At 37.5% G+C, this 42,791-nt stretch carries 30 protein-coding genes and 2 pseudogenes; 17 read left to right on the top strand and 15 right to left on the bottom strand.

Translation table 11 applies throughout. The features are described 5' to 3' along the window. Positions 1-347: 347 nt before the first annotated feature. The 4 genes from ACP6PM_RS10300 to ACP6PM_RS10285 form a co-directional block, all read right to left on the bottom strand. The gene (locus tag ACP6PM_RS10300; RefSeq protein ID WP_426584280.1) at positions 348-2,153 is read right to left on the bottom strand and encodes a hypothetical protein; all 1,806 of its coding nucleotides are present in this window, start codon (positions 2,151-2,153) and stop codon (positions 348-350) included. Between the two features lie 792 nt (positions 2,154-2,945). Further along, positions 2,946-3,881: a glycosyltransferase family 2 protein gene (locus ACP6PM_RS10295; RefSeq protein ID WP_426584278.1), complete on the bottom strand. Its 936-nt coding sequence runs from the start codon at positions 3,879-3,881 to the stop codon at positions 2,946-2,948. 660 nt (positions 3,882-4,541) lie between these two features. Further along, positions 4,542-4,772, bottom strand: coding sequence for a hypothetical protein (locus tag ACP6PM_RS10290; protein WP_426584276.1), 231 nt, complete (start codon positions 4,770-4,772; stop codon positions 4,542-4,544). A gap of 52 nt (positions 4,773-4,824) precedes the next feature. After that, positions 4,825-7,068: a WD40/YVTN/BNR-like repeat-containing protein gene (locus tag ACP6PM_RS10285; RefSeq protein ID WP_426584274.1), complete on the bottom strand. Its 2,244-nt coding sequence runs from the start codon at positions 7,066-7,068 to the stop codon at positions 4,825-4,827. Between the two features lie 595 nt (positions 7,069-7,663). Between ACP6PM_RS10285 and ACP6PM_RS10280 the strand changes: the two genes are divergently transcribed. After that, positions 7,664-8,014 carry a PAN domain-containing protein gene (locus tag ACP6PM_RS10280; RefSeq protein WP_426584272.1) on the top strand — a complete coding sequence of 117 codons (351 nt, stop codon included), beginning with the start codon at positions 7,664-7,666 and terminating at the stop codon, positions 8,012-8,014. A 726-nt stretch (positions 8,015-8,740) separates the two neighbouring features. Here the strand turns inward: ACP6PM_RS10280 and ACP6PM_RS10275 are convergent. Together ACP6PM_RS10275 and ACP6PM_RS10270 are read right to left on the bottom strand one after the other, a co-directional pair. Next, positions 8,741-10,480, bottom strand: a complete 1,740-nt coding sequence (locus tag ACP6PM_RS10275; RefSeq protein WP_426584271.1) for a hypothetical protein — start codon at positions 10,478-10,480, stop codon at positions 8,741-8,743. Positions 10,481-10,804: 324 nt separating this feature from the next. After that, complete coding sequence (locus ACP6PM_RS10270; protein WP_426584269.1) at positions 10,805-11,281, bottom strand: ankyrin repeat domain-containing protein; 477 nt, start codon at positions 11,279-11,281, stop codon at positions 10,805-10,807. 290 nt (positions 11,282-11,571) lie between these two features. On the opposite strand from ACP6PM_RS10270, the gene ACP6PM_RS10265 reads away from it, so the two are divergent. The 7 genes from ACP6PM_RS10265 to ACP6PM_RS10235 all read left to right on the top strand — a co-directional run bounded on the left by ACP6PM_RS10265 (position 11,572) and on the right by ACP6PM_RS10235 (position 20,200). After that, entirely contained in the window at positions 11,572-12,156 is a 585-nt protein-coding gene (locus tag ACP6PM_RS10265; RefSeq protein WP_426584267.1) for a transposase family protein, read from the top strand. A 29-nt stretch (positions 12,157-12,185) separates the two neighbouring features. Next, entirely contained in the window at positions 12,186-12,323 is a 138-nt protein-coding gene (locus ACP6PM_RS10260; protein ID WP_426584265.1) for a hypothetical protein, read from the top strand. A 1,273-nt stretch (positions 12,324-13,596) separates the two neighbouring features. Then, a complete protein-coding gene (locus ACP6PM_RS10255) occupies positions 13,597-17,586 on the top strand; it encodes a magnesium chelatase subunit H (RefSeq protein ID WP_426584263.1) in 3,990 nt (1,329 codons plus the stop codon). 211 nt (positions 17,587-17,797) lie between these two features. Further along, the gene (locus tag ACP6PM_RS10250; protein WP_426584261.1) at positions 17,798-19,021 is read left to right on the top strand and encodes a flavin monoamine oxidase family protein; all 1,224 of its coding nucleotides are present in this window, start codon (positions 17,798-17,800) and stop codon (positions 19,019-19,021) included. A gap of 77 nt (positions 19,022-19,098) precedes the next feature. Then, the gene (locus ACP6PM_RS10245) at positions 19,099-19,221 is read left to right on the top strand and encodes a hypothetical protein (protein WP_426584259.1); all 123 of its coding nucleotides are present in this window, start codon (positions 19,099-19,101) and stop codon (positions 19,219-19,221) included. A gap of 185 nt (positions 19,222-19,406) precedes the next feature. Continuing rightward, positions 19,407-19,736, top strand: a complete 330-nt coding sequence (locus ACP6PM_RS10240) for a hypothetical protein (protein ID WP_426584257.1) — start codon at positions 19,407-19,409, stop codon at positions 19,734-19,736. After that, positions 19,733-20,200 carry a PIN domain-containing protein gene (locus ACP6PM_RS10235; protein WP_426584255.1) on the top strand — a complete coding sequence of 156 codons (468 nt, stop codon included), beginning with the start codon at positions 19,733-19,735 and terminating at the stop codon, positions 20,198-20,200. Before ACP6PM_RS10240 ends, ACP6PM_RS10235 begins: the two co-directional genes overlap by 4 nt. A 419-nt stretch (positions 20,201-20,619) precedes the next feature. Here the strand turns inward: ACP6PM_RS10235 and ACP6PM_RS10230 are convergent, their stop codons facing one another. The 3 genes from ACP6PM_RS10230 to recQ all read right to left on the bottom strand — a co-directional run bounded on the left by ACP6PM_RS10230 (position 20,620) and on the right by recQ (position 23,555). Next, positions 20,620-20,895, bottom strand: a complete 276-nt coding sequence (locus ACP6PM_RS10230; RefSeq protein ID WP_426584253.1) for a DUF2442 domain-containing protein — start codon at positions 20,893-20,895, stop codon at positions 20,620-20,622. Between the two features lie 58 nt (positions 20,896-20,953). Beyond that, positions 20,954-21,112, bottom strand: coding sequence for a DUF4160 domain-containing protein (locus tag ACP6PM_RS10225; protein ID WP_426584251.1), 159 nt, complete (start codon positions 21,110-21,112; stop codon positions 20,954-20,956). A 247-nt stretch (positions 21,113-21,359) separates the two neighbouring features. Further along, on the bottom strand, positions 21,360-23,555 hold the full coding sequence (gene recQ, locus ACP6PM_RS10220; protein ID WP_426584249.1) for a DNA helicase RecQ: 2,196 nt from the start codon (positions 23,553-23,555) through the stop codon (positions 21,360-21,362). Between the two features lie 157 nt (positions 23,556-23,712). On the opposite strand from recQ, the gene ACP6PM_RS10215 reads away from it, so the two are divergent. From ACP6PM_RS10215 to ACP6PM_RS10185, 7 genes and pseudogenes are all read left to right on the top strand, one after another. Beyond that, a complete protein-coding gene (locus ACP6PM_RS10215) occupies positions 23,713-24,129 on the top strand; it encodes an element excision factor XisH family protein (RefSeq protein ID WP_426584247.1) in 417 nt (138 codons plus the stop codon). Continuing rightward, positions 24,117-24,419, top strand: a complete 303-nt coding sequence (locus ACP6PM_RS10210) for a XisI protein (protein WP_426584245.1) — start codon at positions 24,117-24,119, stop codon at positions 24,417-24,419. Before ACP6PM_RS10215 ends, ACP6PM_RS10210 begins: the two co-directional genes overlap by 13 nt. Before the next feature lie 552 nt (positions 24,420-24,971). Continuing rightward, complete coding sequence (locus ACP6PM_RS10205; RefSeq protein WP_426584243.1) at positions 24,972-27,362, top strand: calcium-binding protein; 2,391 nt, start codon at positions 24,972-24,974, stop codon at positions 27,360-27,362. Between the two features lie 88 nt (positions 27,363-27,450). After that, a pseudogene (locus ACP6PM_RS10200) lies at positions 27,451-27,546 on the top strand (hypothetical protein); the annotation flags it as partial. 22 nt (positions 27,547-27,568) lie between these two features. Continuing rightward, positions 27,569-27,694, top strand: coding sequence for a hypothetical protein (locus tag ACP6PM_RS10195; RefSeq protein ID WP_426584286.1), 126 nt, complete (start codon positions 27,569-27,571; stop codon positions 27,692-27,694). A gap of 438 nt (positions 27,695-28,132) precedes the next feature. Next, positions 28,133-30,511, top strand: a complete 2,379-nt coding sequence (locus ACP6PM_RS10190) for a calcium-binding protein (RefSeq protein WP_426584241.1) — start codon at positions 28,133-28,135, stop codon at positions 30,509-30,511. Positions 30,512-30,797: 286 nt separating this feature from the next. Continuing rightward, positions 30,798-30,965, top strand: a complete 168-nt coding sequence (locus ACP6PM_RS10185; protein ID WP_426584239.1) for an element excision factor XisI family protein — start codon at positions 30,798-30,800, stop codon at positions 30,963-30,965. Positions 30,966-32,198: 1,233 nt separating this feature from the next. Here ACP6PM_RS10185 and ACP6PM_RS10180 read toward each other — a convergent pair. The 6 genes and pseudogenes from ACP6PM_RS10180 to ACP6PM_RS10155 all read right to left on the bottom strand — a co-directional run bounded on the left by ACP6PM_RS10180 (position 32,199) and on the right by ACP6PM_RS10155 (position 40,591). After that, on the bottom strand, positions 32,199-35,174 hold the full coding sequence (locus tag ACP6PM_RS10180; RefSeq protein WP_426584237.1) for an NACHT domain-containing protein: 2,976 nt from the start codon (positions 35,172-35,174) through the stop codon (positions 32,199-32,201). A 216-nt stretch (positions 35,175-35,390) separates the two neighbouring features. Beyond that, entirely contained in the window at positions 35,391-35,954 is a 564-nt protein-coding gene (locus ACP6PM_RS10175) for a Uma2 family endonuclease (RefSeq protein WP_426584235.1), read from the bottom strand. 85 nt (positions 35,955-36,039) lie between these two features. Beyond that, positions 36,040-37,185, bottom strand: a complete 1,146-nt coding sequence (locus ACP6PM_RS10170; RefSeq protein ID WP_426584233.1) for a glycosyltransferase — start codon at positions 37,183-37,185, stop codon at positions 36,040-36,042. Between the two features lie 58 nt (positions 37,186-37,243). Further along, positions 37,244-38,459, bottom strand: a pseudogene (locus tag ACP6PM_RS10165) (RNA-guided endonuclease InsQ/TnpB family protein). A gap of 446 nt (positions 38,460-38,905) precedes the next feature. Continuing rightward, the gene (gene nfi / locus ACP6PM_RS10160; protein WP_426584231.1) at positions 38,906-39,565 is read right to left on the bottom strand and encodes a deoxyribonuclease V; all 660 of its coding nucleotides are present in this window, start codon (positions 39,563-39,565) and stop codon (positions 38,906-38,908) included. Positions 39,566-40,210: 645 nt separating this feature from the next. Continuing rightward, positions 40,211-40,591 carry a hypothetical protein gene (locus ACP6PM_RS10155; RefSeq protein WP_426584284.1) on the bottom strand — a complete coding sequence of 127 codons (381 nt, stop codon included), beginning with the start codon at positions 40,589-40,591 and terminating at the stop codon, positions 40,211-40,213. Positions 40,592-40,714: 123 nt separating this feature from the next. On the opposite strand from ACP6PM_RS10155, the gene ACP6PM_RS10150 reads away from it, so the two are divergent. Both ACP6PM_RS10150 and ACP6PM_RS10145 read left to right on the top strand, forming a co-directional pair. Continuing rightward, positions 40,715-41,179: a sensor histidine kinase gene (locus ACP6PM_RS10150; protein ID WP_426584282.1), complete on the top strand. Its 465-nt coding sequence runs from the start codon at positions 40,715-40,717 to the stop codon at positions 41,177-41,179. 714 nt (positions 41,180-41,893) lie between these two features. Beyond that, positions 41,894-42,556 (top strand): M23 family metallopeptidase, encoded by a 663-nt coding sequence (locus tag ACP6PM_RS10145; RefSeq protein WP_426584229.1) that lies wholly within the window; start codon positions 41,894-41,896, stop codon positions 42,554-42,556. Positions 42,557-42,791 lie beyond the last annotated feature (235 nt).

Below are 42,791 nucleotides of genomic sequence, written 5' to 3'. Positions count from 1 at the left end.
GCGTTTCGCTTTCCTAGGTCATGCTAACGCAAACGCGACATGAAACGCGGCTCTGCACTCTTCGGGAGACCTCGCCATCCCATCCTAAGGTCATGCTCCGCTTTCCGACCGCTGTCTTGGTCGATTGGATATGGCGTTTCGGCTGTCGCCGACATGAAAAGCGTTAGCGTTAGCGAGAGCTACCGTAGTAAGAGGCAGCTCCTCTGCAAGAGGCAGCGGCTCTGCACTCTTCGGGAAACCTCGCCATCCCATCCTGAGGGAATGCTCCGCAAACGACCGCTTTTTCTCCTTGCTCATGAGAGGCTTTAAACCTTAATTTTTCGGTAAGTAACTATAGTAAACAACACTTAATTTTTGTTAATCAGATGATTTCTATCTAATTTATAAGCTTTACCTACTTTAGCATCAAACGCCCAAGCTGAAATTTTCCACTGACCTTTTGGTAAAAGTTTACCAGCAATTGTTTTTTCCCAACCAGCATTCAAATATGCAGGATTATTAAATAGTTGAACTAAACTTTCTCTGGGAGTTTGAGCAGACATTAAAATATCAAATATAATCCAATCATCTGCTTGATTTTTATAAGTTAAAATAATGGCATCAGCAGGTTCATTTCGCTCTGGTAAAAATGCCCAACCATTGACAAAATACCAATTATTTAAAGGCATTATTGAATCTAATGAACCGTACCTTTTATCTTTGTCTTTTTCAGCAGCTATCCCTTCAATATTATCGCCGATAACTAAACCAGGTTTTAACATTCCGAGGTTATTAAGTTGATTGGCTAAATATTTGATATCATCATAATTATTTAAAATTTTTTCTGCAACACAATACTTATTTTCTATGAGATTAATAAATGACAAACAAGTTTTTCCATCCATTCTTAATTGATATATACTCTGAATTTGCTTGAGACTGTAAGTAAATGATTGCCCATATAAAACAAGTAATCCCAATATAGCAATTACAGCAGTAATTTTATGGAGCCATACTTGGGATTTTTGCAGATATGTTTGACTATAAATATGACTAACAACTATTGGTAATAAGTGAATAATAGCAACGATTAGATAGATAGAAAATGTTGTATATTTTGAAGACAAAGCAGTTTCAACTCCAAAACCAACTCTACCAACAGAAGTTATTAAAGCACTAACTATTGAGTAGAAACCAATCGTTATCCAACCTATCATTCTCTCTAACAGAGAATTGTCTTGAATATGTTTGATTAGGTAAAGGCATAAACAGAAAAATATTGCTATTTCTACTCCACCAATAAATGTCGAATAAATTAGAGGAGATATTTGATAACCAGAACCCAAGGGAGAACCAATAAAGGCTAAGAAAAATTGTAAAGTTTGTTCTGGATTCTGAAATGCTGGTATGATACTAGGGCTAACTTCTGGTTTACGATAATCATAAAAATAGATAATTATATTGGTAATAAAAACTGCTATCCAACCTAAGAATAACCATTTTTGTTTCAGTAAATCTGACTTTGATTTGACTGGAACTAATGTTAGTACAGGTAAAATAATTCCCCAAGCTATCATGCCATTAGAATAAGAAAAGGTGCTGATGATGCAAAGCATCATACAAATTAAGAATTTATATCTAAGATTGAGGCGAGAATAAACAACTGAAATTGCAGTAGTAATACAAGCAATAGGCATGAAAACTACTAATTGAATTCCCCAAAACCAGTTATCATATTGAATTGCAGAAAATATCAGAATATTTGCTAAAAAAGCTATGAGTAAAGTTGGGAATATCTTAAATTTTACGGTTAATCTATTGAGGCGATAAATATTTAGAGAAACTAGACAAGCTAACAAAAATATTGCCAGCATTTCATATCTCACATCCCAGTTAGTTAAATATGCTAGTCCGAGAAAAATTAGGCGCGGAAATAGCTTTCTACTTTCATTATGTTGAGCAATTAAGTCTTGCCATGACAAAGAATTTTGGGAAATTTTGATAAATAACTGAGGCATGAGATTCCATTGGTCCCAATAGGGAATATTAACGCTGTAAGTAATAATTAATATTCCAATTACAACTGCTGGCAATATTACTAAACCTATGCCGATCAAATGTAAAATCAGCAAGTTATTGTTTAGTATTTTTTTTCTTTTAATCATCTGGGTCATTTCAGTTATCAGTTATCAGTTAGCCTCCTATGGTCGGAACTGCGCAATTCAGTACCTCTGCAATAAGGAGGCTTGACCTTGGCGAATATTCTCTTTTCTCTTGGTCGTTTTGCGGAGCGACTTGAATTGCGTTTGCGGAGCATTCCGATAGGAAAGCTTTCCGTAGGATGGGATGCTGAGGAAACCTACCCATATCCAATCACCAATGCGAGAAAAGTGCTAGGATATTTCCTTATATTCAATTCCGTTACGGTTTTAATCAGAGGTAATTATCCATTATCCATTATCCATTAATGAAAGGAGTTTTAGGCTTGATATAGATATTATTATCTAGTTTTGTTAATTTCTCAAATACGCCATCAACTTGATTGCCTAAGCAGCTATCTATAATTTAATTACTAATGAATTATAGGAACAATCAAATACAAACAAAAAGTTATATTTTTTGAATCAAGATATTATTCAATTTCCAAAGCCATCCTTCCAGTAGTTGTAATTAAAGCACTAATCATATCATGTCCGTTTATATCGTTTGTGTAAACCCAAGCGTAAATATCAACAGGAAATTTAAGTTTTTTCTTGCTCTTAAACCTTCCTCCCTCTCGTCTCTCTTCTCTGTTAAGTGTTCCCTGTTAAGTGTTCCCTACCTTTGCTATACAATACCGATGCTACCGGACATGATATCACTCTGTATAAATCAATCATTACCCAGGTAATAGTAATAATTTCAAGACAATAAATGTCTGAAGAATGTTTGCCCAGCATTCCGCAGGAAATGCTTACAAATTACTTTTATTCCTCAAAGCCAATTTTTTCGTCAATAATATAGTAAGGTCTTTGCCTAACTTCATCATAAATTCGACCGATATATTCTCCAATAATTCCTAAAGAAAGTAGTTGAATTCCTCCCATAAAAAAAGTAGTAGTTAAACCATAAGCCCAGGAGAGAAATTCTTGCCCTAAAATAAATTTAACGTAAAGACCAATTAAGCCAATAATAAAAGATACAATTGCCGATACTAAACCTAGAATAGTAGCCATTTTTAGAGGAATTGTAGAAAAAGAAAATATCCCATCAAAAGCAAGTTTAAATAACTTAGAAACTGACACTTTAGGCTCACCTCTATATCGAGGACCCCGTTCTACATAAACTCCTATTTGTTTAAATCCAGCATAAGCTCTTAACCCACTTAAATATTTATTGCGTTCTGGCATTTGCCGTAAGGTTAGAATAACTTTTCTATCCATTAAAGAAAAGATTCCTGCATCCATGGGAGTTACAATTCCTGACAACTTTCTTTGGATGTAATAAAAGCTTTTAAATGCTAATCGTTTTAACCATTTTTCTTTGCGATTTTTTCTAATAGCATAAACCACATCATATCCCTGTTGCCAAAGTCGCGAAAAACTGATAATTGCTTCTGGAGAATCTTGTAAATCTCCATCCATTAGAATAACTGCTTTACCATTAGCATGATCTATTCCAGCAGATAAAGCACATTGATGACCGAAGTTTCTGGAAAAGCTAATAATTTTTACTTCTTGATTTTTATGACTTATTTCTTTTAGCAGTTCAAAAGAATTATCTACACTCCCATCATTTATAAAAATTACTTCACTACTCCCATCAACTCTGTCTAAAACATCTGATAATCTTCGCCAGAGTTCAGGGATAATTTCTGATTCGTTGAAAATGGGAATAACTACAGAATAATCAATATTTTTCATAGTGATTTTTAATGCTTCGCATAAATCATATATATCTGGTTTATGCTTGTCAAGTCTACGAGTTTTTAATTTATATCACGTCGCGGAGAATGCCCACATTATAATTTTGAACCTGTTTGCGATATCACTTATATTATGTGCATTCAAATTAACATGATATTATTATAGCGGTTTTCCAAAATGTTTACTACAAAACTTCTGCCTCTCTTGGTCAGCATTCCCTCTCTTGGTGCGCGTTCAGCAAGCGAGCTGTCGTCGTCGCTGGGTCGCACCGCTTCTGCCCTCAGCATAAGTCCCTTTAAGCCAAAATCTCTGTATTCTATGTTAATGAAAAGCCCTATAAATCCGATTTTATAGCCATAGAAAAACCTCCTCCTACAATAATACAGTAGGGACGTTCTATTGAACGTCCCTACTTATCAGTCATCATTCATCGGTTAACTGTTAAATGTTTTAAGCCAAAATTTGGCGACCCCCACTATCTTTTTCAAATTAAAAGATATAGACTTTTTGCACATAGTAGGGAACACTTAACTGGAAACACTTAACTGGGAACAGAGAATAGATTTTCACGCCAAAGATACGAAAAATGATTTTGTAAGTGACTTTTACAACTCTAGCTGATGTTAAATACAGGGCAAGTTGATTTTCTGGAGATATCTAATAGGTGTTAATGGTGTAACCTGCTATTCGATCAAAGCCTCTAACTTCATCAGCATTGTCAGGGTTTTGATCTAAGTTGCCGAAAGATAAAAAGATACGCAATACCAGTATCATAACGATCAAAACTTTCCAACCGATCGGCATAGAGGGTTCAGTTTGCTGATACTGATGAACTTGAGGTAGATGCAAAGATAGAATAAGATTTTTGTTTTGCTTTCCTGTTCGCATATCCGGTGTTACCTTTCCCAAAATTAAGATATATAGTTTAAATGCTAAACAGTTATACCTTACCTCGGCCCTTGAGTTTTCTTGACATTAGGTAGATAACGACCCCTATTACGATGACGACGACTAACAGGGCTAAAACCCTTTTCAATAAACTTTGATAGACATATAAAGCTAGCCGAATATTGCTGAGAAAATTTAGTTCTCCCATTGACTCAGAATTTTGAATAACTAAAGTTTCTATAGTTTTTCCATTATCTGTTGTTAACTTGAATATTTCCAAACTGGCTGAACCAAAGCTGTAGATAGTCCTATCATTAAAATAGTTTGGTGAAAAAACAATCGGCCTTCCTGATGAAGGCACATTGCCTATTCTTGATACAGGTAATGAACCATCTGTAATTTGTTTGAATGATTGCCCTCCATCTTCACTTTTGTATAACCCAAGACCTAGCACACCCAACACAAGTGTTTGATCGTTCTCATAGTTTGGTGAAATAGCAATAGCTTCCAATTCAGGGGAGTCAGTATCTAATCCAGGTATAGTCAACCGCTGGTTCCAAGTTTTTCCTCCATCCCGTGATTCAAAAAGACCTTGACCCCTGGTACTAACAAATAAAGTTTGATCCTGTGCAAAGCCTGGAGAAATAACTATCTGGATTTTTCCGGCTTCAGCTAAAGCTGTATTTTCAGTTATTGCTTCCCAGTTTTTCCCAGCGTCGGTGCTCTTGTAGACTCCCTTCTCTCCAGTTACATAGAGAGTATTATCGCTAGCAAAATTAGGAGATATGACAATAGACGAACCATTGTTCCCTCGAAGAGATGGAACCTGACCAACTTTCTGAAAATCTTTACCTCCATTTTGAGACCGATAGATATTACCCTTCTGAGCTGCGATGTAAACAGTCTTATCATTTGAGAAGTCTGGAGAAACACCTATTGTGAGTCCACGTTCTTCCTTAGGCATAGAAGTAATTGACCAGGAAATACCACCATCCTGACTTCTTGCGACCTTTGTCCAGAGTAGTGAGGCCCATAGTGTTTTATCTCGATCGTAGTTTGGAGAAAAAGCAACATCAAAGTAGCGACGAGGATCATAGTTGGGTGGTAGTGATTCCCACTTTCTAGTAAACCAAGGTTCTTGCAGACCTCTTTCAGCGATTTTCCAAGTTTGACCGCCATCGCTACTGATATTAATGTGGCCAACGTAGTCCACAGTTGCCAAAGTTGAATTATTAGAAACTGCCATTGCAACCACCGTACTCCTCAGTATGGTTTCTAAGTCTTGCCAATTTTCCCCCCGATCTTCCGACTTGAAGAGACCATCAAAACCTGCTAGGAAACTCACACTGCCATCTGGAGAGAACTCCAGCTCAGTAAAGTTAGGTTGCTTCATACCTTTAGCTTGGGGATCGATTATTAGTCCCTGAGTTTTTGCTTGCCATTCTTGGCCATCCCAGTAAAATAACCCAGTATTTGCCGTGGAAACAAACAGTTGTGGTTCATTTTGAGAACCTGGAATAATTTTGATATCTTTAATAACCTCATTGGCAATCGGAGTTACCTGTTTTGTCCAAGTTTTGCCTTGGTCAGTGGTTTGAAAAATACCCTGGGTTTCAGTCCCAAGCGACATTGAACCGACTGGTCCACCTAGCATAGACTCAATAGCAATAATTGGACTATCAAGTGGCAGGCCAGATGCTGCGCGATCGCTAGCTTGCCAAGTGGCTCCACTGTCGCGAGAGACCAAGAGTTCTTTTGTATTGGCAGCAATAACTAATTTGCCATCATTAGAAAAACCCAGAGCTTCAATAGGACTTTTACTTTGGAAGACCTGTTGCCAACTCTCCCCAGAATTTTGAGTTAAGTAGAGTTGATCGGATATACTGGCTAGGACAACTTTTGATGAAGTTGGTGAAACAATTATATGGTCTATAGCAAGTTCATCTAAACCTTTACTGGTATTTTGCCAGGTAAGTCCTTTGTCTGATGAGCGATAGATTCCATCTCCAAGTGTTCCCAGAAATGCCAAACCATCATTTTGCTGACTCAACTCCAGAGCTGTGATAAATAAACTAGAATAATCTAAACCCTGAGTAATACGCTGCCATGAAGCGCCTCCATCAGATGAACGATACAGGTTATTTCTAACAACAATTAATACTGTCTGGTCTTGTTGATAATTTGGTGATACTTCAATGTGTGTGACAACATCATGTGGACGATGCGCCACTGAGATACCCATATTCACAAGTATTGCCATTAGGAAGGCAACTAATACTAATCTGAAAAATTTCATGATTCGGGAAAGGCTTTGAGTCATAAAAATTATCTTCTCAAAAATACAGTTATTTTCACAACATTATCTTAGCATGCTATGGATAATACCATTTCGCTCGAAAACTCTTATATGCTTGCTGAATGGCAGAAATCAGAAGTAGGGAAGCCTGATAATTCTGCTTATTACAATTCCCTACTCCGGATATTTACCCAACTTTTTTCCAATTGGTATAATTGAATTATTTGCATCCTTGCCTGACTATTGACTTCTATATCCTGAATTCTGTCTCAAGCGATCGCAACTTTTGCTTTGTTAGTTACTCAAAATACCAAAACTCTGACTACTATTGCCACAGTGAAATTTTCAAATGCTAAAGGAGCGACTAAAAAAGCGAGAAAGTAATAAAATTTATTAACTGGGTGACTTATTGTCAATAAAAAGCTCGGATGTCGATCGGGTTTTTGATAATCATAAAAATACACAACTGAAAAGTCAATTATTATCTGTAGTTGTTAGATTGCTAAAGTTGCTGGGAAAGAAAAATTAAGAAAATATTAGAGGAAAAGGTAGTATTCTAGTGTATTTACCATCAATGAAAATTTGAAAGTACTTTTTGAAAAACATCGAATATAAGGAAAAGGAGAAACAAGTAGAAAGATTGTGGAAAATGATCCCAGGAATCATGCTGGTAGCATTGTTTTTTTTCGTTACGATGCTAGGAAATGTAACGTCAGCTCTTGCAGACATGGGGCCATTGTCGCCTGATGTATTTATCCGAGGTCGACAGTTTGCCGTTACCACTGTTTCTGGGCTACAAGAATGTTCTAACTTATGTGAAAGTGATTCTGAGTGTATAGCAGTGAATTGGTTTCGACGTACATCAACTTGTACGAAGTTAATTGCTTACTTTTCAGCAGAAGTAAATGAAGGCTATATTTCTGCATTAAAACCACAAGGTTACTAATTGCAATCTTACCATCTACCTTTTAAGAGCGATCGCTTATATCCAGTAGCGATCGCTCTTTTTTGGTATTTTGCCAAGGAGCGATCGCCAGGTAGTAATACCGTTTCACAGAATTCATGCATCGAGTGTGTAATTCTGAGGTCCCCTACGGAGCGCCTACTGTGCGGAATTACTTCCGCACAGTAGGCGCTCCAGAATGTAAGACAGACTCAAGACAGTCAAAATTCATGCCTGAATGCATTATGATTTTATAGACTCATAACTTTTACGCGCTCAGTAGTTTCAGGAAATTATTTCACATAGGGTGTTTGAAACTATTTGTGACATTTTTAAAGTGAATTGGTATAAGAATAACCATTTTTGTTTCAGTAAATCTAACCTTGATATTACTAATGCTGCTGGCTAGGGATTTTACAGCAGTTTTCCTGCACGGTAGACCACAGTAGGGACCTTCCATGGAAGGTCCCTACAAGGTTTTGGTTGTGCCAATGTGGTTCATCAATCTGAAAAGCGCTGTAACCCTGAGCTGCTAATACCATTTTGATAAATGTTTGCTACAAATGACTAGGGGATTTTTTAGGAGTCAGGAGTCAGAATAAATGCCTTTGATACCATGTTTTAGATCGGAAATTATCTTTTTTGCCAAAGGGAAATCTTCTGAAAAATATTTTTATCCCCCTTACTATTCGTAACATTCTTTTTTCAAATTGCTATAAAAGCTCATAGCTAGTTAACTATTTGAGTTTTGTTTAATAAAAAAGCTTTGCCAGTCTCCGTATCAAACGCCCAAGCTTTAAGTTTAACTGTTCCTTGGGGAATTTCCTCAATAGAAAAAGATGTTTGCCAACCTGAATATAAATAAGTTGAATTATTAAAATATTCTCTGACACTAGGTCTGGGTGTTCTCTGATTAATTAACTTAAATATTATTGCTTCTCCTTCGGAATTTTCATAAGTTAAAATCACTCCATCAGCAACTTCGCCTCTTTCTGGTAATATTGCCCAACCATTAGCAATATAAGTCTGGTTATCAATTTGATTTACTGTATCAAAATAACCATAAACTAAGTCTGATTTTGGCTCTTCTGCAATATCTTGAATATTTTTACTCTTGACTAATCCTGGTTGTAAAAAACCCAATTTATCTAAAATATTAGCAGTTTTTTTCAGAGGTTCAGAACTTCTTTTCATTACCAAACATTCATCTTGATGGATGACATTTATCATCAATAAACAAGCTTTACTTTGAAGCAATATAATTCGGCGATCGCTCATCCTGTCTAAAGCATTCATAGTCGTATTAATATGTAAAGCTAAGAAAACAGTAATAAGTAATAAGGAATTATATCTAATTAACTTTTTCCGAGTATTGTTTTGACTAGCTATCTGGAAAAAAATAGCCAGTAGATAAATCAAAGACACCATCAAATATAATGAAAAAGCTGTATATCTTGGAGCCAAAGCTTGACCAACACCAAAACCAACTCTACCTACAGCAGTTACAGCTCCACTAATAATTGCATAAACTCCAATCATTAGCCAAACAATGAGACGATGTAATAACAAAAAATCTGTTTTAACTAATCGAAAAAACTGCCAACAGACAAACATCCACAAACCAAATACCAAAAATCCGACTATTGTTGCCACAGTTAAATTTTCAAATGCCAAAGGAGCGCCTAAAAAAGCCAAGAAATAATGAAATGTATCAACTGGATGACTGATCGCTGAGAATAAACTCGGGTGTTTATCAGGTTTTTGGTAATCATAAAAATAAACAACTACGTTGGCGACAAAACCCAAAAAACCACCAATAATTATCCAAATATTTTTAGTGAAAATTTCCTGCCATTTTCCAGAGGCTAAAATTGTTAATCCGGGAAAAACCAATACCCAAGTCAACATTCCATTGGCATAAGAAAAAGTGCTAACCGTACACAGACAAAAACAAATTATCAACTTTGTTCTTAAACTCAATTTTTTTTGAGCAATAACTAAACAGCCAGTCAAACAAGCAATAGGAATATAAACCACAACCTGAATTCCCCAAAGCCAATTTTCATATTGGGCAGGAGAAAAAATTAGTAAGTTAGAAATTGTTAAGAGAAAAAGTTGAGTAACAAAACCACCTTTTACAGTTAACCTACTTAACCAATAGACATTTAGAGAAACAATGCAAGTCAACAAAAAGATTACCAACATTTCATACCTGACATCCCAATTCGTCAAATAAGCTAAACCGATAAAAATTAGCCTGGGAAAAAATTTTCTACTTTCATGAAATTGAGCAAATAAGTCACTAAAAGAAAGATTACCAGTGTAGATTTTCTCAAACATGATGGCTAGAGGCCATTGGTCAGAAAAAGGAAAATTTACACTATACTTGAGGATGCAAATTCCCATGAATAAAACTGGCAAAAAAATCAGACATAAAATCGGAATTTGTTGGCGGTTTTGTTGCTCCATAAATTATTTAGTTAAAAACTATTTATTTTTACCGCAAAATTAAGGTTGAAACCCTCTAATTTCAGGAATAAAAAAGAAAAAAATATTTTTCTCCAATCCTCTTCTTGAAAAGAAGAGTTCATTAATGGATAATGGATAATTACCTCTGGTTAAAACCAAGAGGATTGAATCTAAGGAAATATTATTTCTTTTCTCTTGGTCGATTGGATATGGCGAGGAGACCTCGCCATCCCTCGACCGCTTTTTATCCTTGCTCATGAGAGGCTTTAAACCAGAATTATTTAATTATTAATTGTTGAATGTATGTTGAGAAAAAAATTAATCTCATTCACCGTCGCGCATCTGCTTCAGCAACTCCACCACATTCTTATGACCTTCCGAATTTGCCCAGACTAAGGCCGTCCATTTATTATTATCTTTCGCCTTAATCTCTGCTCCCTGGCCTAGTAAAATTTGCACTAGAGTAATATGACCACTACCAGCAGCAGTCATTAAAGCAGTCAAGCCAAAATTCGTAGTAGCATTAACATCAGCACCAGCATCTAACAACAGTTGCAAAATCTCCTGGTTGCCACTAGCAGCAGCACTCATCAAAGGGACCCAACCATCAGGATCATTGCCATTGACATCTGCACCAGTAACCAGCAATTTTTTCACTATCTCTACATGGCCAGCTTCAGCAGCAGCAATTAAAGCAGTTGAACCCTCCGAGTTTCTGGCATTAATATCCACACCCCCTCTCAGCAAAGTTTCAACTTGAGAAATATCTCCAGCTTTAGCAACGTTAATTAATTCTGTCATTGAATTTTCTCCTATAATTTAGTTTCATTTAGTGGAGTGGCTGAAATACAGTATGAAATTGCTAATAATCTAAGTTTTGAGTCCAAAATTAAGAGTGCAAATCATACCTAGAACCTACCCAAAGTTGCGGAAAAAAACTCCTTTCTACCTCCTTAATCCTGACTCCTTTAATATCATACATTTATTCAGCAACGCCCAAATTTCCTCCTACTCCCTACTCCCTCTTTTCTAATTATTAGAGTTGTTGGGAAATAAGGTAAAATAAACCAAGAAAAAATTGGTGCTCAGAAATGCTAAATATTGAACGAGCCTTAAAACAGGATAGGTTACTCAGGGCATTAACACGATTAAATCGTAAAGCATTTCAATCCTTGCTCTTAGCCTTTATTCAGGCATATGAGCAAACATTGAGAGATCAACCTCGTCAACGCTCTGTTGGAGGAGGCCGTAAGGCTCGTTTACGGACTTTTGAAGACAAATTATTTTATATTCTCTTCTACTTCAAATGTTACCCCACCTTTGATTTGGCCAGTATTCTGTTTGACATCGACCGTAGCCAGGCACATCATTGGGCTCATCGTTTACAGCCTGTATTAGAAGCAGCCTTGGGAGAAAAAAAAGCACTACCAGAACGCCAAATCAACAGTCTCCAAGCATTTATGGAGCGTTTCCCTGAAGTAGAACGAGTGGTGATGGATGGTACAGAACGGCCAGTGCAACGGCCTACTGACTCAGAAAAACAAAAACTGAATTATTCAGGAAAAAAAAAGCGTCATACTCGCAAACATCTAGCAGCAGTAGACCAAAATAAACAAGTGCTAGTGTTGAGTCAGGCAAGAGAGGGAAAGTTACATGACAAGAAACTCCATGCGTGAGCGAAAAGTTGATAGGAAATATACCGGTCGTGATACCAATTGAAGTAGATAGTGGGTTTCAAGGTATTCAACATCAGTATGAAAATATCTGTATACCCCATAAAAAACCAAAAGGGGGAGAATTAACTGAACAGCAAAAGCAGGAAAATCGGAAATTGAGTCAATAAGCGGGTAATATGTGAAAACGCCTTTGCGGGTGTCAAACGCTATGGGGCTGTCAATCAGATTTACCGTAATCACAAGAATGATTTTGATGACAAATTAATGTTAACAGCAACTGGATTATGGAACCTGTAGCTGATGGCAGCATAAATAACAAAGTCACTAACCAAAATTGATCAGTTTAAGTTTTCATTTTTCGCTAACCTAAGTTATTTCCCAACAACTCTATTTTATTTCTTTTATTTAAACCCATATTCCGCACGTCAAGTTGTAATATTAAAAGTAGTATAAAAAATGGTAGCGCGGGTTCGTATTTATACTCTATAAATCCTATTCATTGACCTTTCTCAGGAGTCAGATTCTCAGGAAAATATTAAGCATAAATACTCAATTACTTACTCCTATTGACCACTTTGATTGCCTCCTGTCTCCTGTCTCCTGTCTCCTGTCTCCGTTGTTCATGCTACATTTTGTAGTGCGGAATGTAGGTTTAAACATTTTATCAATGATTTTTTTCTAATTATTAATTTGTCAAATTATCAAATGCTTAAGATGCAGCAGGTGATGATATTTTAATCGGTGTGGGCAGTCGCGATCGCTTGTAATCCAGGGAGTAGGGAGTTTTAAATTGTGGACAGTCAGACATATGCAACCAGTAGTAGAAATATCAAAGCACAGGTAATTTATTCTATAACCAGAATAGCAGTCAATCTACTTTTGGCAGTGGTCGTTTATTCCCGACTTTGGATGATGCTTCACTAATACCATGTCCGGATAATCAGCGATAGAACTCCGTTCCGCTGACGCGTTTCATGTCGCGCAGCGAAACAAAAAATTTTTGTTTGTAGTATTGCTCTAGCCCTACTACGAAGCTCTAATTATAACTATTCAACCGGACATGATATAAGTAGGTCAGATTTTCTGATTCAGAATTAAGGCAGTTGCTCAATCAGCGTTTCGGAAATTTGGGCAATCCCTCTTTGCTTACCTTGACTGGAGTAGGAACCGCCTACACATAAATCATCCTATCAATTACCAATGCGGAGCTAAGTGCCGATGTATAGTCTGACTTATATACATATTTATAACAAAATGTCAAGTTAATTTTTGTAAAAAATATTAGAGTATATACTAGGCATTTTGTCAATAAATGTAACGAAAAATTTCAAATTTTTTATAGAATTGTATCAAACCAAGACCTTACCCTACCTTTTGTTACTATTTTATGGTAAAAATACTCATTAAGTATCAGCAATTATCCTCAAGGAGCAATACTTAATGTTCACATCTGTTAAACCCGCCGTTCGCCACATTGTCCCAGAAGACTTGAAAGGGCGATCGCTCCTGAAAGTCGTATATATCGTTTTAGAAGCACAATATCAAAGTGCCCTCTCAGGAGCAGTGCGTTCTATTAACGAAAAAAATCCTAACCTGGCCATAGAAATTAGTGGCTATCTAATAGAAGAACTACGCGACCCAAAAAACTATGAAAACTTCAAAAAAGAGGTTTCTGAAGCTAACATTTTTATCGCTTCCCTAATTTTTATTGAAGACTTGGCCGAAAAAGTGGTAGAGGCTGTTACCCCCCACCGCGATAAATTAGATGTTGCCGTTGTCTTCCCTTCCATGCCACAGGTAATGCGCCTGAATAAAATGGGCAGCTTTTCAATGGCCCAACTAGGTCAGAGTAAAAGCGCGATTGCTCAGTTCATGCGGAAGCGCAAGGAAAAATCTGGCTCTTCTTTCCAAGATGGAATGTTGAAGTTACTGCAAACTCTGCCGAAAGTATTGAAGTATATGCCTATTGACAAGGCGCAGGATGCTAGGAACTTTATGCTCAGTTTCCAGTATTGGTTAGGGGGTTCCTCGGAAAACTTGGAAAATTTCTTGCTGATGTTGGCAGACAAATATGTTTTCAAGAATGAGAAAAAAAGTTCTTTTCAATATGTCGATCCAGTAGTTTATCCAGACATGGGTATCTGGCATCCCCTGGCACCTAAAATGTTTGAGGATGTTAAAGAATATCTCACCTGGTACAACAATCGCAAAGACATTTCCGAAGATTTGAAAGACCCCCTCGCTCCTTGTGTTGGTTTAGTTTTGCAGCGTACCCACTTAGTTACGGGAGATGACGCTCACTACGTTGCCATGTTGCAAGAATTGGAAGCAATGGGAGCGCGAGTTGTGCCTGTATTTGCTGGAGGGTTAGATTTTTCTAAACCAGTGGATGCCTATTTTTGGGAAACTGCTGCTAAGGGAGTTGAACCTACACCATTAGTAGATGCAGTTATTTCTCTAACTGGTTTTGCACTGGTTGGCGGACCTGCTAGACAAGACCATCCGAAAGCTATCGAATCTTTGAAACGGTTGAACCGACCATATATGGTTGCCCTACCTCTGGTTTTCCAGACTACTGAAGAATGGGAAGAAAGCGAACTTGGTTTGCACCCCATACAAGTTGCTTTGCAAATAGCTATTCCCGAACTTGACGGAGCGATCGAACCTATTATTATGTCTGGACGGGATGGGGCGACCGGAAAAGCGATCGCTCTCCAAGACCGGATCGAAGCTGTTGCTCAACGCGCTCTCAAGTGGGCAACTCTTAGACGTAAACCTAAACTGAATAAAAAAGTTGCTATTACTATTTTCAGTTTCCCACCAGATAAGGGAAATGTTGGTACTGCTGCATATTTAGATGTATTTGGTTCTATCTATGAAGTTGTCAAAGCACTCAAAGGTAACGGTTACGATATTCAAGATTTGCCAGACTCCGCAGAAGAGTTGATGAAGCAAGTCATCCATGATGCGACTGCTCAGTATCAAAGTCCGGAGTTGAATATTGCTCACCGGATGTCAGTTGCAGAATATGAAAGTTTGACACCATATTCCGAACGTTTACATGAAAATTGGGGACCCCCTCCAGGAAACCTGAATAGCGATGGCGAAAATTTATTAATCTACGGTAAGAGTTTCGGCAACGTTTTTATTGGAGTACAACCAACATTTGGTTATGAAGGCGACCCGATGCGGTTATTATTTTCTCGTTCCGCAAGTCCCCATCATGGTTTTGCTGCTTACTATACTTATTTAGAACAAATTTGGAAAGCTGATGCGGTGCTGCATTTTGGTACTCACGGTTCTCTCGAATTTATGCCTGGTAAGCAAATTGGAATGTCTGGAGATTGTTATCCTGATAATCTGATTGGTAGTATTCCCAATATCTATTATTATGCAGCGAATAATCCGAGTGAGGCGACTATTGCTAAACGTCGGAGTTATGCTGAGACTATTTCTTACTTGACTCCCCCTGCGGAAAATGCTGGTTTATATAAGGGTTTGCAGGAGTTGAACGAGTTGATCGGTTCCTATCAAACTTTGAAGGATAGCGGACGAGGTATTCCCATTGTCAACACTATTATGGATAAGTGTCGGATAGTGAATTTAGACCAGGATGTGACGCTGCCAGAAAAAGATGCTCAGGAGTTGACTGCTGAGGAACGGGATAAAATTGTTGGGGATGTTTATCGCAGACTGATGGAAATTGAGTCTCGGTTGTTGCCTTGTGGTTTGCACATTATTGGTAAACCTCCTAGTGCTGAAGAGGCGATCGCTACTTTGGTAAATATTGCTAGTTTAGACCGGGAAGAGGAAGAAATAACTGGTTTACCTCGGATCATTGCTAATAGTCTTAACCGCGATATTGAGGAACTTTACCAAAATAATAATAAAGGTATTTTGGCAGATGTGGAGTTAGTTCAGAGTATTACGGAAGCGACTCGTGCTGCTGTTGCTGCGTTGGTACAACAACAAACGGATGCTGAAGGTCGAGTTTCGATGGTGAGCAAACTCAATTTCTTCAATATGAGGAAAAAAGCACCTTGGATAGAAGCTTTAGAAGCAGCAGGTTTTCCTGATGTTGATGCTGAAGTTATTAAACCTCTGTTTGAATATTTGGAATTTTGCCTTGAGCAGGTTTGTGCTGATAACGAGTTAGGTTCTCTGTTGCGAGCGTTGGAAGGGGAATATATTTTACCCGGACCTGGTGGCGACCCGATTCGGAACCCGGATGTGTTGCCGACTGGTAAGAATATGCACGCCCTCGACCCCCAGTCTATTCCTACTGCTGCTGCGGTTAAGTCGGCAAAAATTGTGGTTGACCGTTTATTGGCACGACAGATGCAAGAAAATGGTGGGCAGTATCCAGAAACTATCGCTGTTGTTTTGTGGGGAACTGACAATATCAAGACTTATGGTGAGTCTCTCGCTCAAGTAATGTGGATGGTAGGTGTGAAACCTGTACCTGATGCTTTGGGTCGGGTGAATAAGTTGGAATTAATTCCATTGGAGGAATTAGGTCGTCCTCGTGTTGACGTAGTGATTAACTGTTCTGGTGTATTCCGAGATTTATTTATCAATCAAATGAACCTTTTAGATAAAGCTGTGAAAATGGCAGCAGAAGCAGACGAACCGGAAGAGATGAATTTTGTTCGGAAGCACGCTCTCAAGCAAGCAGAAGATTTAGGAGTAAATTTACGTCAAGCTGCAACGCGGGTATTTTCTAATGCTTCGGGTTCATACGCTGCAAATGTTAACTTGGCAGTGGAGAATAGTACCTGGGAAGATGAGTCAGAATTACAGGAAATGTATTTGAAGCGCAAGTCGTTCGCATTTAATTCTGATAACCCAGGAATGATGGAAGATAACCGGAAAGTATTTGAGTCAGCGTTGAAAACTGCCGACGCGACATTCCAAAATTTAGATTCATCGGAAATTAGTTTGACCGATGTGAGTCACTATTTTGATTCCGACCCGACTAAAATTGTAGCGACTCTCCGGGATGATGGAAAAAAACCATCTTCTTACATTGCGGATACAACAACAGCGAATGCTCAGGTGCGGTCTTTATCTGAGACGGTACGTTTGGATGCGCGGACGAAAATGTTGAATCCGAAATGGTATGAGGGAATGTTGTCTCATGGTTATGAAGGAGTGCGGGAGTTGTCAAAGCGTCTCGTTAATACCATGGGATGGAGTGCGACTGCTGGTGCTGTTGATAATTGGGTTTATGAGGATGTAAATGAGACCTTTATTAAGGATGAGCAGATGCAGCAGCGGTTGTTGAATTTGAATCCGCATTCGTTCCGGAAAATGGTGACTACACTGTTGGAAGTCAATGGTCGCGGTTATTGGGAGACCAGTGAAAGTAATTTGGATAAGTTGAGGGAGTTGTATCAGCAAGTGGAGGATCGGATTGAAGGAATAGAGTAATTAATGGATAATGAATAATTAATAATTAATAATGAATGGATAATGAAAGCTATCTCTAATTATTAATTATCAATTGATTTAGTAGGGTGGGTAAATATTTGCCCGCTCTAGTTTTTTGACTACTACAAAAATTTAGAAAATTTTTCTACATTTGAGGTATTTATCAGTATTTGACATAAAATAATTGTTATTGATTTAGAGTAACTATATTATGTTGAAACTTAATCGCCGTAAATTTTTATTGCTTAGTGGCTTAACCTTTGTTGGTACAAAAGCCTGTGCTCAAGTTAAATCCAGAAACTCAAGAACTCCAGGATCATTAGAATCAGGTTTTCCACCTCAAAAAGTAATAGTTGTAGGAGCAGGGGTGTCTGGTCTGGTAGCAGCATATGAGCTGGCAACAGTGGGTCATAAAGTGACAGTGTTAGAAGCACGCGATCGAGTAGGCGGTAGAGTTTTAACCCTGCGCGGTGATTTTAGTGAAGGACATTTTGTAGAAGCAGGAGCGGCAAGAATTCCTTCAACTCACGATCTTACCCTTGCTTATGTTCAACATTTTGGTCTAAAACTGAAGCCTTTTTATCCAAGAGAAGGACTTTACATTAGGTTGAAAGATGGTAAACGTACTTTAGTTTCTAGTGATGACTTAACCAAAGCTTTATCACAAGTACCAATATTTGAAACTACTAAGATTAGCAAGGGTTCAGATATGTTGCCACAAGCTTTTGCTACAGCTCTAGCTGAAAAAATTAATCTTGGTGATGCGGTGACTCGCATTGAGCAAACATCTCTAGGTGTTCGGGTTTTTTGTAAATCTGGGCTAGAGTACAATGGAGATTTTGTGCTTTGTACTGTACCATTGCCAGTGCTAGGACAGATCGATTTTAATCCGCCACTGTCTCCTCTAAAACAGATTGCTTTTTCTGGGGGTTATAACTATCGCCCTTCTACTCGAATGTTTGTAGAATTTCCTGAACGTTTCTGGGAAAAAGAAGGTTTAAATGGTTGGGGTTTTTTAAGCGATCGCCCTGAAGAACTGTGGCAGCCTACTTGGGATAGTCCAGGAAAAACAGGGATTTTGCATTCCTATCTAAAAGGGGAAATGGCTCTAGCGATGGATGCCCTTGACCCAGATGCTAGATTAGCTCAATTACTACAGCAATGGAAACAGATTATACCTGGGGTTACTAATTATCAGGTGAGTTCTATCAGTTATTCTTGGATGAACGATCCTTGGTCTAAGGGAGGTTGGGCATATCCTAGTAAATCCCAAGAGGAAAAATTATTTAATGAACTTAGTCGTAGTGAAGGACGAATTTATTTTGCTGGAGACCATACCTCTTCTACAAGAGGATGGTTACAAGGAGCATTAGAGTCTGGATTGATGGCTGCTAAACAGATTCATCAGGCGACATCAGAGCGCATATCTAGTTAAAGACTCACAAGCAAAAGCCTATTAAGTCAAACAAATTAGTGCAATTATTATCAAATATCATCTAGAAAATTAAGCTAATGCTAGACTACGAAATAATCCTCTACTGGAGTCAAGAAACAAGAGCATTTATAGCAGAAGTAACTGAATTACCAGTTGTATTGCTGATGGATAAACCTATCAGTCAGCACTGGAAAATGTAGAAATAATTATGCAAGAATGGATAGAAACTGCTCAAGAATTAGGGCGAGAAATTCCTACACAAAAAAATCGGTTAATATTGACATAGATAAAACAGGCGATCGCTACCTTTTTTTATTACAACTTTTTGTGCTATCCTAAAATAGATATTGCCTAGAAAAAAAAATCAAATCAAGGAGTGAAAATCATGGAAAACCCTATAGAAAAAATGGCAAAAGCAGCTAATAGAATAGATGTTCGTACTGCCGTGTCTGCTGCCCGGAATTACTTAATCTCAATGAAAGATTTATTAGGAGGAATGCAAGATATTAGACTAGAAGAAGTTGAATTATCTGAAAACGAACAATTTTGGTTAATTACACTCGGATATAACCGCAGAAAAGACCTTGCTTTACCTGATGAAGTTGATTATAGCGACTTATCTCCCGAATTTATTGGCATAGAACGAGATTATAAAATTTTTACAGTGAATGCTCAGACAGGTGCAGTTGAATCTATGAAAATCCGCGAGTTATGATAATTGAGACTAAACTGTTAAAAAAATATCAAAGCAAAGGTATTTTAGTTGATACAAATATTTTGCTTTTATGGTTTGTTGGTAGAGTTAATCAAAAGCGCATTTCTCGATTTAATCGCACTAAAAAATTTCTACCAGAACATTATCAATTATTAGATAGACTATTAAAGTTTGCCAAAATTGTGACCACCCCTAATATTCTGACAGAAGTGAATAGTTTAATTAATCAAATGGGCGAACCAGACCGCTCAAAATGCCTCAGTATTTTAGCTAAAGAAGTTACTAAACTAGATGAATGTTATCTAAAAAGTAGCACTGTAAGTCAAGAGGAAAAATTTACTAAATTTGGTTTAACTGACAGTGGAATTATCAGTTTAGTGCAAGGAAAATATTTAGTATTAACTGACGATTTTCCCTTAGAGACTGTTTGTAAAATAAGTCTTAACAGAGCAAATAATGACTAAAATCTAAAAGCGGTAGTACTTCAAGAGATTGAAATTTCCTAGATACCAGAGGTTTAAAGGTACATATATTCCCAGATTTTTAACTTACAAATAGTTGTCTTGATTTCTTCCTCCCTCCATACCTATTCCCTATTCCCTGTTCCCTGTTCCCTGTTCCCTATATCCTTTTTATATTTCCTTTACAAACAGTCTCTTAGCAAATTATTTACAAAGCATTGGAGTTGATACAGTTAATTTCAACTATTTAATTGATTATCAATGGTAGTTAAAAAAAACTCAAATATTCAGTCAAAAGTGTCAAAATACGGTCAATATTGACATAGATAAAATAGGCGATCGCCCTCCTGATGACAAGAGCGATACGGCTGACGCCACGCTCCGCGAACGCCACCATAACCAAACTAAAAATACTTGCTATTTCATACCAACGAACGGACTTGACTACCAGGAGCGGGGGCACCTCGTAATAATCCCTCAGTGCTAATATCTTCGTCTATTTCTTCCCAATGAATACCATAACCACCACCACATATTTCCCATGCTTGTAGTTGTTCGGGAGTTGCTTTTAATAGACGAGGATACCAAACTAAAGGAACAGTAATAGTACGTCCATCTATCAGTTCAACACTGAAAGTATCCTCTTGTATTTGTACATTTTTAACTCGCTCATCAGCTTGAGGTGTTGAAATACTCATTCCATTTCTCCAAAAAATTTTGTTGATTAAATTCGACAATTGATTGAATTTTTCTTAACTATTTAGGACTGAACCCAATATTCTTAGCTAGAGATACAGAAGATAACCAGAATTTGGCAGAAAGATTATCTCTATCAACATGAATATGTGGTGGTTCGTTTGGTTCGTGACTATAGAAGTAAAAGCGATATGCTTCAAATCTGAGAACAGTTGGCATTTTTTACCACTAAAATATACTTTATTAATAGCATATTATTGTCAAGCTTTGCAATTCAGGTAGAAATAATTATGCAAAAATGGATAGAAACTGCTCAAGAATTAGGACGAGAAATTCCTACGCCAAAAATTCGGTCAATATTGACATAGATCAGGTAGGCGATCAAACTCCGTTCCGCTTCGCGATCGACTCCCTCATAAAACGAACTTATTTGACTAGCATTGAACTAGGCGAGCCACTTTTCCCATTAAAAATATAACTGTTCGCTCCGCCAAAATGCCCTAACTAATTTAATTTCATCGTAACTATAATGCTCTTGTAAATACTCATAAATAGGCGTCAACCTTTCATCTCCTATTTCTTCTATCGCTGCAATAATTTTTTCTTGATGTTCTGGTTTTACCAACCTATCAATATCTACTGGTTGTTCCTTTTCTATCAACTCAGATAAATGACTAACAACAGTGCTAGTTTTCATCCCTCTTTCATTAGCAATAGCATCAATACTTAATCCTTTTTTATACAACTCCAAAGTTTCTATTTGCGTAAGAGAAGGAACATTATCCACAACCTTTGCTAACTCTCGAATAGGTTCTGACTTAGTAGGTAAACCATACTCCGCACAATAATTTCTAATCACCTCAATAAACTGCTTGCCATACTTATCTAGCTTCCTACTACCTACCCCAGAAATATTCACAAATTCATCCAAAGTTTGCGGGCGTTGCTGTGCCATATTTTGTAATGTTTTATCTGGAAAGACTACATAAGGCGGTACCATTTGTTCATCAGCAATTCTTTTCCGTAATGCTCGTAATTCTTCAAATAATCTCTGCTCATCTGCTGCTAAAGAAGTAGTAGTTTTCTCAATCTTATGTTTCTTTTCTATAGCAATTTCTACCTTAATTTTTCTACCCATTACCTCCCAACTATTTTGATTAAGTTTCAATACCGAATAACCATCTGTTGTTTCCTCCATTAAACCTTGATGTAAAAGAGACCTTGCTAAATTTTTCCATTCCTCAATACTCCTATCTTTACCAATGCTATAAGTAGAAATTTTGTCATGTTTTCTCTCCAAAACTTTCTGATTTTTAGAACCTCTTAAAACCTCAATAATATAAGTCATACCAAACCTTTCTTTAGTTCTCGCCACACAAGACAAAAACTTCATGGCTTCAATAGTCCAATCTTCCATTGGTTTGGGATATTTACAATTATCACAATTTCCACAATTTCCCGGAAAATCTTCCCCAAAATAGCTTAACAAAATCCGGTGACGACAATCAGTAGCTTCCGAATAATTAATAATTCTTCTTAATTGTTGTTCGGCAATTCTTTTTTCTTGCTCATCATCTTTTTTATCGATTAAATATTCAATACTTTTCTTATCGCCATAACTAAAAAATAGAATACATTGAGCAGCTTCTCCATCTCGACCAGACCTACCAGTTTCCTGATAATAACCCTCTATATTTTTAGGCAGATCGTAGTGAATCACAAACCGCACATCTGGTTTATTAATTCCCATGCCAAAAGCTACAGTTGCCACAATTACATCAACATCATCTCGAATAAATTTAGTTTGATTCATAGTTCTTTCCTCATCATTCATCCCAGCATGATAAGGCAAAGCAGATACATTATTTTGCCGTAATTTATAAGCAATTTCATCAACTCGTTTGCGACTATTACAATAGACTATTCCTGACCCACCAATTGTTCTAATTATTTGTAATGTTTCCGCAAAAGTATTTTTAGCATTGCTTTTTTGACGCACTTCATAATATAAATTGGAACGGAAAAAACTAGCTATATGAATATAAGGATTTTGTAAATTTAATTGAGTAATAATATCTTCTCGAACTCGTTTTGTAGCTGTGGCAGTTAAAGCCATCATTGGTACATCTGGATAACTTTCTCGAAGCAGTTGCAATTGTCGATATTCTGGGCGAAAATCGTGACCCCATTCGGAAACACAATGAGCTTCATCTATGGCAAAAGTAGATATACCTTGTTGGGAATTAATTAATTCTAAAAATGGGAAAAATTTCTCTGATAATAATCTCTCTGGCGCCACATATAAAAGTTTGATTTTCCCATCCATAATATCTGTTTCTCGTTTTCGGGTTTCAGTGAAGCCTAAAGTGCTATTTAAAAATGTGGCAGCAATACCATTATCTTGTAAAGATTCTACTTGGTCTTGCATCAAAGAAATGAGAGGAGATACTACTATTGTTAAACCTGATTTTAGTAATGCTGGTAGTTGGAAACATAAAGATTTTCCACCACCAGTAGGCATGACAATTAAGAGGTCTTTTTGTTGAAGTGCTGTTTGAATAATTTCTTTTTGACCAGGGCGGAATGAGTCATAACCAAAGTAATTTTTGAGATTTTGTTCTAATGATAATTGATTTAATTTTGATTGTTTTTGTACTGACATAGCTATAATTAATTTAATAATTTATTCTATTGTAGGTTGGGTTAAGCGCCAGCGCAACCCAACAAATCAGTTATCAGTTATCAGTTATCAGTTATCAGTCAAAGTTTTGAGGCGATAAAATCTTACTTTTGACTTTTAACTTCCGTGGAATGGTATAATGCTTGCTAAAGATATTTTTCATCAGCTAGTTAAAACTGCCCTTGAAAATGAAGGATGGACAATTAGTCACGACCCCTATCGTATCGATCTAGGGTTTGTTGATTTTTATATTGATTTAGGTGCAGAAAAGTTAATTGCTGCAACAAAAGATGGTGAAAAAATCGCTGTTGAAATCAAAACTTTTCTGGCAGCTTCAACAATTTATGAGTTTCACATTGCAGTTGGACAATTTATTAACTATCGTATTGCTTTGGAGGAACAAGAATCAGAAAGACGATTGTATTTGGCAGTTCCTTTAGATATTTATAAACGATTTTTCAAGTATCCATTTATTCAAACTGTAATTAGTCGGAACCAAATCCCTTTAATTATTTATGATGTAGAAAATGAGGTAATTAATCAATGGATAAATTAGATTTGTATCGTCAATTAATTCAGGAATTACTAACTGCAAGAGCTAAGTTACGTTCTGCCAACGATCCAATCAAAAGTCAAACAGTTTTTGACCGCGAAGGAGACCATTATCAACTTATTAATTTAGGGTGGAAAGATAACAATACCCGAATTTATGGTTGTGTTATTCATGTCGATATTATTGATGGCAAAATTTGGGTCCAACATGATGGAACTGAAGAGGCGATCGCGACATCATATATCGGCAACAGAAAAGGAGGAACTTTCTCAAGTAATATTATGTTCGCTTAAATAGTTATTATAATTAAAGTTCGTAGTATAGCTCTCAGCTCTATCTAAAGTTCGGGCTGAGAGCTATACTACAAACAAAAATTTTATTATAAGTGATTATTCGTAATTCATAGCTCCCTCACAGAGAGCACATGATAATAAGTGAAGCTCTGCCGATCGGTTTAATGCTCAAGGGATTTGCGATCGCGTTTGCGTAGCATTTCGTAGGAAAGCTAAACATAGTTTTATCGCTAGCTTTCCTGAATAACAGAATTTACGGAATGGTACGAATAGCACTGATAACATCTGAAAATTTAGCAAGCCAGATATTATATAACATTATATATAGCAGTACTGCCTCATTCCAGAAAAACCTGAACTTTCCTGAATAAAACTGAACTTTCCTGAATAAAACTGAACTTTCCTGAATAAAACTGAACTTTTCTGAAAAAAATCTCCTGAACTTTTGTGTATTGTCTTTTCCAAAAATTCAGTTAATAATACATAGACATGAAAGGAAAGAGAACAACCTCTTCCTACACAAACAAATTCAACACAAAGGAAAATAGAACAATGACAATATCATGGAATGTCCAGGAAAGATCCCAATATGGTGATGAAAACGCCAACGAGATGCAAGGACAGACAAGCAGTGAGACATTTTTTTACCTTAGCTCTGGAAATTTGTTTACACATACATCTACGTGGCATCACGAAGATATCATATGGGGTAACGGAGATGCCGACACATTAGTCGGACGTGCTGAGGACGATACTCTTTATGGGGGAACTGGTAACGATTTACTCTATGGTGGAGATGAAAGCACATCTCCAGATAGTGATGATGGATATACTTTCAGGACTGGACAGTTCACTACCGTGAGCAGAGATGCTGGAAAAGATTTGCTTGCAGGAGGAAATGGTCACGATACCCTCTACGGTGGAGCTGGAAGTGATAGTCTCTATGGTGAAAATGGTATGGATCTGATGTATGGTGGAGATGGTACGGATCTGATGAATGGTGGAAATAGCGATGATATTATGTTAGGCCAGGATGGTAATGATACTCTCTATGGACAAGATGGTGCAGATTTACTCTACAGTGGTGAACTCGGTAATGGGGCTAGTGATGTCCTAGTGGGTGGTAACAATGCAGATACCTTTTTCCTTGGTGAAGCTGCTGATACTACTGGCGGCGGTCTTAACGTAGACTGGGCGAACCTCGGTTTGAGTATGGCAGGGGATGTCACTGACTTAGCATTCACAGCTTTTGCTCCCCAATTTAAGATTGCTAAAGAAATTGTTCCCATGATCTTTGATGGTATCAAGGGAATACTGAATGGTCAGACATCGACACTGGATCGACCAAATAGTAATGCTTCTGCTACTATTGCTGACTTCAACTTCCGAGAAGACGTCGTCATTATCCCTGTCAACCAAGATGTATATATCTCAGATGATACCAATGGAGACAATACTCTTTCTTTCAAATATAACAGCTCAGACAGCACTCAGATTTTTGCCGATCTTGAGCTTGAGGATGCGGGGACTGTTTTTGGTGATGGTTCCACTACATATGACAATAACGCTGAAGATGCTATACAACGTTCCCTGATAGACAGCGCGATCTACATTGATTCGAATGGTGCAACTCTAGGTTCCGAAGGTGGCACTGCCTTGAATATCGACTCTAGCGATTTAGAAAACCTGGGAAGTAATAAATTTCTGGTTGTGGGTGCCTATTCGGGATGGAATCTACAGGGTGGCAACGCTCCTGACTACTTGTATGGAACTAACCATGATGATGTTATTGCTGGATACCAATTGGATAATTTAGGAGGAACATCATTTGCACCTGAAATCGCTGAAAATGATGAATTGAGGGGGTTTAATGGTAATGATATCTTCTATGGTGGTGCTGGAAACAACTATATATATGGAGGCAATGACTCAGATACTTCCTCATATATCCATTCTACAAATGCTATTAGCGTTGACTTATCAAGCACTACTAATGATTCTAATGGTACTTATGCTAGTGCGAGTAATGGGTTTGGTGGCACAGACAAATTGTACAATATTGAGAATATTGTTGGTAGCGATAATGCTGACAATATTGAAGGAGACAATAATGATAACATCTTATCAACTGGAAGAGGTAACTATTCGGTAGATGAAAACGGTAATGATGTTCAGCTCAACACTCCGTTAGAAACAATGGGTAGCGATACTCTAACAGGAAATGGTGGTGACGATACCTTTGTTCTCTCTGGTGGAAATCACACTATTACAGACTACACCGTAGATTTCGTCAATAATGAAGTCGATAAAATTCAGGTTGATATCAAGGAGTATTTTGAACCTTCTGGTAATCAAGAAATCAGCCTTGACTACACTCTCTCTGGTGGCGATCTGACTCTTGAGTTCTCCGGCGAGCAAGTTGCTACTTTGAACAATATCTCTAGTTCTGATGTAGTAACTATCCTCAAAAATATTGACTTAATTGGTAAAGAGGACTTTACTGGCGCAAACCGTGTCGTTGATGTTCTCATCGGCACTGAGAGTGATGATAGTCTCAAAGCATTCGGATATGACGATTATGTTTCTGGTGGTGCAGGTAATGATACTCTGACAGGAAATGGTGGCGAAGATGTGATGTTCGGAGGAGAAGGAACCGATCGACTTGAAGGCATGAACCAGGATGACATATTAATTGGTGGTTATGGAAACGATACCTTTGTCTTCAACAAAAGCACTTCTACTGCTGGAATTGACAGAATTCTCGACTTTAGTGATGATGAAGGAGATGTGATTGAGATCGATAAAAGTGTGTATGGTATCAGTAGCGTCAATGATGTGAGTTTTGATTTCTCAACAAATGAATTATCGGTTGATGGCTCTGTGATTGCAGTTCTAGAAAATCAGTCTAACTTTAATGTTTTCTCTAGTCTTTCTCTAGTGTAGGTAAGAAAACTACACATTAGCTTTGTCCAGGAATTAAGAATTCCTAGAGATATCTAATACAAATCCTTAATTAATGTAGGGACGTTGCATGCAACATCCCTACTCGCTTATTCTACCGCTCAAGAAGCCGTGGCAAAATAACCATACCCGAATTTATGCTTGTGCTATTCATGTCAATATTATTAACGCTAAAATCTGGGTAAAACATGACGGTACAGAAGAAGCGATCGCGACATCATATATTGGCAACAGAAAAGGAGGAACTTCCTCAAGTAAGTGAAGCTCTGGCGATCAGTTTAATGCTCAAGGAATTTGCGATCGCGTTTGCGTAGCATTCCCTAGGAAAACGAAACAGATTTCTATCGCTACCATTCCTGAATCACAGAATTTATGTAATGGGATTAATTGTAGTGATAACATCTGAAAATTTACTAAACTAGACATTATATAGCAGTATTATCTTAATTCCCAAGAAATCTGAATTTTCCTGAACTTTCCTGAATTTTCCTGAACTTTTCTGAATTTTCCTGAACTTTTTTAGCGAATATCTAAGCCAAAATACTGAGAAATTGTCCAATTTTAGTCCAATATTCAAATTATGCCCCTAAATATTCAGTTTTATTCAGTTTTATTCAGGTGGAAATTTCCTGAATTTTCCTGAACTTTTCTGTATTGTCTTTTCCAAAAATTCAGTTAATAATAGTTTTGACAAAGGAAAAAGAACAACCTCTTCCTACAGAAACAAATTCAACACAAAGGAAAACAGAACAATGACAATATCATGGAATGTCCAGGAAAAAATCCAAACTGGTAATGACAACGCCAACGATATCCAAGGAAAGACAAGCAGTAAGAAATTTTTTTACTTTAGCCAGGGAAATATGTTTACACATAGAGCTAGGTGGCATCACGAAGATATCATCTGGGGTAACGGAGGTGCAGACACATTAATAGGACGTTATGAGGACGATACTCTTTATGGAGGACCTGATAACGATATACTCTATGGTGGAGATGAAAGCACAGCTCCAGATAGTGATGATGGATATTCTTTCAAGACTGGACAGTTCACTAGCGTGAACAGAGATGCTGGAAAAGACATGCTTGTGGGAGGATCTGGTGACGATACCCTCTACGGTGGAGCCGGACGTGATACCCTCCATGGTGGAACTGGTTTCGACCTGATGTATGGTGGAGACGGTGCCGACCTGATGAATGGCAACGAAGGTAAGGATACTATGTTAGGACAGGATGGTAATGATACTATCAATGGAGGAGATGGTGCAGATTTACTCTACAGTGGTGAGCTTGGTAATGGAGCAACTGATGTCCTAGACGGTGGTGCAAATGCAGATACCTTTTTCCTTGGTGAAGCTGCTGATACTGCAAGCGGCGGCATTAGCGTAGACTGGGCAAACCTCGGTTTGAGTATGGCAGGGGATGTCACTGACTTAGCATTCACAGCTTTTGCTCCCCAATTTAAGATTGCTAAAGAAATTGTTCCCATGATCTTTGATGGTATCAAGGGAATACTGAATGGTCAGACATCGACACTGGATCGACCAAATAGTAATGCTTCTGCTACTATTGCTGACTTCAACTTCCGAGAAGACGTCGTCATTATCCCTGTCAACCAAGATGTATATATCTCAGATGATACCAATGGAGACAATGCTCTTTCTTTCAAATATAACAACTCAAGCAGCACTCAGATTTTTGCCGATCTTGAGTTTGAGCATGCGGGGACTGTTTTTGGTGATAGTTCCACTACATATGACAATAACGCTGAAGATGCTATACAACGTTCCCTGATCAACAGCGCGATCTACATTGATTCAAATGGTGCAACTCTGGGTTCCGAAGGTGGCACTGCCTTGAATATCGATAGTTCAGATTTAGAAAACCTGGGAAGTAATAAATTTATGATTTTGGGTGCCTATTCGGGATGGAATCTAGAGGGTGGCAACAATGCTGACTACTTGTATGGAACTAACCACGATGATGTTATTGCTGGATACCAATTGGATGATTTAGGAGGAACATCAAGTTCACCAGGGACTGCTGGTAATGATGAATTCAGGGGATTTGGTGGTAATGATATATTCTATGGTGGTGCAGGCAACAACTATATAGATGGAGGCGATGACTCAGATACGGCATCATATTTTGATTCTACAGGTGCTATTAATGTTGATTTGTCAACCGTTACTAATGGTTATGCTAGTGCGAGTAATGGGTTTGGTGGCACGGACAAATTGTACAATATTGAGAATATTGTTGGTAGCGATAATGCTGACAATATTGAAGGAGACAATAGTGATAACGTCTTGTCAACTGGAATAGGCAACTATTCGGTAGATGAAGACGGTAATGATATTCAGCTCAATACTCCATTAGTAACAATGGGTAGCGATACTCTGACAGGAAATGGTGGTAACGATACCTTTATTCTGTCTGGTGGAAATCACACCATTACAGACTACACCGTAGACTTCGTCAATGATGAAATCGATAAAATTCAGATTGATATTAAAGAGTATTATGAATCTTCTGGTGGTCAAGTAGGCTTTAATTACACTCTCTCTGGTAGCGATCTGACTCTTTCTGTCTCCGGCCAGCAAGTTGCGACACTGGAGAATATCTCTAGTTCTGATATACCAACTGTCCTCAAAAATATTGACTTAATTGGTAAACTGGACACTTCTGGCACAGCAAGTACCAAAGATGTTCTCATCGGCAATGAGAATAATAACAGCCTTTCGGCTAGTGGCCAGCATGACTATCTTTCTGGTGGTGAAGGTAATGATACTCTCAACGCTGGATGGGGTCATGATTTCGTGGTCGGAGGAGACGGTAGCGATCGTCTGCGTGGCTATGATGGCAATGACATTTTGATTGGTGGTTATGGAAACGATACTTTCATTTTCGCTAACGACTCAGCCAGAAATCCCCGTGTTGACAGAATTCTCGACTTTAGTGATGCTGAAGGAGATATTATTCAGATCGATAAAAGTGACTATGGTATCAGTAGCGTCAATGATGTGAGTTTTGATTCCTCAACAAATCAATTATCAGTTGATGGCACTTTGATTGCAGTTCTCGAAAATCAGTTTGGCTTTAATATTTACTCTAGTCTTTCTCTAGTGTAGGTAAGAAAATTACATCTCTAGGAATTCTTATAGCAGTTTTCATTAATATAGAGTACAGAGATTTGGGTTTAAAGGAAGAAGGAAGAAGGAAGAAGTAAGAAGTTTTGTAGTCTACCTTTGTGAAAACCGCTATAATTCCTGGAGATATCTAATAGACATCTCCGGAAAAGAGGGAACAGGGAACAGGAAGAAAGAATAGATAATTTCTGGATGAGAATTGATTTGATTTTTAATTTTCGGAGATATCTAATACAAATCCTTCATTAATGTAGGGACGTTGCATACAATGTCCCTACTCGCTTATTCCACCGTTCAAGAAACCGTGGAAAAAAACCATACCCGAATTTATGGTTGTGCTATTCATGTCAATATTTTTGATGGCAAAATCTGGGTAAAACATGACGGTACAGAAGAAGCGATCGCTGACCAAAATGAAATTTACTGTTGTTGTTGACTTACTGCTTCCGACTGAGCAACCGCTTCGACAAATTCTGGATTTTGTTTTAAGTCTTCTGGAACTTCTCTTGCTTGATGTAAACCGATAGTTTCCCGTAGGTTGGGTTGAGCTGGCGAAACCCAACATTTACAAGCTTGTTGTTGGGTTTCTTTAACGTCTTGTTACGAAAATTGTTCATGGTGTGAATTCCCTAATATCAAATCCGGTAGCATCGGTGTTATTCAGTATTAAAGATCCGAGTCTATATTGTAGGGGCGAATGGCCATTCGCCCTTACGCATTGTATAACGATCGACGGAATTATATTACTCCGAAGCCCAGGGATTTGATATAAAACCAGATTTTCGCGCAACCCAACAGATACATCTTGGTGTTGGGTTTCGTGACCTCAACCCAACCTACAAAATATTAGTAGTGCCGTGACACACCTAAAATGTTGCAATAGTAGGGGCGGGTTCCGCGTTAACTTAACGAGGCTCAACCTGAAATCATATAAACCCGCCCCACCCACCGCTAATGCACAGTTTTAGCTGTGTCAGTCTAGTAGTGGCGCGTCAAGCTTAAAATGGTGGAATAGATTTTTGAGTAAAAGCTTTGAAAAATCAGCATCATACCATTTTCGTAAAGTAAAATTTCAGGCTTGACACGGCAGTAGGGTGTGTTATATCAAATCCGGTAGCATCGGTGTTATTCAGTATTAAAGATCCGAGTCTATATTGTAGGGGCGAATGGCCATTCGCCCCTACGCATTGTATAACCCTCGACGGAATTATATTACTCCGAAGCCAACGGATTTGATATTAGCGAAGCGTAACGCACCGTTTATAGTTAATCTCAAAAAAGTAGTAGATATACACATATTCAATGGTGCGTTACGACTGATTTTTAAATGTTTTTCACCGTCTAAATTTAAGCCATCTAATGCACCCTACTCACTAAGATGAGACTTTAGCGTAACGCACCGTTTATAATCTGCTGATTGTTAATCTCAAAAAAGTAGTAGATCTACACATATTCAATAGTGCGTTACGACGGATTTTTAAATGCTTTTCACAGTCTAAATTTAAGCCGTCTAATGCACCCTACTGGCTAAGATGAGACTTTAGCGTAACGCAACAGATACATCTTGGTGTTGGGTTTCGTGACCTCAACCCAACCTACAAAATGCTGAGAAAGAATGACTGATAACTGATAAATGATAACTGAAATGACCCTATCTCAACAAAATTTACTATTGTTGTTGACTTGCTGCTTCCGACTGAGCAACCGCTTCGGCAAATTCTGGATTTTGTTGTAGGTCTTCTGGAACTTCTCTTGCTTCATGTAAACCGATAGTATTTGACCAGATGGTTTGATTATTCCATTTGATATTGCTGAGGTTGGCACCACTGAGGTTGGCACCACTGAAGTCTGCACCACTAAGGTTAGCATCACTGAGGTTGACACCAATGAGTTGGGCAAAAGTCAGGTCAGCATTTCTGAGGTTGACACCACTGAGATTGGCATCTCTGAGGTCAGCATCTCTGAGGTTGATACTAATGAGGTCAGCATTTCTGAGGTTGACACCAATGAGGTTGAGACCCATGAGATTGGCTTCATTGAGGCAGGCACTACTGAAGTCAGCATCTCTGAGGTTGGTAAGACCAAAGTGGAAAGTACTGGGGGTGAGGTTATTGAGGTAGCCATCATTAAGGTAAGTACCACTGAGGTTTGCACTATTGAGGTCGGCACTACTGAGGTCAGCACTTCTGAGAAACCCACCTACTTTTCCCACAAAACCAGTAACCTCAATACATTCACTATAAGCAATAATCCGCATTAGACGAACGTCATCAAAATATTCACTATCAGGTTTACCACAAGGATAAAAATGCAACTGCTCCTGCAACCCCTCCTGAGACTGCCCATAACGATGCAGCTCAAACAACAAAATCATCACATTCAACCCCGTATAAATATCCACCCGACGTTGCCCAGACTCAATACGCCACTGCCACAACTGCCTCGCCTTTTTCTGAGGTAAAACTTCCTCCCTCTCCTCAATAAACTTCCCATCACACCAGTCTAGATAAAACCCATGCAACCGCTCAAACAAAACCTCCAACTCAACCTCACTTTTCACCAACAACGCCATCAAATATTCCACAACTTCCGCCGTCAAATTCCGATAACCAAACAGATCGTAAACCTGCCATTCCAACTCCTTATCAGACACTACATAACTCTTACCTCGCTTCCCAGTCTCGGTCAAATCTTCCAGACTTTCTGCCATCCGTTTTGCACAGAGAAACTCACCGAAACTCTTATGAAAAAACTCCACCGAATTTTCTGCCCCTGCTGCGGACTTCAAATAAAAAGCAGCCAAAGCATTTTTCAACCCATCCTCTTGTTTATCTTGCCTCGCTTTTTCAATCAACGCCTGCAACTCCTTATATCCCTGTTTCACCAGTCGGTCTTCAATCATTTTTATAGCAGCATATTCGCCACCAGACTGCACCACACATAACCCCGCTTCTGCCAACAAAATTTCTAAATCTTCTGGCTCCAACTTCGTAATTTCAGGATTAAGATTTTGACCATCTTCTACTCGCTGTTTTTCCAGCACCCACTCTAACGCTTGCTCGTAAATCAAAACTTTTGCCCCACCAACATCAGCAGTAGCAAACATCTCTCCCTGTAACTGCTCATCCCGGTGCATTGCAGCGAGCAAATACAACAACAGAGGTTCCCGCGCCAACTCCTTAACCTGCTTCGGACATTGTTGGCTGTGCAAAAATTCTCGAAACTTTTCTGTTTCCTCTTCCCCCACTAACGTTTGCCATTTCTCAAACCACTGTTGCTGAATATCATCACCCATCGGCAAAATACTCACCCGCTCCAAATTAGGAGGCATCAACCTTTCAATGCCATAAAGCGCCAAAGGTCTACCCGTAATCAAAACTCTATGACCACGCTCCTTATTTTCTGCTGCTTGTTTCTGAAACTGCGCCACTTGGTCTAAAAATACTTTCAACTCATTACTCGCACCACGCTCCAACAACAATTCATCAAACCCATCCAGCAAAAACAGAAATCGAGTATTGCGGTCTGTCAACCAACCAGTATCAGTCTTGACAAAATCCCTACCCACAGCATTAGCTAGAGTCTCATCAATATTTGCTGCAAAATTTCTCACATCCCGCAACCGAATCAAAATAGGCGTATAAATAGGATGTAATTCCCGGCGCACCGAGTCAGCAAACATTCGGCAAAAAACACTTTTTCCTCTTCCCGGCCCTGCCTGAATAAATAACACCTGTTTGTCTTTATTTTCATCCAACAAAATTGTTTTTGCCCACTCCTCAATATTCTGAGATTCAGCATCTTTATCCACCTCCCCATCAGACTTAACAGCTTTAACTTCTAGTGGTACATAAATTTGCCGAAAAGAGAAATTTTCATCAAATACTTTTTCCTGTGGTTTAGTAGCGATCGCCTCCTCCAAATATTTATCAATACTGCCATAAACTTCCAAATCTTGCTGCCAACCATCTCCATAAATTCCAGCTAATTGTTTAGCATCATCTTTCACCTTTACCACCGCTTCTTTCATATAACGGTGGGTAGTGCGAGAAATTCTTTTAGTGACAATTTTTGCAGTATTTTCATCCAAACCAGACTCTTGTAGACGTGCCAATAGAATCTCATCAAATTTTTCTCTCAACGGTGAATGATAAAAACAAATCAAAGTATCCTTAGCATTTCGGTCATTAAAATCAATATCTTCATCCAACTTATTAATCTGTTTTTGTACCGCTTCCGATGCTTCAGTTTCTGTCAACCTCTCCGATATTTCTGGATATTCTATAAAAAAAATTCTAAAACTTTCTAAATAAGCAACCTGAGCTACCAACTGCACCGCATCTTCTAACGTTGGTTCCTGCCGAGTTTTTTCAACAATATAAGAAATAATTCCAGTTGCAATAGGCAAAAAAGGTAAACTCTCTTTCACAACTTTTCCCAGGGGAGAATTTAACACATCTAAAACAGAATCAAAATTTTCAACAAGAGGTTTTAATACCCGAGCATCCTTATTTTCTTGTACTGCTTTTGCTATTTCAAAAAGTGCCTTAGTAGCCTCAACTCCACCTGTAACATTTCCCGGTAAATTTAACTCTATGTCTGTATTGAGAAATCGCCAAATATTCCGCCAAAATCTTCTAGCCATAATTACTCCAAATATTAATATTAATTAGACTAATTCTAGCACTTGATATTTCATCGTAGGGGTTTGGTAACCAAACCTATTTTTTCACAAATAAATTAGGAACTCAGAAGTTAGTTATCTTGTATTTGTCTTGTAGGTTGGGTTTTCTATCGCACCAGATACATAAATTATTTCTCCCTACTGCCTACTCTCTCTTTTCTAAAGAGAGAAAAGAGATTATTCGATCGATAAATTAAATCCAGGTAAAACATCTTCTCCAGATAAAGAGACAGGTAAAGTTAATATTTCCACAGCTTTTTGAGGACGATAAATTTCTATAGTACCATCTTGAGGATTAATTAACCATCCTAATCTCAAACCACAATCTAAATACTCTTTCATTTTTTCTTGTAGAGGTTTTAATCTATCGCTAGGAGAGCGTAATTCAATTACAAAATCAGGACAAATAGGTGGAAATTTTTTCCTTTCATCGGGAGTTAGAGCTTCCCATTTTTCTCGTTTTACCCATGAGACATCAGGAGAGCGACTACCACCATTAGGTAAATTAAATATTGTTGACGAGCTAAATACAAATCCTAACTGAGTTTTTCGATTCCAAATAATAACATCAGCAATTAAATTAGCCTCTTGATTACCACTTTCTCCACCTACAGGCGACATAATAATCAATTCTCCATTACGACTAAGTTCTAATGATGCCTCTGGATTAATTTGACAGAGTTGATAAAAATCTTCTTTTGTTAATGTAATTAAAGGTTTTAAATCTAGAACAGTTCTCATAGTCAATTATCATCAATTTTATTCTATTATAGCAAGACAAATATAAGTAGTGCTTCTGATACTATTTCTCTGTAATAACCAGACTTCAAATACCAGCATTTTTAAATTCTTTATAACACTTTTCCACAAAACTTAAATAATGCTTTTTAAATACTGTTTGAGAAAAATTATAGGCGTGCTTTCTGATAATTTCTGGCTGAAAATATACCTGAGAATTTTCAAATTTTTCCACCGCCTCAACCAAAGCTTTTTCTGTTTGTTCGGGAAACAATAAACCTGTTGCCAAATCTGGATATTTTCTCATATCTAAAACTGTTTCAGTTGCTCCACCAACCCCATAAGCAATAACTGGCGTTCCGCAAGCTTGTGCCTCTACCAAAGCCATGCCAAAATCTTCACAAGCAGCATAAATAAAACCTTTTGCTTCTGACATATATTGGGCAACTACCTCTTCAGGTTGCCAACCCATAATTTTCACATTAGGTTTAGCAAGACGACGTAATTTCTTTAATTCTCCGCCACTACCAATAACTATTAAATTTCGTCCTAACTGATTAAAAGCTCTGACAATTAAAGATATTTTTTTGTAGCTCACTAATCTACAAACCGTCAGATAAAAATCTTCTTTATGAGATTGAAAAGGAAACTTTTCCACATCTACTGGCGGATAAATAACCTCAGCTTTACGTCGATAACAACGCCAAATTCTGCGGGCGGTATGTTGAGAATTGGCAATAAAATAGTCTACTCGGTTAGCAGAAATTACATCCCATTCCCGCAGTCTATGTAAAAGATATCGAGTGAAAATTCCAGGGATACCTTTACCTACTTTGCTACTATTTAGATAATCAAAAGTTAAATCCCAAGCATAACGCATGGGAGTATGACAATAACAAATATGCAGTTGATAAGGTGTAGTTAGAATACCTTTAGCAACTGCATGGGAAGAAGAGAGAATTACATCATATTCTCGCAAGTCAAATTGTTCAATTGCTATGGGTAATAGAGGTAAATATTTTTGTACTCCATTACGAGCAAAAGGCAAATTTTGTAAAAATGTTTTGCCTATTTTGCATTGATAAAGATAACTTTCTGGATTGCTTGACTCAAAATCAATTAAAGCATATAAATCTGCATTAATATAGTTGAGAATTTCCTTAACAACCAGTTCCGAACCCCCAGTTGCTTTAGGCGTTAACCATTCATGAACAAGAGCATATTTTACTTCCACAATAGACTTCTAAGTATTTAAGGATTGAACAACTGTTTATCTTTTGACACTCCCCGCGCTAAAGCGACGATTCTTGGTTCATCGACTCGCCTTCACTTGACAGGTCAAAACCAATCAAGCCAGAGGGCAAATCTCCCATAAGCGTATTAGTTTCCCTGTGCCCCAGGGTACTTAGTGCTTTCTTTAGTATATTTTTGGCTGCATTAATATCCCTGTCTTCTACATATCCACAATTATGACAAACATGGGTTCTAGTTGATAGAGATTTCTGCACTTTTTGACCGCAGTTAGAACAATTTTGAGAAGTATTTTGCGGTGGTACAGCAATAGTTGATTTGCCATACTTTCTCCCACAATACTCTAACCACTCTCTAAAAGTTGACCAACCAATATCACTAATAGATTTGCTTAAATGCCGATTTTTTATCATGCCTTTAACGTTTAAATCTTCATAGGCTACCACATGGTTAGAATGGATAACGGAATGTGCTACTCTACGGCAATATTCTTTTCGCTGCCTACTTACTTTTAAATGTTTTTTGGCAGATCGACATCTAGCTTTATGGTAGTTTCTAGACTGAGGTTTTGCACCCTTTTTATATTTCTTGGATTTTTGCCGATTAGCTCTATTTAACTGTTTCTCAGATTTACGATAAAATTTTGGGTTTTCTACAGTCTGGCCATTGCTATCCGCTAAGAAATATTTAATTCCTAAGTCTAAACCTATTGCTTTTCCTGTTGGTTCAGTATCTATTTTAATATCAACTTTGATCGCAAATTGGCAATAATAACCATCGGCTCGTCTGACTAGCCTTACTCGTTTTGTCTGGTCTATTTGGTAGTATTTTTGGTCATAAGTTCCCTTCAACTTAAGCTTACCAATACCTTTTTTGTCACTGAACGTAATAGCTTTTCTGTTTTCAGATAATTTCCACCCAGAAGTTTTATATTCTACAGAACGACAATGTTTTTTGAATTTAGGATAACCTTTTTTACCCTTGACTTTATTTTTGCAATTATCGTAAAATTTAGATATAGCAGACCAAGCTCTTTCAGCAGCCGATTGTCGAGCCATTGAATTGAGTTCATTAGCAAATTTAAACTCTTGAGCTAATACTTTACAATATTTATTTAGGTCATATTTACTTATACCTTGATTATCCATCCAGTATCTTACACACTCCCATCTGGATAAATTGAGATGTTTTAATTGCCTCATCTATTGCTTCATATTGCTCTGGTTTAGCTTTGACTTTGAACTCAAAAATTATCATCTTGGATCGACCTACTTTTGTATCAATTATGTTATAATTATAACATAATTGATGTGAAAGATGTAAAGTAAAAATTCGATATTTGTACAGGCGACTACAGTCGCTCGTTTGTTTTTCATCCATGCGCTAAAGCGACATGGTTTTCAAACTCTCGACATTAAATGATAAGAATTAGGCAATAGGAAGTAGGGAAGATGAGGAGCAGGATAGGGAACAAGAAAAAAATATCTAGCCTTTTAACTTTACCACATTACAGAAGTTTTCATATTGGTAGAGCACAGTAGAGGCGTTAACGTAGTTGTGCGCTAGCTAATGGCCATTTACCTCTACAGGTTTTTGGTTGTAACGATCTAGTTAATCAATCTGAGAAGCGCTATAATCTGGAATTTACTCTACAATTTTTTTGGTTATTTTCTTCTTCCTTCTTCCCTCTTCCTTCTTCCTTCTTACGAAGAAGCTAATTTATCTGCCCAACGAGTTGTTTCTGGTAACCGATATTGAGGAGTACATTTCAAGACATAATTAATAGCAGTTTTTAAACTAATTTTATGACCAGTTGAAACATAAATTGGTTTAACTCCAGTACGACTTCTGACAACTGCACCAATAATTTCTTCTTCATCTATTAATGGTTGCCAATTACCTTTTTCTAAACCAACAGAATCATGTTTCCCAATATAGTGAGATTTAGCTACACCAATACTAGGAATATTAACTAAAACTCCTAAATGACAAGCCACACCAAATCGACGGGGATGAATTAATCCTTGACCGTCACAAAGTAGGATATCTGGAATAATATTTAACTTTTCTAAAGCATCTAAAATAGCAGGTATTTCTCTAAAAGATAATAAACCAGGAATATAAGGAAAAGAAGTAGGACGTTGAGCGATCGCTTGTTCTTTCAATTCTAATTCTGGAAAATTTAAAACTGCTACTGCTGCTTGAGTCATCCCATCATCATTACTATAACCAACATCAACTCCAGCCACATATTTAATAGTTCCAAATTGGTCTTCAGCTATTACTTGATGACGGAGTTTTTCTTGCATATTTATTGCCGTTTCTATATCAGTTGGAAAATAAAAATTTTGGTCTATTTTCATAATACCAAATCCGGTTTACATAGGAGGTTTATTGTAAGGGTAAGGTAGAAGGCAGAAGGGTTAGAAGCAATTGGACGAATTTGCTTTTCATCACCGGATTTTGTATAAGATATAAAGCTTCATAATTCAGCTAATTATAGTGTTTCTTAAGTTACTAAAGTACAGTTGTTTTTCTTCTTGGCGTTGCTGAATCAAGGTATGAAAATAAAAATTGAACAATCTCAAATATTTGTTATTCAATAGTTTAGCAATTACCAAAAAATACAAATCATACTCAAAATCAGCAACGCCTTCTTCTTTTCTATTTCCACCGAATTCAAATTACCGAAAATTAAGGTATAAAGCCTCTCCATTCATGCAGAAAAAGCGATCGTTTACGTTTCGCTGCGCGACATGAAAAGCCCAGCTCCTCTGCAAGAAGAAGCTCCTCTGTTTCGCTGCGCGACATGAAAAGCCCAGCTCCTCCGGAGGAGGCAAGAGGCAGCATTCCGTAGGATGGGATGGCGAGGTCTCCTCGCCATCCCTCTACCGCTTTTTCCCCTATCCAAGGAGAGGCTTTAAACCTGAATTATTTAATTATTAATTCTTGAATTACCTATTTGTAATAATTAATTATTAATTATTAATTGTTGAATACTGCCTCGTTTAAGATTGACTATCTCGTCTTCCTAATTCATAAACACCGCAAATTACACAAGTAATCATACCAATACTAATTGACCAACTTTTATCTAAACCAAATTCTACCCCCCAATTGCATAAACTTCCTACTATTAAAAAAGGCACAATACTAAAGATAGAAGCATAAAAAGCATTTTGAGATTCTCTAGCTTTGCGCGTTCTTTCAAATTCTTCCTCGGATGTATACAAAGCTCTTTCCGCAAAATTAAACCAACGGTTAAGCTGTAATGTCACCCACTCACTCAGAGGGGAAAAACCCCAATATAAAGCCAAAGACCACAAAGATGAACCTGCGATCGCTGTTGCATCTATGGCCAATCTAAAGGGAAAAATTTCTTCAAGTATCATTTTTTAAAATCTAAATTATATTATTCAACAAAATTTTAAATCCTTGAATTATAGCAAATTTCAGAAAAGTATAGAATTTACCAAAAATTCTACCTGATAAAAAAAAGGTTGTTATAGCCGATCTATGTAGATATTCATGTAGGTATTAACAGTACTTTACTTATTCTTCAAGCTCATTTAAAAAATCAGCCTTTTCACATTGAAGTAATTAAAGACTATGGTCAACTACCTCTAGTTCATTGTTATGCTAGTGCATTAAATCAAGTGATAATGAATATTATCAATAATGCAATTGATGCACTAGAAACAAAATTTTATCAAAACAAATTTGCAGAAGAAAAGCCAACAATCTGTATCAGAACAGAAAAATTAGAAAATGATTGGATTGGGATTTATATTTCTGATAATGGTTTGGGTATCAAAGAGTATAATTGCTCTAAAATCTTCGACCCCTTTTTTACTACTAAACCAGTTGGTCAAGGTATAGGTTTAGGGTTATCAATTAGTTATCAAATTATTGTTGAACATCATAAAGGAAAAATCAAGTGTATTTCCTCTCCTGAAAAAGGATCTGATTTAATTTGAGTAGAACACAGTAGGGAGATTCCATAGAGCCTCTCTAAAAGCGTTGTGGTTTTGACTGTGGGTTCATCTACCTGAAAAGCACTATAAATACTGAACAACTTATATAGGACTTACGCAGATACCATGTATGTAGTGTTAAAAACTATAGTGCTACAGTTTTTGCACTCTATATATAGTGCCCCTGCGTAAGTCCTGTTATAGATTTCTTGTGTTTTTTATTTTTTATTTTTATTTTATTATTGATCCACTCTACGATACAACTCTCCAGCTTTGAGAAAATCAACAAAAATCACACAAAACTGTACTTAAATTCGTCTCAAAAAGTTACTTCTTACTGTACAATACACCGGGTATTAAATGATTTTGTCATCTTGACCAAAAAACAAGGTCTCAACTCTCCTCTTTTAAGGAGATGAAAAAAATCAACTTCAGTATTTCAAGTCTCCTAATTCAGTAGGAGGTACTGATAACTAATAACTGATAACTGATAACTGATAACTGATAACTGAAATGACTCCTATCCACCTGTCTTTATTTTGCTAATTACCACCTAATAATATAATTATCAATCGACAATTCATCAATCATCACAATTTTGAGAACTAACAATCATATTTACTGATCACAAAACCACTAAATTTCCGTTCCATATTTCCAGAATATTCAGGTGTATCAAATTATCCATTGCCATCAATGATTTAAAACTAAAAAAATATGCTAAATCCTAGAAAAAATCCCCTATATACATTATCTACAGCCTTCAAACAAACTTTACGTCACCCCCAAAAAAAATTATTACTACTAGGATTTATCGCACTTGGTATAGCAACTTTAGGAATAAAACAAGAATTAGTCAAAGCACAAGAAGCCAAAATTACCAACCAACAAATGGCCTACGTCAACAACTGGCAAAACGCTTCCTTCCCTGTAGAAAACTTTCAAGGATACACATCACCCTTTGGCCCTCGTGGTGGAGGGTTTCATTATGGATTAGACTTAGCAGCTCCCCTAGGAAGTTATATCCGAAGTTGGTGGACTGGCAAAGTTGTCGAAGTTTGGGAAGACGGTCGGTGTGGTACTGGCATTGTAATTCAGTCAGGTTATTGGGAACACGTCTATTGTCACGTTCAAGGAAGTGTAGAAACTCGTAACGGACGTCGTTATTTAGTAGACCGTGGTGGTGGAATTATGCTACTTCAAGGTCAAGTTTTGCCTGCTGGGAGTCGAATAGCGAGAGTGGGAATGACTGGTAGAACCAGTGGTCCCCATCTTCATTGGGGTTTAAAATATGGGGGACGCTGGGTAGACCCTGGTTTAATTTTACGAGAAATGTACGCTCAACAAACCAGGCAGTTATCACGGTTAGAAGGTAGATAATTCCAACACTTGGTGCTTAAAATTCTCAAAATTTCTCTAACCCTCAGAGATTTTTCCCAAACCACCAAAATTTTGAGACTTATCTAAGACGTTATAGTTTTTCACTCCCAAATAGAAATAGCCAAAACTTCTCAACTTGATTATTTCTCTAACCCTCAGAGATTTTTCTCCAACCTACCGAAATTTTCAGACTTTGAGAGACTTTTTCCCTCTTAGACTGAAACTAAGACGTTAT

The organism is Dapis brunnea BLCC-M229 (assembly GCF_050015995.1).
GTDB lineage: Bacteria > Cyanobacteriota > Cyanobacteriia > Cyanobacteriales > Microcoleaceae > Trichodesmium.
Note: the sequence above shows the minus strand (reverse complement) of the source record. Positions and strands in the feature narration are given on the sequence as shown.

What these genes read in the sequence shown, in the direction of transcription:
- ACP6PM_RS10300 (WP_426584280.1), bottom strand. Translation starts at nt 2,153, where the DNA reads ATGACCCAGATGATTAAAAGAAAAAAAATACTAAACAATAACTTGCTG.
- ACP6PM_RS10295 (WP_426584278.1), bottom strand. Translation starts at nt 3,881, where the DNA reads ATGAAAAATATTGATTATTCTGTAGTTATTCCCATTTTCAACGAATCA.
- ACP6PM_RS10290 (WP_426584276.1), bottom strand. Translation starts at nt 4,772, where the DNA reads ATGCGAACAGGAAAGCAAAACAAAAATCTTATTCTATCTTTGCATCTA.
- ACP6PM_RS10285 (WP_426584274.1), bottom strand. Translation starts at nt 7,068, where the DNA reads ATGAAATTTTTCAGATTAGTATTAGTTGCCTTCCTAATGGCAATACTT.
- ACP6PM_RS10275 (WP_426584271.1), bottom strand. Translation starts at nt 10,480, where the DNA reads ATGGAGCAACAAAACCGCCAACAAATTCCGATTTTATGTCTGATTTTT.
- ACP6PM_RS10270 (WP_426584269.1), bottom strand. Translation starts at nt 11,281, where the DNA reads ATGACAGAATTAATTAACGTTGCTAAAGCTGGAGATATTTCTCAAGTT.
- ACP6PM_RS10265 (WP_426584267.1), top strand. Translation starts at nt 11,572, where the DNA reads ATGCTAAATATTGAACGAGCCTTAAAACAGGATAGGTTACTCAGGGCA.
- ACP6PM_RS10255 (WP_426584263.1), top strand. Translation starts at nt 13,597, where the DNA reads ATGTTCACATCTGTTAAACCCGCCGTTCGCCACATTGTCCCAGAAGAC.
- ACP6PM_RS10250 (WP_426584261.1), top strand. Translation starts at nt 17,798, where the DNA reads ATGTTGAAACTTAATCGCCGTAAATTTTTATTGCTTAGTGGCTTAACC.
- ACP6PM_RS10245 (WP_426584259.1), top strand. Translation starts at nt 19,099, where the DNA reads ATGCTAGACTACGAAATAATCCTCTACTGGAGTCAAGAAACAAGAGCA.
- ACP6PM_RS10240 (WP_426584257.1), top strand. Translation starts at nt 19,407, where the DNA reads ATGGAAAACCCTATAGAAAAAATGGCAAAAGCAGCTAATAGAATAGAT.
- ACP6PM_RS10235 (WP_426584255.1), top strand. Translation starts at nt 19,733, where the DNA reads ATGATAATTGAGACTAAACTGTTAAAAAAATATCAAAGCAAAGGTATT.
- ACP6PM_RS10230 (WP_426584253.1), bottom strand. Translation starts at nt 20,895, where the DNA reads ATGAGTATTTCAACACCTCAAGCTGATGAGCGAGTTAAAAATGTACAA.
- ACP6PM_RS10225 (WP_426584251.1), bottom strand. Translation starts at nt 21,112, where the DNA reads ATGCCAACTGTTCTCAGATTTGAAGCATATCGCTTTTACTTCTATAGT.
- recQ (WP_426584249.1), bottom strand. Translation starts at nt 23,555, where the DNA reads ATGTCAGTACAAAAACAATCAAAATTAAATCAATTATCATTAGAACAA.
- ACP6PM_RS10215 (WP_426584247.1), top strand. Translation starts at nt 23,713, where the DNA reads ATGCTTGCTAAAGATATTTTTCATCAGCTAGTTAAAACTGCCCTTGAA.
- ACP6PM_RS10210 (WP_426584245.1), top strand. Translation starts at nt 24,117, where the DNA reads ATGGATAAATTAGATTTGTATCGTCAATTAATTCAGGAATTACTAACT.
- ACP6PM_RS10205 (WP_426584243.1), top strand. Translation starts at nt 24,972, where the DNA reads ATGACAATATCATGGAATGTCCAGGAAAGATCCCAATATGGTGATGAA.
- ACP6PM_RS10195 (WP_426584286.1), top strand. Translation starts at nt 27,569, where the DNA reads ATGACGGTACAGAAGAAGCGATCGCGACATCATATATTGGCAACAGAA.
- ACP6PM_RS10190 (WP_426584241.1), top strand. Translation starts at nt 28,133, where the DNA reads ATGACAATATCATGGAATGTCCAGGAAAAAATCCAAACTGGTAATGAC.
- ACP6PM_RS10185 (WP_426584239.1), top strand. Translation starts at nt 30,798, where the DNA reads ATGTCCCTACTCGCTTATTCCACCGTTCAAGAAACCGTGGAAAAAAAC.
- ACP6PM_RS10180 (WP_426584237.1), bottom strand. Translation starts at nt 35,174, where the DNA reads ATGGCTAGAAGATTTTGGCGGAATATTTGGCGATTTCTCAATACAGAC.
- ACP6PM_RS10175 (WP_426584235.1), bottom strand. Translation starts at nt 35,954, where the DNA reads ATGAGAACTGTTCTAGATTTAAAACCTTTAATTACATTAACAAAAGAA.
- nfi (WP_426584231.1), bottom strand. Translation starts at nt 39,565, where the DNA reads ATGAAAATAGACCAAAATTTTTATTTTCCAACTGATATAGAAACGGCA.
- ACP6PM_RS10145 (WP_426584229.1), top strand. Translation starts at nt 41,894, where the DNA reads ATGCTAAATCCTAGAAAAAATCCCCTATATACATTATCTACAGCCTTC.